Here is a 55,817-nt window from a genome sequence, read left to right as displayed (position 1 = left end):
ACCGGAGCCGGGCCGGCGTCCGGAGCAGCGACCGGCGCGACCGGTGCGACCGGTGCCGATTCGGCTGCCAGGGCGACCGGGGCGGGCTCGATCGGCGCGACCGGCGTCGCTTCGACACGAACCGGTGCCGGTTGCGGCTCGACCGCGGCCGGCGCGACTGCTTCGGCACGCTGTTCGACTACGGCCTCGGCAACCACGGCGCCCGCTGCGGCGACGGCTGCCACGGCGGCTGGTGCGGCCGTATGGGCCGGCTCGACCGCGCTCGGGGCTTCCGTCGTCACGGCCTGCACGGCGGCTTCGCCGTCCGCGCCTTGCTCGGCGTGGTCGATGACTGCGCCTTCGTCCTCGCGCTCGCGACGACCGCCACGGCGGCCGCGGCGGCGGCGGCGACGTTCCTCGCCGTCACGTGCGCCGGCTTCCGCGTCGGCTGCGATATCGGCGCCCGGCAGGGCGACGGCTGCGGCCTGGTCGGCTTCCGCTTCCGGATGGTTCTCGCCACGGGTGACGGTCTCGAGCGTAGCCGCGTGTTGCGTCGGCTTGCGGCGCTCGCCGCGCTCGCGACGTTCGCCGCGTTCCTGGCGCTCGCCGCGGCCGGCTGCCTCGACGGCTTCCGGCTGCTCGGTGCGCTCGCGCGGTTCGCGGTTCTCGCGCGGTTCACGGCTTTCGCGCGGTTCGCGGGGTTCGCGACCTTCGCGCGGGCCACGGCCCTCACGACCTTCGCGGCCTTCACGGCTTTCGCGCGGCTCGCGACCCTCACGCAGTTCGCGACCCTCGCGCGGTTCACGCGGCTCGCGAGCTTCCTTGCCTTCGCGTTCCTGGCGTTGCGACTGGCCGCGGACTGCCGCTGCCTGGTCGCCGCGACCGCCCTGAGCCTGCTGGGCGCCGCCACGGCGGTTGCGGTTGCGATCGCCGCCGCGTTCGCCGCGCTGCTCGGACTTCTCGGTGCGCTCGCCGCGCGCCGGACGGGCAGCCTGCTCCTTCGCCGGTGCCGGAGCAACCGGCGCGGGTGCCGGAGCCGGCGACATGCCGAACAGACCCTTCAGCCAGCCGATGAAGCCGCCGCTTGCCGCGGCGACCGGGGCGGGCGCCGCAACCGGCTCGGCCGGACGCTGCGGTGCGGGGCTCGGGGCCGGACGCTCGGGCGTAATGCCCTTGACGGCCGCTTCCTGCTTCGGCTTCACGTCGGCTGCGCGCTTGCTGTAGCCGGTTTCCGACTCCAGTTCGCGGGCGGCTTCCTCGGCCATCTTCCAGGACGCACGCGGATCGTCGAGGCGCGCGTCGTCGTGGCGCAGGCGCTCGAGCTTGTAGTGCGGCGTATCGAGGTGCTTGTTCGGGATCAGCACGATGCCGACCTTGAAGCGCGACTCGATCTTGTTGATTTCCTGACGCTTTTCGTTGAGCAGGAAGGCGGTCACCTCGACCGGCACCTGGCAGTGGATCGCCGCGGTGTTTTCCTTCATCGCTTCTTCCTGAATGATCCGCAGGACCTGCAGCGCGGACGATTCGGTATCGCGGATGTGGCCGGTGCCGTTACAGCGCGGGCACGTCACGTGGCTGCCTTCCGACAGGGCCGGGCGCAGGCGCTGGCGCGACAGTTCCATCAGGCCGAAGCGCGAGATCTTGCCCATCTGCACGCGCGCACGGTCGTGCTTGAGCGCGTCCTTCAGGCGCTGCTCGACTTCGCGCTGGCTCTTGGCCGACTCCATGTCGATGAAGTCGATCACGATCAGGCCGCCGAGGTCGCGCAGGCGCAGCTGGCGGGCCACTTCGTCCGCCGCTTCGAGGTTCGTGCGGGTCGCCGTTTCCTCGATGTCCGCGCCCTTGGTCGCACGCGCCGAGTTCACGTCGATCGCGACGAGCGCTTCGGTGTGGTCGATCACGATCGCGCCGCCCGACGGCAGCGGCACCGTGCGCGAGTATGCGGTCTCGATCTGGTGCTCGATCTGGAAGCGGGAGAAGAGCGGCACGTCGTCGTGGTAGCGCTTCACCTTCGACACGTTGTCCGGCATCACGATGTCCATGAACGCACGGGCCTGATCATAGATCTCGGTCGTGTCGATCAGGATTTCGCCGATATCGGGCTGGAAATAGTCCCGGATCGCGCGGATCACGAGGCTCGATTCCAGATAGATCAGCATCGGCTGGCCGGCATTGCCGCTTTGCGACGCCGCTTCGATCGCGCGCCACAGCTGCAGCAGGTAGTTCAGGTCCCACTGCAGTTCCTCGGCGCTGCGGCCGATGCCCGCGGTGCGGGCGATCATGCTCATGCCGTCCGGAATCTGCAGCTGCGCCATGGTTTCGCGCAGTTCCTGGCGCTCGTCGCCTTCGATCCGGCGCGACACACCGCCGCCGCGCGGGTTGTTCGGCATCAGCACGAGGTAGCGGCCGGCGAGCGAGATGAAGGTCGTGAGGGCGGCGCCCTTGTTGCCGCGCTCTTCCTTCTCGACCTGGACGATCAGCTCCTGGCCTTCGCGCAGGGCATCCTGGATGCGCGCGGAGCGCATGTCGATGCCTTCCTTGAAGTACTGGCGGGCGACTTCCTTGAACGGCAGGAAGCCGTGGCGGTCTTCGCCGTAGTTGACGAAGCACGCTTCGAGCGACGGCTCGATGCGGGTGATGACACCTTTGTAGATATTGCCTTTGCGCTGTTCGCGCCCGGCTGTCTCGATGTCGATGTCGATGAGCTTTTGTCCATCGACGATGGCGACGCGCAGCTCCTCCTGCTGCGTCGCATTGAACAGCATGCGTTTCATGAACGACTCCAGGCGGCTCCGCTGCCGGCGCCTCGCGGTTGTCAGTCGCGAGGGCGGGAACGACGGCAGGCCGCACCTTGTTGTGTTGTCACAAGCACGCTGGAGCGGGAAGGATGGCGGGGAGAATTGCCTGAAGAGGCGCTTGGGCCCGAAAGACGGGGCCGGCGGCCGTTGGGCACCTGCGAATACGGTTTCAAAGCACGGCGTTCACACACCGCACGCTGCACAAGCGCGCTAAGCCTGAGTCCGGGCATTGCCACGGGCGCGCGCAATGCGTCGCGCGCGCCGACGGGCGGCAGATGCTGCGGCTTGGGCCGCAGCGGGGAGTATCGAATCCAGCCCGACTTTCCCGCTTGGGGTGTACTTCCCTGGTTTGACGTCGCCAAGCCCCGCACCTTCGCGGGGCCAAATCGGGCGCAACGCCGTAATTTTCGCAACCGGCAGCCTGCGGACGCACTTCGCGCCGCCGGGCTGCCGATCAAATTCTTTTCAACCAACTTTCCGTTACCGCGGCGCCTTGCCGACCGAATCCGCCTGTGGGCGCGATCCTTGCCGACGGGCGGCGCCGTGCGTGCAACTTGCTGCATCTCTTTGATTAGGGGCGAGCAGCGGACCCCCGGCGCAAGTAAAATAGCAGTTTGCGCTTGCGCCTTGCCCGATTCAGCCGGGGCCGGCCTGTCAGGCCACCCTCAACGTCAGGCTGGGCAAAATTATATTCAGTATGAATGAGTTAGGCAAAATATCCCAGAATTCGGTCGCGAGCGGCCAGGTATCGATGATCCAGATCGACGAAAACTCGGCCGGTCAGCGGATCGACAATTTCCTGTTGCGCGTCTGTAAAGGCGTGCCCAAAAGCCATATTTACCGGATCCTGCGCAGCGGCGAAGTGCGCGTCAACAAGGGTCGGGTCGACGCCCAGTACCGCCTCGCGTTCGGCGACGTCGTCCGCGTGCCGCCCGTGCGGGTGGCGGCGGCCGACCTCGCGCGCGCCGACACGCCGATCGTGCCGCCCGCGCAGTTCGAGGTGCTGTACGAAGACGACGCGATGCTCGTCATCAACAAGCCGGCCGGCGTCGCGGTGCACGGCGGCAGCGGCGTCGCGTTCGGCGTGATCGAGCAGATGCGCCAGGCGCGTCCGCGCGCGAAATTCCTCGAACTCGTGCACCGGCTCGACCGCGAGACGTCCGGGATCCTGATGCTCGCGAAGAAGCGCACGGCGCTCGTCGGCCTGCACGAGCAGATCCGCGAAAACCGGATGGACAAGCGCTACTTCGCGTGCGGACACGGCGAATGGCAGCCCGACTGGGGCCGCCGCCGCGCGGTGAAGGCGCCGCTGTTCAAGTATTCGACCCCGGAAGGGGAGCGGCGGGTGCGCGTGCAGGACGACGGCCTGCCGTCGCACACGGTGTTCAACCTGATCGAGCGCTGGCCGGACTACGCGCTGGTCGAAGCGGAACTCAAAACGGGTCGAACCCATCAGATCCGTGTGCACCTCGCGCATCTCGGCCTGCCGATCGCCGGCGACGCCAAGTACGGCGATTTCGCACTGAACAAGGCGCTGGCGCGCGCGAATGCGCAGCCGTCGCTGAAACGGATGTTCCTGCATGCACACCGGCTGACGCTCGCGCACCCGCTGACCGGCGAGGCGCTGCAGTTCGACGCGCCGCTGCCGGACGAATGCCGGCGCTTCCTCGATCAACTCAGCGCTCTGCGCGATACCGCCTGACTCGCATGGCCCGACAGCAATTTGATCTGATCGTCTTCGACTGGGACGGCACGCTGATGGATTCGACTGCGCACATCGCGCACAGCATCCAGGCCGCTTGCCGCGATCTCGGCCTGCCCACGCCGTCGGACGAGGCGTCCCGCTACGTGATCGGCCTCGGCTTGCGCGATGCGCTGCAGATTACCGCTCCGACCCTCGATCCGTCCGACTATCCGCGGCTCGCCGAGCGTTACCGCTATCACTACCTGCTGGACGATCAGCGCATCGAGCTGTTCGCCGGCGTGCGCGAACTGCTCGCGGAATTGCGCGATACGGGATATTTGCTTGCGGTCGCGACCGGCAAGGGCCGGGTCGGGCTGAACCGCGTGCTCGACCAGTCGAAGCTGACGAGCGTGTTCGATGCGACGCGCTGCGCGGACGAGACGTTCTCGAAGCCGCATCCGGCGATGCTGCACGAACTGTCCCGCGAATTGGGGCAGGATCTTGCGCGCACCGTGATGATCGGCGACACCACGCACGACCTGCAGATGGCCGCGAGCGCAGGGGCGGCCGGCATCGGCGTCTCGTACGGCGCGCATACGGCCGACGCGCTGGCCGCGCTGACGCCGCGCTTCGTCGCGCCGGACGTCGTCGCGCTGGCGGCATGGCTGCGGGAGCACGCGTGAGCGCGGCGCAGGAAGCCGTGCGCGTGTGCGCATCGGACGCGCTGGCCGACGGCGGCGCCGGCGTGCGCGTCGACGCGACGCTGCGCGGCGAGCAGGCGGTCGTGTTCTTCGTGCGCTACGACGGCCGTGCGTACGGCTACCTGAACCGCTGCGCGCACGTGCCGATGGAGCTCGACTGGGCCGAAGGGCAGTTCTTCGAGTCGTCGGGCCTGTACCTGATGTGCGCGACGCACGGCGCGATCTACGCGCCGGATACCGGCAAGTGCGTCGGCGGCCCGTGCCGCGGCGGCCGCCTGCGGCCGGTGGAGGTCGACGAGCGCGACACGCCGGACGGGCGTGCGGTATTCTGGGTGCCCGATGCCGACCTGCGTCCCGCCGCTCCGACCCCTCCCGCCACGACCGACTGACGACACCACTGCATGGCCGACCAACCGAATAGCCCTGATTCCGCGTCCCGTCCCGACAGCCGCGAGCCGAACTGGGAGCGCGCGGCGCTCGAGCGGATCGCGCTCGCCGCCGTCAAGGAGCAGCGCGCCGCGCGTCGCTGGAAGATCTTCTTCCGCTTCGCGTTCCTCGGCGTGTTCGTGCTGCTCGCGTTCGCGCTGATCGATTTTTCGAGCGACTCGAAGTTCTCGTCGAGCGGGCGCCACACGGCGCTCGTGACGATCGACGGCGAGATCGCGGCGGGCACCAATGCGAACGCCGACGACATCAACACGGCGCTCGATGCCGCGTTCGATGACGACGGCACGGCCGGCGTCGTGCTGCGGATCAACAGCCCGGGCGGCAGTCCGGTGCAGGCCGGGATGGTCTATGACGAGATCCGTCGGCTGCGCACGAAGTATCCGGGCAAGCCGTTGTACGTCGTCGTGACCGACATGTGCGCATCGGGCGGTTATTACATTGCGTCCGCCGCCGACAAGATCTTCGTCGACAAGGCGAGCATCGTCGGCTCGATTGGCGTGCTGATGGACGGGTTCGGCTTCACGGGCCTGATGGGCAAGCTCGGCGTCGATCGCCGCCTGCACACGTCGGGTGAAAACAAGGGCTTCTACGATCCGTTCTCGCCCGAGACGTCGAAGATGGACGCCCACGCACAGGCGCTGCTCGACCAGGTCCATGCGCAGTTCATCAAGGCCGTGAAGGATGGCCGCGGCAAGCGCCTGCACGAAACGCCCGACATGTTCTCGGGCCTGTTCTGGACGGGCGAGAAGAGCGTCGAGCTCGGGCTTGCCGACGGCTACGGCACGACCGACACGGTCGCGCGCGACGTGCTGAAGGCGCCGGATCTCGTCGACTACACGGTGAAGGAAAGCCTGACCAACCGCGTCGCGCGCAAGTTCGGCGCGGCGGTAGGCGGAGCGGCGATGAAGGCGCTCACCGCGGGCGGCACGTCGTTCAGCCTGCGCTGAGCGGCGGCCGGCCGCCGCCGCGGCGAACCGGGCGGGCGCCCCGTGCCGAGAAGCGGCTGCGGTGCGCCCCTCAGTTCGCGAGCAGCAGGAAGATGGCCGGGCGCTTGTGCAGATTCGGCGCAGGCGCCTTTTTCCAGTCCGCCACCGAGCGGCTGGCGATCGTCTCGGTCTCGAGGGTCAGGTCGGCCGCGACGCAGATCTGCGTCGACGGCGCACAGGTCGCGACGAGCGTGTCGAGCATCGCGTGGTTCCGGTACGGCGTCTCGATGAAGATCTGCGTCTGGCGCGCCTTGCGCGACAGTTGCTCGAGTTCGCGCAGGCGCTTCGCGCGTGCGGCCGCATCGACCGGCAGGTAGCCGTTGAACGCGAAGCTCTGGCCATTCAGGCCCGACGCCATCAGCGCGAGCAGGATCGAACTCGGCCCGACGAGCGGCACGACCTTCACACCGCGCTCGTGCGCGCGGCGGACCAGCAGCGCGCCGGGATCGGCAACGGCGGGGCAGCCGGCCTCGGACACGAGCCCCGCATCCGCACCCGCCAGCACCGGCGCCAGCAGCCGGTCGATCTCGCCGGCTGGCGTGTTGACGTTCAGTTCGCGGATCTCGATTTCCTGGATCGGTCGCGTCGTGCCGATCTTCTTCAGGAACGCGCGGGTCGTTTTCGCGTTTTCGCCGATGTAATAGCCGAGCGTGCCGGCGCGAGCCTGCACGGCCGCAGGCAGTACGGCGGCGAGCATCGATTCGTCGCCCTCTCCGAGGGTGTTCGGGACGAGATAGAGCGTTCCGGCCGTCATGCGCGGTCTCCTTGGCTGGCGAAGAGTGGATAGCCCGCGGTGCGCAGCATCCGCGTGAGCGCGATCAGCGGCAGGCCGACGAGCGCCGTCGGGTCGTCGGAGTCGATCGCGTCGAGCAGCGCGATGCCGAGTCCTTCGGACTTCGCGCTGCCGGCGACGTCGTACGGCGTCTCCGCGCGCAGGTACGCATCGAGTTCGGCTTCGGGCAGTGAACGGAAGCGCACGTGGGTGACGACGTCCTCGCTCTGGGTTTCACCCGTGCGGCTGTCGTACAGGCTGAGCGCACTGTGGAACTCGACGTCGCGCCCCTGCATCGACAGGAGCTGCGCGAGCGCACGCTCGTGCGTACCGGGCTTGCCGATCTGGCGGCCGTCGAACGTCGCGACCTGGTCCGACCCGATCACGAGCACGCCGTCCGGCGCGTCGATCGTCGCGGCGACCGCGCGCGCCTTCGCGCCGGCGAGGCGCAGCGCGGTCGCGGCAGGTGTTTCGCCCGCGAGCGGGGTTTCGTCGAGCTCGGGTGACACGACGTCGAACGGCAGGCCGAGGCGCTCGAGGAGCGTGCGGCGGTAGCGGGAACTGGAGGCAAGAATCAGCCGCGGCGGGCGGCGAACGGTATCCGGCATGGTCGGTTGGGTCGGTGAGTCGTCGGGTGTAACGCGGTGTCGCGAGGGCGCAAGCATAAGTGATTGACCGCAAAAGGTAAAACAGGTATGCTTTCCCGCTTTTCGTCGGCAGGCTTTCACTGTGGTGGCGCCTGCCGGGTCTTCGGAAGTAAAGTACGTCATCGTACGCGGCGTAGATCGCGTACGTGAGCGGCGCCAAATGAGCGGCGCCAGCAAGCCGGATCCCGCAAGTCAGCCTGTAGGCAGGAGCGCAACATGAACACTTCTTCTGGCAAGCCTGCGGCATCGCTTGATCCGCACGCAGTCGACCTGTTCGAATTCGCCCGCAGCGGGCGGCAGGCAGCGGGTGCGGTGCGCCTGTCGCAACTGCCGCGCATGCTGAACGAAGTGCCGGCGGACGCGCCAGATCGCGACACGGTCTTCACGTGGCAGGCCGAAGGGTTCACCCAGAAGGAGTTGCAGGACGACGGCGCCGATGGGCAGCAGCCGTATCTGCGCCTCGCGGTGCACGGCCATGCGTGGCTCACGTGCCAGCGCTGCATGACCCCGTACGACCAGGCGTTCGGCGTCGACATGACGTACCGGGTCGTCGCGACCGAAGAAGAGGCTGAGGAATTTCCGCTCGACGACGATGAAGCCGATGTGATCGTGGGCTCGCGCCAGTTCGATCTCGTCGACTTGATCGAAGAGGAATTGCTGCTTTCGTTGCCGCTCGTGCCCAAGCACGAGGTTTGCCCGGCAGTTCACGAAAGCCTCGTGTCGGGTGCGAGCGGTCCTTCGGAAGACGCGGACGATGAGTCCGTCGAAGACGAGGACGAAGGCAAACGGCCGAATCCGTTCGCGGCGCTGGAAGCGCTGAAGAAGGACGGGGACGGCAACAAGAAACACTAAGCAGTTGTGGCGCGGGAAGGCGTAAGGGCTTTGGGCCAGGGTAGTTAAGCGCCGGATCGGGCTGTGTTAGAATCCGGAAAATTATTTAGGAGTTAGTCATGGCAGTCCAGCAAAACAAGAAGTCGCCGTCGAAGCGCGGCATGCATCGTTCGCACGATTTCCTGACGGCAGCGCCGCTGGCAGTCGAGCCGAGCACGGGTGAAGTGCACCTGCGTCACCACGTCAGCCCGAACGGCTATTATCGCGGCAAGAAAGTCGTCAAGACGAAGAACGACTAAGCGTCAAGTCACGCGTTGCGCGCTACGATCGCCGTTCGCGTGACAACTGGTTCGCTTGACACTTTCCTGGCTCAACAAAAAGGCGGCATTCAACTGCCGCTTTTTTGTGCCTGAAATTCGTCGCATTCCATGACCGTAAAGCTCACAATCGATTGCATGGGAGGCGACCACGGCCCGTCCGTGACCGTTCCCGCGGCAGTCAAGTTCGTCCGCGCGCATCCCGATGCGCACCTGATGCTCGTCGGCATCGAAAGCGCGATCCGCGCCCAGCTGAAAAAGCTGAAAGCACTCGACGATCCCGCGCTGACCATCGTGCCCGCCACCGAAGTCGTGGCGATGGACGACCCTGTCGAAGTGGCGCTGCGCAAGAAGAAGGATTCTTCGATGCGTGTCGCGCTCAATCACGTCAAGGAGGGCGCGGCCCAGGCCTGTATCTCCGCCGGCAACACCGGCGCGCTGATGGCCGTTTCCCGTTATGTGCTCAAGACGCTGCCCGGCATCGAGCGGCCTGCGATCGCGTTCGCGCTGCCGAATCCGACCGGCTACACGATGATGCTGGACCTCGGCGCGAACGTCGACTGCGAGCCGCAGCACCTGCTGCAGTTCGCGGAAATGGGGCACGCGCTCGTCGCCGCGCTCGAAGGCAAGGAGCGCCCGACGATCGGCCTGCTGAACATCGGCGAAGAGGTCATCAAGGGCAACGAGACGATCAAGCGCGCAGGTGAACTGCTGCGCGCCAGCACGCTGAATTTCCGCGGCAACGTCGAAGGCAACGACATCTACAAGGGTACGGTCGACGTGATCGTCTGCGACGGCTTCGTCGGCAACGTCGCGCTGAAGACGTCCGAAGGGCTCGCGCAGATGCTGTCCGACATCATCCGCGAGGAGTTTGGCCGTTCGCTGATGTCGAAGCTGATGGCGCTGCTCGCGCTGCCGGTGCTGATGCGCTTCAAGAAGCGCGTCGACCATCGCCAGTACAACGGCGCGGCGCTGCTGGGGCTGAAGAGCCTCGTGATCAAAAGCCACGGTTCGGCCGATGCCTACGCGTTTGAGTGGGCGATCAAACGCGGGTATGATGCCGTCAAAAACGGCGTGCTGGAGCGCCTCACGCGCGCGATGGCGGACAATTCGGTATCGCTCGGCGATGGCGAACACGACGCGGGCGGCGCGGGCCGGACGAGCCCGGCCGCAGGCCATCACGCCGAACCTTCCGCTGCGCAATCCTCTAAAGCATAAATGGCCCAATCGACTCTCTATTCCCGCGTGCTCGGCACGGGCAGCTACCTGCCGCCCGACCGCGTCACGAACCAGCAGCTCGCCGATCGTCTCGCGAAGGAAGGCATCGAGACGAGCGATGAGTGGATCGTTGCGCGCACGGGCATCCATGCGCGCCATTTCGCCGCACCGGACGTCACGACGAGCGATCTCGCGCTCGAAGCGGCGCGTCGTGCGATCGAGGCGGCCGACATCGATCCGCAGTCGATCGACCTGATCATCGTCGCGACTTCGACCCCTGATTTCGTGTTCCCCAGCACGGCATGCCTGCTGCAGAACAAGCTCGGCATCAAGAACGGCGGCGCGGCATTCGACGTGCAGGCCGTGTGCTCGGGCTTTGCCTATGCGATGGCGACGGCCGACAGCTTCATCCGCAGCGGCCAGCACCGTACGGCGCTCGTCATCGGCGCGGAGACGTTCTCGCGCATTCTCGACTTCAAGGACCGCACGACCTGCGTGCTGTTCGGCGACGGCGCGGGCGCGGTGATCCTGTCCGCGTCGGACGAGCCGGGCGTGCTCGGCAGCGCACTGCACGCGGACGGCAGCTATTCGAACATCCTCTGCACGCCGGGCAACGTCAATCGCGGCGTGATCGACGGCAGCGCGTTCCTGTACATGGACGGGCAGGCCGTGTTCAAGCTCGCGGTCAACGTGCTCGAAAAGGTCGCGATCGAGGCGCTCGCCAAGGCGAATCTCGCACCCGAGCAGGTCGACTGGCTGATTCCGCACCAGGCCAACATCCGCATCATGACCAGCACCTGCCGCAAGCTCGGCCTGCCGCAGGAGCGCATGGTCGTGACGGTCGACCAGCACGGCAATACGTCGGCGGCATCGATCCCGCTGGCGCTCGACGTCGCAGTGCGCGACGGCCGCATCCAGCGCGGCCAGCACGTGCTGATCGAAGGCGTCGGCGGCGGCTTCACCTGGGGCGCGTCGGTCTTCCGCTTCTGATCCGCGGCGCGCGAGCGCTGCACGCGGATCCCGAACCGGCGCGCCGTTCGCGCGCGCCGTCCGAATCGATTCAATTGGGGACGATATGAAATTTGCATTCGTTTTTCCGGGGCAGGGCTCGCAGTCGGTCGGCATGCTCAATGCATTCGCCGACCTGGCCGTCGTGCGCGAGACGCTCCAGGAAGCATCCGATGCACTCAATCAGGATCTCGGCAAGCTGATCGCCGAAGGTCCGGCCGACGAGCTGAATCTGACCACCAACACGCAGCCCGTGATGCTGACGGCCGCCTACGCGTGCTATCGCGCATGGCAGCAGGCCGGCGGCCCGGCGCCGTCGATCGTCGCGGGCCACAGCCTCGGCGAATACTCGGCGCTCGTCGCTGCGGGCGCGATCGCGTTCAAGGACGCAGTGCCGCTCGTGCGCTTCCGCGCGCAGGCGATGCAGACCGCCGTGCCGGTCGGCCAGGGCGGCATGGCCGCGATCCTGGGTCTCGACGACGACACGGTGCGCGCGGTGTGTGCCGAAGCCGCGGAAGCGGGCGTAGTCGAGGCGGTGAACTTCAACGCGCCGGCGCAGGTCGTGATCGCGGGCGCGAAGGCGGCCGTCGAGAAGGCATGCGAGATCGCGAAGGCGAAGGGCGCGAAGCGCGCGCTGCCGCTGCCGGTATCGGCGCCGTTCCATTCGTCGCTGCTCAAGCCGGCGTCGGACCAGTTGCGCGACTATCTCGCGAACGTCGACGTGAAGGCGCCGCAGATTCCGGTCGTCAACAACATCGATGTCGCGGTGGTCAGCGATCCGGCCGCGATCAGGGATGCGCTGGTGCGCCAGGCCGCAGGCCCGGTGCGCTGGGTCGAATGCGTGCAGCACATCGCGGGCACGGGCGTCACGCACGTGATCGAATGCGGTCCGGGCAAGGTGCTGGCAGGCCTGACGAAGCGCATCGACGGCAACCTGGTCGGCGCATCGGTGTTCGATCCGGCTTCGCTCGACGAAGCACTGAAGCTGGTGACCGCCTGACGCGGCGCCTTTCCTCAAGAGACGGATATTCGATTCATGGAAAAGACTCTCGATAAACAGGTCGCGATCGTGACCGGCGCTTCGCGCGGCATCGGCCGGGCGATCGCGCTCGAACTCGCGCGCCTGGGCGCGACGGTGATCGGCACGGCGACGAGCGAATCGGGCGCCGCCGCGATTACCGCCGGGTTCGCGGAAGCGGGCGTGACGGGCCGCGGCGCGGTGCTGAACGTCAACGACGCGGCGGCTGCCGAAGCGCTGATCGACGCGACCGTGAAGGAATTCGGCGCGCTCCACGTGCTCGTCAACAACGCCGGGATCACGCAGGACCAGCTCGCGATGCGGATGAAGGACGAGGACTGGGATGCGGTGATCGACACCAACCTGAAGTCGGTGTTCCGCCTGTCGCGTGCGGTGCTGCGCCCGATGATGAAGGCCCGCGGCGGCCGCATCATCAACATCACGTCGGTGGTCGGCTCGGCCGGCAACCCGGGCCAGGCCAACTACGCGGCCGCGAAGGCCGGCGTCGCGGGCATGACCCGTGCGCTCGCACGCGAGATCGGCAGCCGCGGCATCACGGTGAACTGCGTCGCGCCGGGCTTCATCGACACCGACATGACGAAGACGCTGCCGGAAGAACAGCAGACCGCGCTCAAGACCCAGATTCCGCTCGGCCGCCTCGGCAGCCCGGAAGACATCGCCCATGCCGTCGCGTTCCTCGCCTCGCCGCAGGCCGGCTACATCACCGGCACGACGCTGCATGTGAACGGCGGCATGTACATGTCGTAAGGATTTTCGTTTAACATCCGCGCCGTATCCCGTTTTTCAGGCGGATCGGCGCTTGATCGGCCATCAAGCCAACGCGCGTTTTTGCCGGCAGCAAACCTGATAAAATGCGCGCACTTGTAAATCTGAACTTTCCCTCGGAGGGGTAATGGATAACATCGAACAACGTGTCAAGAAGATCGTCGCTGAACAACTGGGCGTCGCTGAAGCCGAGATCAAGAACGAAGCATCGTTCGTGAACGACCTGGGCGCGGATTCGCTCGACACGGTCGAACTGGTGATGGCGCTCGAAGACGAGTTCGGCATGGAAATCCCGGACGAAGAAGCAGAGAAGATCACGACCGTTCAGCAAGCGATCGACTACGCTCGCGCAAACGTCAAGGCGTAAGCGCCTTTCGCGCTTGTCCGCCACGTCGCCGCGATCTTCGCGATTGACGCACCATCCTGCCGGCATTCGCGCCGGACGGACTAACAGCCACAGGGCTCGCAGGGCTGATTCCTGTGGCCACTGTGGCTTTTGTTTTTGTCATCCAATGGAAAAGAGGTTACCGTGAGCCGCCGTCGTGTTGTCGTTACAGGCCTGGGGCTGATTTCGCCCGTTGGCAATAATGTTGCCGACGGCTGGGCCAATCTCGTCGCCGGCAAGTCCGGCATCGCCACCGTCACGAAGTTCGATCCGTCGAACCTCGCCGTGCATTTCGCGGGCGAGGTGAAGGGTTTCAGCGCCGAGGAATACATTCCCGCGAAGGAAGCCCGCAACATGGATACGTTCATCCATTACGGCATCGCAGCCGGCGTCCAGGCAATCCGGGACAGCGGCCTCGAAGTGAACGAAGCCAATGCGGAACGCATCGGCGTGCTGGTCGGCTCCGGCATCGGCGGCCTGCCGATGATCGAAGACACGCACCAGACCTACGTCGATCGCGGCGCACGCCGGATTTCGCCGTTCTTCGTGCCGGGTTCGATCATCAACATGATCTCGGGTCACCTGAGCATCATGTTCGGCCTGAAGGGCCCGAACCTCGCGGCCGTGACGGCCTGCACGACCGGTCTGCACAGCATCGGCCTCGCGGCACGCCTGATCCAGGCCGGCGATGCCGACGTGATGGTCGCGGGCGGCGCCGAATCGACGGTGTCGCCGCTGGGCATCGGCGGCTTCGCGGCCGCGCGTGCGCTGTCGACCCGCAACGACGATCCGGCTACCGCATCCCGTCCGTGGGACAAGGACCGCGACGGCTTCGTGCTGGGCGAGGGTTCAGGCGTGATGGTGCTCGAGGAGTACGAGGCGGCCAAGGCGCGCGGCGCGAAGATCTATGCGGAAGTCTCGGGCTTCGGCATGACGGGCGATGCGTACCATATGACCGCGCCGAACATGGACGGTCCGCGCCGCTGCATGGTCGCGGCACTGCGCGACGCCGGCGTGAATGCGGACGAGGTCCAGTATCTGAACGCGCACGGCACGTCGACGCCGCTCGGCGACAAGAACGAGTCCGAAGCGGTGAAGGCGGCATTCGGCGAGCACGCGTACAAGCTCGTCGTGAACTCGACGAAGTCGATGACGGGTCACCTGCTGGGTGGCGCGGGCGGCCTCGAGTCGGTGTTCACGGTGCTGGCGCTGCACAACAACGTGTCGCCGCCGACCATCAACATCTTCAACCAGGATCCCGAGTGCGATCTCGATTACTGCGCGAACACCGCGCGTGACATGAAGATCGACGTGGCCGTGAAGAACAACTTCGGCTTCGGCGGTACCAACGGCACGCTGGTGTTCAAGCGCGTCTGACGCTGAAATCGCTTGACGAGTCCATTCGATGCTCCGGCCGGGCGTCCGCAGCGCTTTGCGTTGCGGGCCTCGGCCGTGTCGTATGTCGTGCTGGCCGTGTTCGTTGCGGCGGCTGCCGCGTCCGCGTACCTGTTCTGGGCGCCGCGGGCCGGTGCCGCCGCCGGCGCGTGCGGGTCCGCGGCGACGGCCGCACTGCTTGCGGTGTGTGCCGCACGCACCTGTGCCCGTCGGCTGCCGGCCGAGCTGCGGATCGATGCATTCGGGGAGATTGCGGCGTTTGGCCGCACCGGGCGCCTGCTGGCCCGGGGCCGCGTGACCGGCCATGCACACTGGAGCAGCCTGCTGCTCGTGCTGTCGGTCGGGCAGGGCGCCCGGCGTGCCCGGCCGCTGCTGATTCCGGCCGATGCGCTCGATGCCGCATCGTTCAGCGCGCTGTCCGTGCTGGCGCGTACCGCGGGCACGGCGGGGCGGGCATGACGGCGGCGCGGTTACCGACCGTAACCAGCGGCCGGCGCCGGAACGCTACAATAACGTTCCGCGTTGCATCCCTAGTTAACGGATTTGTCAGGTGAGTGAAAAAGAAATCGATCAGGCTCTGGTCGAGCGCGTACAGAAAGGCGACAAGGCAGCGTTCGAACTCCTGGTCTCCAAATACCACCGCAAGATCATTCGGCTGATCTCGCGCCTCGTGCGCGATCCCGCCGAGGTCGAGGATGTGGCCCAGGACGCGTTCATCAAGGCGTATCGTGCACTGCCGCAATTTCGCGGCGAGTCGGCGTTCTACACGTGGTTGTACCGGATTGCCGTCAATACGGCGAAGAACTACCTTGCGACGCAGGGCCGCCGGGCACCGACCTCCACCGAGGCCGATGCCGAGGAAGCGGAAACTTTCTCCGACGCAGACCAACTAAGGGATATCAACACGCCTGAGTCGATGTTGATGAGCAAGCAGATTGCCGAGACGGTCAACGCTGCAATGGCCGTCCTGCCCGAAGAACTGCGCCAGGCGATTACGCTGCGCGAGATCGAGGGACTGAGCTACGAAGAGATCGCGGAAATGATGGATTGTCCGATCGGGACGGTCCGGTCGCGGATCTTCCGGGCGCGCGAGGCAATCGCTGCGAAATTGCGTCCGCTGCTCGATACGCCCGAAGGCAAGCGCTGGTAAGCGCGACGGGTGCAACGACGCGGGTCGGGGTCTAGTTACGGATAGAGTCGTGAAATCACGACGGGGTGTGTGCAAGATGGGGAGCATCATGGGGTCGGTCAATACGCAGTCGCAAGCGTGCTCGCGCGGCGAGCGCCTTTCCGCTCTGGTCGACGGTGAACTGTTCGACGGCCCGGAACACGGGCAGTTTCTGGCTGAGCTCGACCGCGCGGATCGCGCTGCGTGGGCCCATTACCACCTGATCGGCGATGCGCTGCGCTCGGACGAGCTCGCGCTGTCGCCCGCGCTGAGCGTCGCGTTTACCGCGCGCATGTCGGCCGCGCTCGAAAGCGAGCCGCACCTGCTCGCGCCGGCTGCCGCGCCGGTCGCGCGCAAGCTGCTGTCGCTGCGCCGCCGTGTCGTGCCCGCGTTCGCGGTGGCCGCCGCGGCCGCCACGCTGACGTGGATCGTCGTCCCGCAAATGCAGACGGCCGGTGTGCCGGGCGCCGTCCAGGTCGCATCGACAGGCGCGCCGCAGAGCGGCAGCCTGCAGCGCGTGACGGTTGCGCAGGCATCGGCGCAGCCGGGCCTGCAGGACGTCAACATCATTCGCGACGCAAGTCTCGACCAATACCTTGAAGCGCACCAGCAATTCGCTCAGCAGCCCGTCGTCACGGGCTCGATGCCGCTGATCCGCGCTGCCGTGACCACCACGCCAGGCCAATAAACCCGATGCGGACATTGCAGTTGAATCACACCATCTCCGGATGGAAGCGGCTGCCGGCCCTCCTGCTTTGCGCAGCCGCCCTGTTGTCCGTTCAATCCGTCCCAGCCAGCGCCCAGCAACCGGACGACCCCGTCGCCACCCGCAAGGGTGCGGCGGACTGGCTCGACCGCATCCAGCAGGCGGCGCAGCAGCAGAGCTACGAGGGTACGTTCGTCTACCAGCGCGGCGGTTATGTCCAGTCGTCGCGCATCGCGCACGTCGCGTCCCGGGACGGCGAGTTCGAGCGGATCGAGTCGCTCGACGGCAAGCCGCGCAAGGTCCTGCGGCATAACGACGAGCTTTACACGTTCGTGCCCGAGCGCAAGCTGTGCGTGGTCGAGCGCCGCCAGACGCGCGATTCGTTCCCCGCGCTGCTCGGCGCGGGCGGCGAGCACGTGATGTCCGTTTATGACGCGAAGCTGCTCGGCAAGGACCGTGTGGCAGGGATCGACGCGCAGGTGGTCGAGCTCGTGCCGAAGGATGCATACCGCTTCACGTACAAGCTGTGGGCCGACGCCCGTACCGGGCTGCTGCTGCGTTCGCAGACGCTCGATGCAAGCGATCACGTGCTCGAGCAGGTCGCGTTCTCGCAACTGCAGACGGGTGGCGCGACCGGCGACAAGTCCGCGATCGCGGCCGGCATGCGGAACCTGAGCGGCTGGACGGTGGTCCGTCCGCCGGTCGCGACGGTCGACATGGAAGCGCAGGGCTGGCAGATCGCGCCGACCATCGCCGGCTTCCGGAAGATTCGCGAGGTGCGCCGGCCGATGGCCGCGCGCGACGCCGGCGATCCACCGATCGCGGTCGACCAGGCCGTCTTCACCGACGGGCTCGCGACGATCTCCGTCTTCATCGAGCCCGCCGAAAAGAACACGCGCAAGGAAGGCGCGGGCAGCACCGGCGCGACCCACGTTCTCGTGAAGCGCCGCGGCGACTACTGGATCACCGTGCTCGGCGAAGTGCCGCCGGCCACGTTGCAGCAGTTCGCGTCTGCCATAGAATACAAGGCTTCCAAGTAACGCTACGGCTTCCGACATGACGAAACTCACGCTGCGCAAAGTGCTCGCGGCGGCGGCGCTGTGGGCCTGCCTGCCGCTCGTCCCGCAAACCGCGGCCGCTGTCACGCCTCCCGCTGCCAGCCTTCCCGACTTCGCCGATCTGGTCGAGAAGGTCGGCCCGGCCGTCGTGAACATCCGGACCACCGCGAACGTGCCGATGCCTGGCCCGCGCGGCGGGCTCCCGCCGGGCTTCGACAACGGCGACATGTCGGAATTCTTCCGGCGCTTCTTCGGCATTCCGCTGCCGCAGGCGCCCGGCAACGGTGGCGGCAACGGCAACCCGAAGAACGCGCCGGCGCCGGACAATCCGCCCGACACCGAGCAGAACCGCGGTGTCGGTTCGGGCTTCATCGTGTCGGCAGACGGTTACGTGATGACCAACGCGCACGTCGTCGACGATGCGGACACCATCTACGTGACGCTGACCGACAAGCGCGAATTCAAGGCGAAGCTGATCGGCGTCGACGACCGCACGGACGTCGCGGTGGTCAAGATCCAGGCGTCCAGCCTCCCGGTCGTCGCGATCGGCGATTCGAACAAGGTGCGCGTCGGCGAGTGGGTCGTCGCGATCGGCTCGCCGTTCGGCCTCGACAACACCGTGACGGCCGGCATCGTCAGTTCGAAGAGCCGCAACACGGGCGACTATCTGCCGTTCATCCAGACCGACGTCGCGGTGAACCCCGGCAATTCGGGCGGCCCGCTGATCAACATGCAGGGCGAGGTGATCGGCATCAACTCGCAGATCTACAGCCGCACCGGCGGGTTCATGGGCATTTCGTTCGCGATTCCGATCGACGAGGCGATGCGCGTGGCCGACCAGCTGAAGGCAACCGGCAAGGTCACGCGCGGCCGCATCGCGGTGGCGATCGGCGAGGTGACGAAGGACGTGGCCGACTCGATCGGGCTGCCGAAGGCGGAGGGCGCGCTGGTCAGCAGCGTCGAGCCGGGCGGTCCGGCCGACAAGGCGGGCATCCAGCCGGGCGACATCATCCTGAAGTTCAACGGCCGGCCGGTCGATGCGGCGTCGGATCTGCCGCGCATGGTCGGCGACACGAAGCCGGGCACCAAGGCGACCGTGAGCGTGTGGCGCAAGGGTCAGGCGCGCGATCTGCCGATCACGATCGCCGAGACGCCGGCAGAGACGACGGTGAAGGCCGAGCAGCGCAAGAACGCGCCGCAGAAGCCGCGCCAGGCCAATTCGCTCGGCTTGACGGTCAGCGACATTCCGGCGGATCAGATGAAGTCGCTGAAGCTGAAGAACGGCGTGCAGATCGACGGTGTCGACGGCCCGGCGGCGCGGGCGGGCCTGCAGCGCGGCGACATCGTGCTGCGCGTCGGCGACACCGACATCACGAGCGCGAAGCAGTTCGCCGAAGTGACCGCGCAGCTTGATCCGCAGAAGGCGGTCGCAGTGCTCGTGCGGCGCGGCGACAACACGCAGTTCGTGCCGGTGCGCCCGCGCCCGGCCCAGAAGTAACGCGCCGATGTTCACGCTCTACGGCCGCGGCTGGTGCCACCTGTGCGACGACATGCGCGACGCGCTGGCCCCGGTGGCGGCCGAATTCGGCGTTGTGCTCGACTACGTCGACATCGATGCCGATCCGGCACTCGTCGCCCGCTACGACGAGGATGTGCCGGTGTTGCTGCTGGACGGCACGGAAGTCTGCCGCCACCGGTTCGACGAGGCGAAGGTACGCGGTGCACTCGCGGCCCGGCGCTGAGCCGGGCCGGGGTGCCTGACGCGCCCCGCTCGGGGCTGTCGGCGGCAGGATCGCCCGCCAGCGCGTCCGGCAGGGTGCCCCGGGCCAGGCGTCCCTGACCGGGCGTCCCTAACCGGGCGTCCCAAATTACCGCCCGGCAAAGGCCTTTTCGGCTAAAATAGGCCGTTTTTTCACCGACTTACAAGGCGTGCTCCGCAGTCGTCGAGCGCGCCTTTTTCGCTTGATCGGCACTGAATGGATCATATTCGCAATTTCTCGATCATCGCGCACATCGACCACGGCAAGTCGACGCTCGCGGATCGCATCATCCAGGTATGCGGCGGCCTCGCCGACCGTGAAATGGAAGCGCAGGTGCTCGACTCGATGGATATCGAGCGCGAGCGCGGCATCACGATCAAGGCGCAGACGGCTGCACTGTCCTATCGCGCCCGCGACGGCAAGGTCTACAACCTCAACCTGATCGATACGCCGGGGCACGTCGACTTCTCGTACGAAGTCAGCCGTTCGCTGTCCGCGTGCGAAGGTGCGCTGCTCGTGGTCGACGCGAGCCAGGGCGTCGAGGCGCAGACGGTCGCGAACTGCTACACGGCGATCGAGCTCGGCGTCGAGGTCGTGCCGGTGCTGAACAAGATCGACCTGCCGGCCGCGAACCCCGAGAACGCGATCGAGGAGATCGAGGACGTGATCGGCATCGACGCGACCGATGCGACGCGCTGCAGCGCGAAGACGGGTCTCGGCGTCGAGGACGTGCTCGAGGCGCTGATCGCGAAGGTGCCGCCGCCGAAGGGCGATACGGCCGCGCCGCTGCAGGCGCTGATCATCGACTCGTGGTTCGACAACTACGTTGGCGTCGTGATGCTGGTTCGCATCGTCAACGGCACGCTGCGTCCGAAGGACAAGATCAAGATGATGGCGACCGGCGCGCAGTATCCGGTCGAGCACGTCGGCGTGTTCACGCCGAAGTCGCGCAATCTCGAATCGCTGTCGGCAGGGCAGGTGGGCTTCATCATCGCCGGCATCAAGGAACTGACGGCCGCGAAGGTCGGCGATACCGTCACGCACGTGACCAAGGCTGCCGCCGAGCCGCTGCCGGGCTTCAAGGAAGTGAAGCCGCAGGTGTTCGCGGGCCTCTATCCGGTCGAGGCGAACCAGTACGACGCGCTGCGCGAATCGCTCGAGAAGCTGAAGCTCAACGACGCGTCGCTGCAGTACGAGCCGGAAGTGTCGCAGGCGCTCGGCTTCGGTTTCCGCTGCGGCTTCCTCGGGCTGCTGCACATGGAAATCGTGCAGGAGCGGCTCGAGCGCGAGTTCGACATGGACCTCATCACGACCGCCCCGACGGTCGTCTACGAGGTCGTGCAGAGCGACGGCTCGACGATCATGGTCGAGAACCCGGCGAAGATGCCGGAGCCCGGCCGCATCGCCGAAGTTCGCGAGCCGATCGTCACCGTGAACCTGTACATGCCGCAGGACTATGTCGGCTCCGTGATCACGCTGTGCGAGCAGAAGCGCGGCTCGCAGATCAACATGCAGTATCACGGCCGCCAGGTGCAGCTCACGTACGAGATCCCGATGGCCGAGATCGTGCTCGACTTCTTCGATCGCCTGAAGTCGGTGTCGCGCGGCTATGCGTCGATGGACTACGAGTTCAAGGAATACCGTTCGTCGGACGTCGTGAAGGTCGACATGCTGATCAACGGCGACAAGGTCGACGCGCTGTCGATCATCGTGCACCGGTCGCAGTCGCAGTATCGCGGCCGCGAAGTTGCCGCGAAGATGCGCGAGATCATCCCGCGCCAGATGTACGACGTGGCGATCCAGGCCGCGATCGGCGCGCACATCGTCGCACGCGAGAACATCAAGGCACTGCGCAAGAACGTGCTCGCGAAGTGCTACGGCGGCGACATCACGCGAAAGAAGAAACTGCTCGAGAAGCAGAAAGAAGGTAAGAAACGCATGAAGCAGGTGGGTTCGGTCGAGATCCCGCAGGAAGCGTTCCTCGCGATCTTGCGCGTCGAAGACAAATAACAGGACTGATCCTTTTATGAATTTTGCGCTGATTCTTTTTGTGCTCGTCGTCGTGACGGGCGTAGCGTGGGTGCTGGACAAACTGGTGTTCCTGCCGCGGCGACGCAACGCGGCCGATGCGGCGATCGAGGAGTTCGATCGCCAGCAGGCGCGCATCGACAAGCGTTTCGCGGACGAAAACGCGGTGCAGACGCGTTCGAAGCTGCGCGACGAAAAGCTGCGCCAGCCGTGGTGGCTCGAGTACACCGCGAGCTTCTTCCCGGTGATCCTGGCGGTGTTCGTCGTGCGTTCGTTCATCGTCGAGCCGTTCAAGATCCCGTCGGGCTCGATGGTGCCGACGCTGCTGGTCGGCGACTTCATCCTCGTCAACAAGTTCGAGTACGGTCTGCGCCTGCCGATCGCGAACACGAAGATCACACAGGGCAGCCCGCTGTCGCGCGGCGACGTCGTCGTGTTCCGCTATCCGAAGGACGAGTCGGTCGACTACATCAAGCGCGTGATCGGCCTGCCGGGCGACACCGTCGCCTATCAGGACAAGCAGCTGACGATCAACGGCCAGCCGGTGCCCGAAACGCCGCTGCCGGATTACTTCGACGACGAGCGCCAGAACTACGCGAAGCAGTTCGAGGAAACGATCGGCGCGAAGAAGAACGCGATCCTCAACAACCCTGCCGTGCCGCCGTTCGTGATGGGCGCCTACGACTATCCGTATCGCGACAACTGCACGTACAACAGCCGCGGCGTGATCTGCAAGGTGCCGCCGGGTCATTACTTCATGATGGGCGACAACCGTGACAACAGCGCGGACAGCCGCTACTGGGGTTTCGTGCCAGACAACAACATCGTCGGCCGCGCGTTCTTCATCTGGATGAACTTCGGCGACCTGAAGCGCATCGGTTCCTTCAACTGACCGCGTTCGACGTACACGCAATACGCGACGCACGGGCCGCGTCGCGTATTGCCGAACTACTTTAAGAACCGGCGGTAACACCGCCTCGTCACGCCTTTTCGCGTCCGGCCGTGCCGTTTCGGCCCGACCGGCGCCCGCGTTATACTCCTGCACATGCCCCTATCCCAGTTGGAAAGCCGGCTGCGCTACGAATTTCGCAATGCGGAATTGTTGCGCCAGGCTTTGACCCATCGTAGTCACAGTGCCACGCACAACGAACGGCTCGAGTTTCTCGGCGACTCCGTTCTGAATTGCGCGGTGGCCGCCCTTTTGTTCCAGCGTTTCGGCAAGCTGGACGAAGGCGACCTGTCGCGCGTGCGCGCCAATCTCGTCAAGCAGCAGTCGCTGTATGAAATCGCTCAGGCCCTGAATATCTCGGAAGGGCTGCGGCTGGGCGAGGGCGAACTGCGCAGCGGCGGCTTCCGCCGCCCGTCGATCCTCGCGGACGCGTTCGAAGCCATCATCGGGGCCGTGTTCCTCGATGGCGGCTTCGAAGCCGCCCAAGGGGTCATCAAGCGCCTCTATATCCCGATTCTCGACCATATCGATCCGCGCACGCTCGGCAAGGACGCGAAGACGCTGCTGCAGGAGTACCTGCAGGGGCACAAGATCGCGCTGCCGACCTACACGGTCGTCGCGACGCATGGTGCGGCGCACAATCAGCAGTTCGAGGTCGAATGCACGGTGCCGAAGCTCGACGTGAAGGTGTCGGGCTCCGGCGCGAGCCGGCGGGCGGCCGAGCAGGCTGCCGCGAAGAAGGCGCTCGACGAGGTGCTGGCGGCCGCGCCGATGCTGGCCGCAAAGCCGAAACGTTCGAAGAACGCACGCGGATCGAAGCACGTCGAGCCCGAAATCGTGCCGGGCGTGAAGGGCGTGCAGGAAGCGCTCGACCTGCGTTCTCCGGAACGGAAGGAGCGTGCGGTGGCGCGCGACGCGAAGATGGCTGCTGCGTCTGCTGCGTCCGACGCCGGCGCGCAGCCGACCGAGCGGCCGGCGCAGGCGCCGATGGCCGCGATTCGCGCGGCGCACGTGGAAACGGCTGCGGACAAGGCTGACCGTTCCGCGAAGCCGACAGCCGACAAGCCTGCCGAAAAGACGTCCGACAAGCCGTCGGATCGCGGCGAAACCGGCTCACGCGCGGCGGACAAGCCGGCCGAGCGCGCCGACAAGCCGGCGGAAGGCACACCCCGTGCAGCCGACAAGCCAGCAGGCCAGGCGACCGATCCGGTCGTGTCGTCCGCTGACAAGCCGGCGGCCGGTTCCGATGCCGCTTCGCGTGCGGCGCCGCGCGCCCGCGACGCTGCGGCGCCCGACACCGAGACGCCGCCAGGCGGCGCAAGCCTCGCCGCCGCGCAGGCGCGCGCGGCCGATGCCGACCACTGAATTGCCCATCGATCGTGCCGCGCGTCGCGCGGCCGGTTCCGAACCTGTCTCCCAAACGATATGAACACTCCCGCTCCTACCGGTTTCCGTTGCGGCATGATCGCGATCGTGGGCCGCCCGAACGTCGGCAAGTCGACGTTGATGAACGCACTCGTCGGCCAGAAGATCAGCATCACGTCGCGCAAGGCGCAAACGACCCGCCATCGCATCACCGGCATCAACACGTTCGACGACGCGCAATTCGTGTTCGTCGACACGCCGGGTTTCCAGACCCGTCACAGCACCGCGCTGAACCGCTCGCTGAACCGCGCGGTCACGTCGACGCTCACGTCGGTCGACGTGATCCTGTTCGTGATCGAGGCCGGCCGCTTCGGGCCCGACGACCAGAAGGTGCTCGACCTGATCCCGCCCGGCATGCCGACGCTGCTGATCGCGAACAAGATCGACCGCGTGGCCGACAAGGCGACGCTGTTCCCGTTCATGCAGCAGATGAGCGCGCTGCGCGAATTCACCGAGCTCGTGCCGCTGTCGGCGCAGCGGCCGGAAGACATCAAGCGCCTGCTGGACACGATCAAGCCGTACCTGCCGGAAGGCGAGCCGATCTATGGCGAGGACGAACTGACCGACCGCAGTTCGCGCTTCCTCGCGGCCGAAATCCTGCGCGAGAAGGTGTTCCGCTGGACCGGCGACGAACTGCCGTACACGAGCACCGTGCTGATCGACAAGTTCGAGGAGGAAGGGCGCCTGAAGCGCATCTTCGCGACGATCCTCGTCGAACGCGATTCGCACAAGGCGATGGTGATCGGCAAGAAGGGCGAGAAGCTCAAGCAGATCAGCACCGAGGCGCGGATGGACATGGAAAAGCTGTTCGACGGCCCCGTGTACCTCGAGACCTTCGTGAAGGTGAAGAGCGGCTGGGCCGACAACGAGGCGGGGCTGCGCGCCTATGGGTACGAATGACGCGCTGACGTCGACCGAAGACGCGGTGACCGCCGGCGCGAACGACGCGCCGCTGCCGGCACCGCCAGAACCGCCGCGTCGCAAGGCGCGGCGCGCGACGTCTCGCACGTCCGATTTCCGCGTCGCCGAGCAGCCGGCGTTCGTGCTGCACAGCTATCCGTACCGGGAAACGAGCCTGATCATCGACGTGCTCACGCGCGATCACGGCCGCCTCGCGCTCGTCGCGAAGGGCGCGAAGCGCCCGCACTCCGCGCTGCGCGGTGTGCTGCAGACGTTCCAGCCGCTGCTGCTGTCCTGGTCGGGCAAATCCGAAGTGCGCACGCTGACGGGCGCCGAGTGGGTGGGCGGGATGTTGCCGCTCGGCGGCGACGGGCTGCTGTGCGGCTTCTACGCGAACGAGCTGCTCGTGAAATTCTGCGCACGCGAGGATCCCCAGCCGCCGCTCTTCAATCATTACGTGCTGACCCTCACGCGCCTCGCGCACGGCGAGCCGGCGGTGCAGGTGCTGCGCTCGTTCGAGCGCGTGCTGCTGCGCGAGACGGGCTATGCGATGGCGCTGAACCGCACGGTCGCGCGCCGCGCGGTCGAACCCGATCGCCGCTACGTGTTCGATCCCGAACGCGGCGTGCGCAATGCGGACGACGACGTGCCGTCGCACTGGCCGGTGATTACCGGACAGACGTTGCTCGACATGGAGCAGGACGATTACCATCGAGCCCAGACGGTTGCGCAAAGCAAGACGCTGATGCGCTTCCTGCTGAACACCTATCTCGGCGGCACGCCGCTTGCCACGCGTCAGATCCTGATCGACCTGCAAAACCTATGAGCTTCTTCCTGACAACGCCGACCGTCATCGACCTCGGCGTGAACATCGACCACGTCGCGACGCTGCGCAACGCGCGCGGCACGACCTATCCCGATCCGATCCGCGCGGCGCTCGCCGCCGAAGAGGCCGGTGCGGACGCGATCACGCTGCACCTGCGCGAGGACCGCCGCCACATCGTCGACGCCGACGTGCGCAAGCTGCGCCCGCTGCTGAAGACGCGGATGAACCTCGAATGCGCGGTGACGGCCGAGATGCTCGACATCGCATGCGAAGTCCGTCCGCACGACGCGTGCCTCGTGCCCGAGAAGCGCGAGGAGCTCACGACCGAAGGCGGCCTCGACGTCGCCGGCCGCTTCGAGGCCGTGCGTGCGGCCTGCACGCAGCTCGCCGACGCCGGTGTGCGCGTGTCGCTGTTCATCGATCCGGACGAAACACAGATTCGCGCCGCGCACGAAGCCGGCGCGCCGGTGATCGAGCTGCATACCGGCCGCTACGCCGATGCGCACGACGAAGCCGAGCAGCAGCGCGAATACGAGCGCATCGTGGCGGGCGTGCACGCCGGCGCGCAACTGGGCCTGAAGGTCAATGCCGGTCACGGCCTGCATTACACGAACGTGCAGCAGATCGCCGCGATCGACGGCATCGTCGAACTGAACATCGGCCACGCGATCGTCGCGCACGCGCTCTTCGCGGGCTGGGACAACGCGGTGCGCGAGATGAAGGCGATCATGGTTGCCGCGCGTGTCGCCGCGTTGCACGGCGGCGCGCGCTGACGATGCATTCCGCGCGCGCGCGTTTTACTCGCCACCCGGCATCGTCCGCGCATCACGGCGGGCGCTGACATGGCGATCTATGGCATCGGCACCGACATCGTCCAGGTAAGCCGCATCGCGGCCGTGCTCGAGCGCACGGGCGGCCGGTTTGCCGAGAAGGTGCTGGGCCCCGACGAACTGCGCGTGTTCCACGCGCGCCGCGCGCGCTCCGAGGCGCGCGGCATCGCGTTTCTCGCGACGCGTTTTTCCGCGAAGGAAGCGTTCTCGAAGGCGATCGGGCTCGGCATGCACTGGCCGATGACGTGGCGCGCGCTGCAGACCCTCAACCAGCGCAGCGGCGAACCGTACGTCGTCGCGTCGGGCGAGCTGGCCGACTGGCTCGCCGCACGCGGCATCACGGCACGCGTGACGGTCAGCGACGAACGCGACTACGCGGTGTCGTTCGTAGTCGCCGAGACCGACGCCGCGTCGCCGCCTGCACCCGTATCTGTTTCCCGACCCACTCCCTGACGGACTTCCCGATCCGATGAAAACGACTCCTGGCCCGGTCATGCTCGACGTCGTCGGCACGGCCCTGTCGCGCGACGATGCGCGGCGCCTTGCGCATCCGAACACCGGCGGCGTGATCCTGTTCGCGCGGCATTTCCAGAACCGCGCGCAGCTGACCGCGCTGACCGATTCGATCCGCGCGGTGCGCGAGGACATCCTGATCGCCGTCGATCACGAAGGCGGCCGCGTGCAACGATTCCGCACCGACGGCTTCACGGTGCTGCCCGCGATGCGCCGCCTCGGCGAACTGTGGGACCGCGACGTGCTGCTCGCGACGAAGGTCGCGACCGCGGTCGGCTACATCCTGGCCGCCGAGCTGCGTGCATGCGGGATCGACATGAGCTTCACACCCGTGCTCGACCTCGACTACGGGCACTCGAAGGTGATCGGCGATCGCGCGTTCCATCGCGACCCGCGCGTCGTCACGCTGCTCGCGAAGAGCCTGAACCACGGGCTGTCGCTCGCCGGCATGGCGAACTGCGGCAAGCATTTCCCGGGGCACGGTTTCGCGGAAGCCGATTCGCACGTCGCGCTGCCGACCGACGACCGGCCGCTCGACACGATCCTCAAGCAGGACGTCGCGCCGTACGACTGGCTCGGCCTGTCGCTGTCCGCGGTGATCCCCGCGCACGTGATCTACACGCAGGTCGACAAGCGGCCGGCCGGCTTCTCGCGCGTGTGGCTGCAGGACATCCTGCGCGGGCAGTTGGGCTTTGCGGGCGCGATCTTCAGCGACGACCTGTCGATGGAGGCGGCGCGCGAAGGCGGCACGCTCACGCAGGCGGCCGACGCGGCGCTCGCCGCCGGCTGCGACATGGTGCTCGTCTGCAACCAGCCGGACGCGGCCGAGGTCGTGCTGAACGGGCTGAAGGCGCAGGCGTCGGCCGCGTCGGTGCGGCGCATCAAGCGGATGCGGGCGCGCGGCAAGCCGCTCAAGTGGGACAAGCTGATCGTGCAGCCCGAGTACGTGCAGGCGCAAGCGCTGTTGCGTAGCGCACTGGCGTAAGCGGGGAAGGGCGGCGCGATGCCGCCCTCCCGTTGCCGAAAAAAACCGCGCGTTCGCGCGGTTTCTTCATCGGGATGCGAAACGCGGGCAAACCGCCATTACGCAACTAACCGTCAAATCCAGCCGGCGCCCCGAACAACCTCGCGCCCGGTCAGTTGACCTTCATCCGCTGCAGCTTGTTGTACAGCGTCTTGGGGCTGATGCCGAGCAGCGTCGCGGCGCGATGGCGCGTGCCGCCGACCGCGTCGAGCGTCGCGCGGATCAGCAGGTCCTCGACGTCGGACAGCGGGGTGCCGACCTTGATCTGGACGCTGCTGCCGTTCAGCGCGGCGCCGGTCGCGAAGGTCGCTTCGCCCGCGCGGAGCGTCTCGATGAAATCGCCGGACGCGTCGTAGGCGAAGCGCACGCGCTCGTGCAGTTCGCGCACGTTGCCGGGCCATTCGTAGGACAGGCATTCGCGTACGAAGCCCGACGCCGCGCGCTTGTCGGTCGTGCTGCGTCCGGTGGCGCGTGCGTCGCGATTCAGTTCGTCGATCAGTGCGTCCGCGATGGCGAGCGCATCGCCGTCGCGCTCGCGCAGCGGCGGCATCGTGATCGATGCCGCGTCGAGACGCAGCCACAGATCCTCGCGCAGCGTGCCGTTCGCGACTGCCTCGCGCGCCGGGCGGCGCGTGGTCGCGATCAGCCGGAAGTCGCTCGTGATCGAACTCGTGCCGCCGATCCGCATGAAGTTCTGCGAGTCGAGCGCATGCAGCAGCGCCTCCTGCAGCACGAGCGGCAACGCGGTGATCTCGTCGAGGAACAACGTGCCGCCGCCGGCCTGTTCGAACAGGCCCGATTCGCGCCGTTCGGCGCCGTCGAACGCGCCGCGCTCATGGCCGAACAGCACGCTGTCGAGCGACGCGCCGTAACGCCCGGCCTGCGCGATCGTGCGGCAGTCGAACGTCACGAACGGCCCCTTGCGGCGCCGGCTCAGGTCGTGCAGCGTGCGCGCGGCCAGCTTCTTGCCGGCGCCGGCTTCGCCCGCGAACAGCACGGCCGTTTCGGTGCCCGCGTTGTGTTCGATCATGTCGTACACGTGCTGCATCGCCTCGCTGCGGCCGACCAGTGCCCCGAAGCGGCCGAGGTGGCGCAGCGACGCGCGCAGCGTCCGTACTTCGTCGATCAGTTCGTAGGGCCGCGGAATCCGGGCCAGCAGGCTGCGCAGGCGCGGAATGTTGATCGGCTTCAGCAGGTAGTCCCAGATGCCGTGACGCAGGCCTTCGATCGCGCTCTCGACCGTCGCGTTGCCCGTCAGCACGATCACCGGCAGCGAGCCGTTCGGCTGCTGCTGCGGCAGGTGCTGGAGCAGGTCGAACCCGCTGCCGTCCGGCAGGTTCAGGTCGACGAGGACGACATCGGGAATCGAGCGGCCGAGCGCCGTGCGTGCCTCGGCGAGCGACGTGGCCGTGTCGACCGAGAAGCCGTCTGCTGCGAGCAGCGCGGTCAGGCCGGACAGACTGTTGGGATCGTCTTCGACAATCAGGGCGTGTGGCATGGTGGACGCGAGTCGAGTCAAGAGAGGCGGGCTGTCGGCCATCGAGCCGGCCGCAGCCGCATGTCAGATTAAAAACTGATTTTATGCCCCGCTGAACGCCTGACGTGCATTATTTCTCCGTTGATATAAAACAGTTACCGATGATACAAATTGAATACCTTTAGTGCTGGATTTTGTGCTGCCTATGGTACCGCCGCACCGGTGCTGTCGACGGCAGGCAAACAAAAAGCGCCCCGCAGGGCGCTTTTTTCGATACGGAATTCGCGGGCGATTACGCGCGGCTGCGGTATTCGTTCGTACGCGTATCGATTTCGATCTTGTCGCCGGTGCTGCAGAACAGCGGCACTTGCAGTTCGAAGCCCGTCGCGAGCTTGGCGTTCTTCAGCACCTTGCCCGACGACGTGTCGCCCTTGACGGCCGGTTCCGTGTAGGTGATCTCGCGAACCAGGATCGTCGGCAGTTCGACCGAGATCGCCTTCTCGTTGTAGAACACGACTTCGCAAGCCATGCCGTCTTCGAGGTAGTTCAGCGCTTCGCCCATCATTTCCGCTTCGACTTCGTACTGGTTGTAGTCGGCGTCCATGAACACGTACATCGGGTCGGCGAAGTACGAGTACGTCACTTCCTTGCGGTCCAGCACGACGACGTCGAACTTGTCGTCGGCCTTGTAGACCGATTCCTGGCCTGCGTTCGTCAGCAGGTTCTTCATCTTCATCTTGACGACGGCGGAGTTACGGCCCGACTTGTTGTATTCCGCCTTTGCGATGACCCATGCTTCGCTGCCGATCTGCACGACGTTGCCTACGCGGAGTTCCTGTGCGGTCTTCATAAAAACTGTCCTGATCCAATCAAATAAATAGGTGCCTGAGCGTTGCGCAACGGCTGACGGCGCAAGCGGGGTGCGTTCCGGTGGGCGCCAAGCGCCTCAAGCGCGAGCGCTTGCGTGGTCAGCCGTCGGATAACCGTTTATTTTAACTGAGATTTTGCGTATTCCGCCAGCTTTCCGGCGAGATCGCCGACGCTCGCCAATGCGTCGGCCCAGCGGGCCGCGTTGGCGTCGAACGCGGCACGGTGTTGCAGCAAATCCGCCCAATCAGGCGTGCCGGCGCCATTCCACGCGTGCCAGAAGCGCTCGAGCGCCGCGCGCGGCGCGTCGGCAAGCCCGGCCGACAGGTGCGCGAGCGCCGCGTCGAGCTTCGGCAGGTGCGCATCGTCGGCCTGCGGGTAGATGTGCCACACGAACGGCTTGCGTGCCCATTGCGCGCGGACGAACGAGTCCTCGCCACGCACGAAATTGACGTCGGCCGCCCACAGCAGCAGGTCATAGTCGGCCTGCGGGACGAACGCGAGCCCGTAAGCGGTCAGGTTGCCGCGCTTCCCGCGTGCGCCGGCGCCGAACGATTCGACCCCGAAAAAACGGGCGAGAGCCGGCGATACACGGCCGGCGGGCACGAGCGCGACGACGGGCGACGGGCTGTCGCGCCACTGCGCGAGCAGTGCGTCGACGGCCGGATTTTCATACGCGAACAGGCTGACGACCGTCGTGCCGGGCGCCGGCGGCGCGTCGCCGGTCGCATGCTGCCACCACGCGGCACGCGCCGCCGCGTCGGTTTCGAAGGCCGTGCGGCGCGCGTCGAGGCCGTGTTCCTTCAGCACGCCGCCCGTGCCGGCCGACAGTCCCGGGAAGAAAAACGTCTTCAGCAGCGGGTAGCGCGGGTGCGGCGACGGCCGCAAATGGAAATCGGCGACCCAGTCCTCGGCGCTCAGGTATTCGAGATTGATCCATACGGGGCGGCGCGCGCGGCGCGCCATCGCCGCGAGATACGCGCCGGGCAGCTCGCACGCGAACGCCTCGATCACGACGTCGGCGATCTCCAGCGCGTCGCCGACTTCCGCATGCCAGTGTTCGACCGCGATGCCGTCGAGCATCTGCCGCCCGGCATCGGGATCGACCCCCGGCAGCAGCCGCGCGAACGTGTGCAGGTCGTCGATGAATAGGCGCACCTGCCAGCCGTGTTCGTGCGCGAGCTGGCGGGCGAGGCGCCAGCACACGCCGATGTCGCCGAAGTTGTCGATCACGGTGCAGAAGAGGTCGCACGCGATCGGTTCGTCGGGCGCGAGCGGTGAAGCGGGGGCGGGGGCGGTGCGGGGCATCGAAGCGGGCCGGTGAATGCTCTAAACTGGCGATTCTAATGGACCCGTTCCGCGCCACAAGGCACCCGGATCACGCATGACATCCCCAGAAGCCGCCGACACCCCGTTCGAACCCAAGAAGATCCTCGCGCAGTTGCCGCACATGCCGGGCGTTTACCGCTACTACGACGCGGCGGGCGCCGTGCTTTACGTCGGCAAGGCGCGCGACCTGAAGAAACGCGTATCGAGCTATTTCACGAAGACGCAGCTGTCGCCGCGCATCGCGATGATGGTCACGCGCATCGCGCGCATCGAGACGACCGTCACGCGCTCGGAGGCCGAGGCGCTGCTGCTCGAGAACAACCTGATCAAGGCGCTCGCGCCGCGCTACAACATCCTGTTTCGCGACGACAAGTCGTATCCGTACCTGAAGCTCACCGCGCACCGCTTTCCGCGCATGGCGTACTACCGCGGCTCGGTCGACAAGCAGAACCAGTACTTCGGGCCGTTCCCGAGCGCGTGGGCCGTGCGCGAGAGCATCCAGATCCTGCAGCGCGTGTTCCAGTTGCGCACCTGCGAGGATTCGGTCTTCAACAACCGCACGCGGCCGTGCCTGCTGCATCAGATCGGGCGCTGCACGGCGCCGTGCGTCGGCGCGATTTCCGAGGACGACTACGCGATCGACGTGTCGAACGCCGCGCGCTTCCTGCTCGGCCGGCAGTCGGAAGTGATGAAGGAGCTCGAGCAGAAGATGCACGCGTTCGCGGCCGAGCTGAAGTTCGAGCAGGCGGCCGCCGTGCGCAACCAGATGAGTTCGCTCGCGACGGTGCTGCACCAGCAGGCGATCGAGGTCGGCAGCGACAGCGACGTCGACATCCTGGCGGTCGTCGCGCAGGGCGGACGCGTGTGCGTGAACCTGGCGATGGTGCGCGGCGGCCGGCACCTCGGCGACAAGGCGTATTTCCCGACGCACGTCGAAAGTGCGCTGACGCTTGCCGAAGGCGGGCTCGGCGACGAGGCCGAGGCGGCGCACGGTGCCGGCGAAGCCGCCGCGGCGTTGCCCGACCAGCCCGCGGAAGAGGCTGCCGCCGCGCGTGGCGCGGGGGCGCCGGTGGAGGCCGAGGTGCTCGATGCGTTCATCGCGCAGCACTATCTCGGCAATCGCGTGCCGCCGGTGCTGGTCGTGAGCCATGCGCCCGCGAGCCGCGACCTGCTCGAGCTGCTGTCCGAGCAGGCCGGTCACAAGGTGTCGCTGGTGCGGCAGCCGCAGGGGCAGCGGCGCGCGTGGCTGTCGATGGCCGAACAGAATGCACGGCTCGCGCTCGCACGGCTGCTGTCCGAGCAGGGCTCGCAGCAGGCGCGCACGCGCGCGCTCGCGGAGACGCTCAACTTCGAATGCGACGATCTCGCGACGCTGCGCATCGAGTGTTTCGACATCAGCCACACGATGGGCGAGGCGACGCAGGCGTCGTGCGTCGTCTACCACCATCACAAGATGCAGTCGGGCGAGTACCGTCGCTACAACATCACCGGCATCACGCCGGGCGACGATTACGCGGCCATGCGGCAGGTGCTGACGCGCCGCTACGAGAAGATGGTCGAGCAGGCCGCGCAGGCGGCGGCCGCCGACGACGCGGCCGGCATCGACGGCGAATCGACGCGCCAGGCCGAGGCATCGAGCCTGCTGCCGAACATCGTGCTGATCGACGGCGGCAAGGGACAGGTCGAGATCGCGCGACAGGTGTTCACCGAGCTCGGGCTCGACACGTCGATGCTGGTCGGCGTCGCGAAAGGCGAGGGGCGCAAGGTCGGCCTCGAGACGCTCGTGTTCGCGGACGGTCGCACGCCGCTCGAACTCGGCAAGGAGAGCGCCGCGCTGATGCTCGTCGCGCAGATCCGCGACGAGGCGCACCGCTTTGCGATCACCGGGATGCGCGCGAAGCGGGCGAAGGCGCGCCAGACCTCGCGGCTCGAGGAACTCGAAGGGGTTGGCGCGAAACGCCGCCAGCGGCTGCTCGCGCGGTTCGGCGGGCTGCGCGGGGTGGTCGCCGCGAGCGTCGAGGAGCTGGCAAGCGTCGACGGCATCTCGCACGCGCTCGCCGAGCAGATCTACAAGCAGCTTCACTGATCCGGCCGTGCGACCGGCCGAGCCTGAGCGCGTTCTCGCGTTCTTGTGGCAGGCCGGTCGACACGGCACAATTGCGAATCCTTTACTGACCCGCATGCCATGCCGTTCAATTTCCCGATTTTCCTGACGTGGGTACGGATCGTGCTGATCCCGCTCGTCGTCGGCGTGTTCTATCTGCCGGACACGGTGATGGGCGGTGCGCACCGCAACCTCGCGGCGGCGGCGATCTTCATCCTCGCCGCGCTGACCGACTGGTTCGACGGGTTTCTCGCGCGCAAGTGGAACCAGACGTCGTCGTTCGGCGCATTCCTCGATCCGGTCGCGGACAAGCTGATGGTGACGGCCGCGCTGCTGATCCTCGTGCAGATTGCGCGGGTCGATGCGGCGATCGCGCTCGTGATCGTCGGTCGCGAAATCGCGATCTCGGCGCTGCGCGAATGGATGGCACAGATCGGCGCGTCGAAGAGCGTCGCGGTGAACCAGCTCGGCAAGTTCAAGACCGCATGCCAGATGGTCGCGATTCCGATGCTGCTGTACTACGGCCCGCTGCCGCTCGGCATCGCGACGATCGACACGCGCGTGTGGGGCGAGTGGCTGATGTATCTCGCGGCGGTGCTGACGATCTGGTCGATGCTGTACTACATGAAGCTCGCATGGCCGCAGATCCGCGAGCGCGGCGGCGCGTGACGGGGCCGGCACATTCGCTCGCGCAGGTTTTTGGAAAAAGGGCTGGAAAAGCCCTTGACATACGAATGTGCCTTCGACATAATCTCGCTTCTCCGCTGCACGACGAAGTAAGTGTGTGACGGGGAAACAGTAGCGCAGCAATACTGCGGGAGTAGCTCAGTTGGTAGAGCGCAACCTTGCCAAGGTTGAGGTCGCGAGTTCGAGACTCGTCTCCCGCTCCAGATTTTTCTGGCAGCGTGTTGTACGGCAAAGCGCTGCAGATGCAGGACACATGCGGGAGTAGCTCAGTTGGTAGAGCGCAACCTTGCCAAGGTTGAGGTCGCGAGTTCGAGACTCGTCTCCCGCTCCAGATTTTTCTGGCGGCGCGTTGTACGGTAAAGCGCTGCGGGTGCAGGACAATGCGGGAGTAGCTCAGTTGGTAGAGCGCAACCTTGCCAAGGTTGAGGTCGCGAGTTCGAGACTCGTCTCCCGCTCCAAGTCATGGGGAAGCCACGCTTCCCTTTTTATTTGATGGACTGACGGTCCTCGAATAAAAAATCTGTCGCTTGCCTCCGTGGCATCAGGACAGTCCGCTTTTGGCGCGATAGCAAAGCGGTTATGCAGCGGCCTGCAAAGCCGTTTAGGCCGGTTCGACTCCGGCTCGCGCCTCCAAGTAGCAGAGAAAAAGCCCTGAGAAATCAGGGCTTTTTCTTTTTCCGGCCCGTTTCCCAAGATGGCAATGCTGGCCTGCCCCCTTCGGTAGGGCCAGCCGGCGTCTGGCAAAGTCCTGTTAACCCAGCTCCCGGAATGCGGCAGGAGCCTCCGCTGTAGCGTCTTCAGCCGTGCGTTCTCCGCCTCAAGATCCTTCAGCCGGCGCGCTTCCGACACCGCCATGCCGCCGAACTTCGCGCGCCATGTGAGAACGACGCATCACTGAAGCCATGCTTCCCGCACAGCGTCTTCACCGGCATGCCGGCCTCGGCTTCCTTCAGAAGCGCGATGATTTGCGCTTCCGTAAAGCGCTTCTTCAAGTTCGCTTCTTCTCCGAAAACGAACTCTACTAGGTTCTGACTGGCCCGGTTTGCCGGGGGCAGGTCAACTCGCAGCAGACGGTGCGATCCGTCAAATTGTGTCCCTCGAAGACACCGGCAGTTTTGTCATCGGTCGGACACAAAGTTGCTTTTTGCTGTTCGCGTTCCGGTCGGCTTCGCGCCGAGTTTTCAAATGCACCTGTCCGATTTAGTATGCGGAAAACATGCCACGCCCCGGGCGCGGCTCATTTTGCGGTGAGGAGACCATGCATCGTCGGACTGCAGCCCCCTACGTCATCGTGGCGGTCGGCATTGTGATCGCCTGCGCGTTGATGGGTCTGTGCGTGCTGCAGCTATTCCAGAGCCGTAACGACGCCCTGGAGCGCGCCAGCGAAACCTCGCGTAATCTCGGCCTGATGGCTGAGCGCGACATCGAGCGCAACTTCGAACTCTACGACCTGTCCTTGCAGGCGCTGATCCACGGCCTGCAGCGGCCCGACGTGATGGCGGCGGCGCCCACGTTGCGACGCGGCGTGCTGTTCGACCATGCGATGAATGCCGCCTTTATCGGTTCGCAACTGGTGCTCGATGCCAAGGGCAACATCATCCTGGATTCGGCCAGCGACGTGCCTCGCAAGGGCAATTTCGCCGATCGCAGGTACTTCACCGTCCACCGCGATAACCCTGATGTTGGTCTTTACGTCAGCGATCCGTTCGTGTCGCGCCTGCGTGCCGGCATGCTCAGCATCGTGTTGTCGCGGCGCATCTCGAATCCGGACGGGTCGTTCGCCGGCATCGCGCTGATTGCAGTCAACCTCGAGTACTTCCACCGGCTGTTTGCGGGCCTGTCGCTGGGGCAGCACGGTTCGATGTCGCTGATCGGCAAGGACGGCATCATGGTGATGCGTCAGCCGTACAACGTCAGCAGCGTCGGCCGCGACATCAGCAAGGCTGCGACCTTTCGACGATTTCGGAGCGCGCCGGAAGGCGTGTTCTCGGAAACGGCGTCGATTGACGGCGTACGTCGGCTCTACTACTTCAAGAACCTGCCGACTCTGCCTCTGATCATCATGGTCGCGGAAGCCGAGCAGGAGATTTATGCCGCGTGGCGGCACCGCGCCGTGACGATCGGCGCGTTAGTGGCCACCTTCGGCGCCGCTTTCATCGCTCTGTCGATCATGCTCAGCGGGCAACTGCGCCGCCGGATGCGCGCTGAGTCCGAACTGGTGCTGCTCGCACGCACCGACGGGCTCACCGGCCTGAACAATCGTCGCAGTTTCGGGGAGGTGCTGGATCGGGAGTGGCGTCGCGCCAAGCGGGCGCATTCGGTCTTCTCGCTGCTGTTCGTCGACGTCGACCGCTTCAAGGCTTACAACGATACTTACGGCCACCAGGCAGGGGATGATGCGCTGGCTGCGGTCGCCCGTTGCATCGGCGAGAACATCCGACGCCCGGCCGATACCGCGGCTCGCTATGGCGGGGAGGAATTCGTCGTGCTGCTCCCGGACACGCCGCAGACCGGAGCCACGCAGATTGCAGAACAGATTCGTGCGGCAATCGACGACCTGGCACTTGAGCACGCCGGTAGCGAATATGGGCGAGTGACAGCCAGTATTGGTCTGGCGACCTGGACGCCGGATCAGGACGGCGACCCTAGCGCGGTGATCAGGGAGGCCGACGAGGCGCTGTACTATGCGAAGACAACCGGTCGGAACAGGGTCGCTGCTTCTCAGGCAGCAGCTGACGGAGCGATCTGGCGGCTCCAGGAACGCCAAAGCCCGCTGTGAGCGGGCTTTCCTGCGTGCTACCGATTTGCTGCAGCAAGGGGCAGGAGCCTTGCTGGATAAGCTTCGTGCTTATCATTCCATCCGCTGAACTACGGGGGGAACGGTCAGCGGACGCTTGAGCTTTAAAAATCCGAACTGTCGAGCTGTATGCGTTGACCGGACTCAGGTGGCGCATGCCGGCTGATTGCAAGAGCGACATGGTCTCGGTTGCCCTCGAACGCCGCGAGAAGTTGCTCTGGCGTCTCCAAGTCACTTCCAAACTTCTCACGAATAACATCGGCTGGAAGTCTGAATGCGACATAGCCCCATCCACGGCGGTACGCAGAGAAAATTAGACCTGCATCCTCGCAGTAAACAGGGGCGGTGACATTGGTAACATCATCAGACATGTTGGTTTGGAGTGGCTCGTTCATCGCTGAGCTTGGAGTATTGCATCCACGCGTGAAAACTCAAGCTTCAACCGTGCTGATGCGAGCATTTCGGCGGCCGGTGTCGAGCCTTGTCAGGCAATGCGCAGGGACTGCTGCATCATTGGAGTGACGTTGGCAGGTTATCGTCGGGGTCCTTTCATGCCTTCCGACTCCATGGCCGCATTCCACTCCTCATTTGCCTCGATGGGGTCCATCGCTTCGTCAATCGACGCCGTTGCACGCTCGGCGGCGGCTCTGGTTTCGTCTGGCGGGGATGTGACGTCGCCGTCACCATCACCGTCACCGTCACTCGGGGGATGCAGCATGTCATTGAGCATCGCGCCCAACTCCGGCGTGTCCCATGGTAGCCCACGCCGAGTTCGGTCCTTGATGTAGTGCCTCACTTCCGCGTCCTGCTCAACGGTAAGCGGCAGCCCTCGGAAAGTGCTTTGGGGGCCAGGGTCAATCATCACATTCTCCTGCTTCCATTGAACTTTCAGTGTACTCGCCATTGCGAACACGAGAACCATGATCGCAACACTGGAGCTGGCAGGAATCAACAAATGCTTCCGTATGACGGGAACAGCTTTGATCGCACCGGGCATTGGATCCACGGTGAAACTGCGACAGGGAGAAGGATGTGAGCGGGGAGAGAGCGCTTTTTGAGCAATGGTGGTTTCGCGACACGCCAAGCGAATATCGCGCTGCCGTCATCCATCGAGTTCGGGATCAAGACGGCTATGTAAAGGGAACACGGGCGGCGGCTGCATGGGATGCGTGGAAGGGCGCACGGTACTGACTCGCGTTGTTTCGCGAAGCCCCGATCGCATGTTGAAGCGTAGGCCGCAGCCTGGGTTCCAGGTGGGAGGGCAGTCAGTTGCGTCGATTCCAGGTGGCTTATTCGAGTGGTCAATCTATATAAACGATTGATTTTAAAAATACTATGACGGCCTGCAAAGCCATTTAGGCCGGTTCGATTCCGGCTCGCGCCTCCAGCAAGAAAAGAAAAGCCCCGCTTCGGCGGGGCATTTGTTTCCGCGCCTCATCCTATTCCGCCGGATACGTCAACGTCACCAGTTCGCACTTCGACGTGCTCTTGCCGTCGTAGTCGTAAATCGCGAGCAGATGCTGGCCCTTGCTGTTCACGATCGGCAGCGTGATCGCGCGGCGATTCGGGTTGTTGCCGCCGGCGGGATCGTCGGAGCTCTGCTTGCGGATTTCGGACTCGAGATCCGACGGCGTGTTGATGCCGTTCTCCGGACCGCGGCTGCGCACCCGGCTGTAAAAGTGAAAACCGTTGTCGGTCCAGCCGCGCGGCAGCATGTTGCGCCACTGGTTGTTGGTGACTTCCTTCCACGGCAGATCGATATTGCCGCTCAATGCAAACGGCGTCGGACAGGCGCCGGCCGCGAACGCTTGCCCGCAGAAAAGCGGGACGGCGGCAAGCGACCACGCAACGCATCGGACCGTGAGTCGAGCGAGGCCGGCGTCGTGTCGCGATCGGGAATGGTGCGGCAGGGCATGGGGCGTTTTCATACGGCATCCTCCGGGTGATGGATCGGTGTGCGACCGCACCGCGGCCGCTGGGGAATACCGTATCGCCGCCGTTCTCGCGCAAGAATGCGGCGAACGTCACACGCGTCGTCACGGGGCGAAGGTGAGGGGCCGAGGCCCGGGATGCCAGGGAAAGCCAGGCGGCGCGGCGACCACGCGGCGCGATGGTTGATCGCGCGTTGTCGCGGCGAGGGCGGTGATCGTAGTGGCGCAGGCCGCTTGCAGCGCCGGTGCCGGCGCGAGATCGCCGGGCGCCCGGCGATTCCGATCAGCCGTCGACCGGCTGCACGGGCGTGTCGAGCCTCAACTGATAGAACGCCGCGTCGAGCCAGCGGCCGAACTTGAAGCCCGCTTCGGTGATCGTGCCCGAATGCACGAAGCCGAGGCGCGTATGCAATGCGACGCTGCCGCCGTTGGTCGCGTCGATGCAGCCGACCAGCACATGCACGTCGGCTTCGCGCGCACGACGGATCAACTCCCGCAGCAGCAGTTCGCCGAGCCCGCGGCCGCGATGGTCGCGATGCACGTAGACGCTGTGTTCGACCGTGTACTTGAACGCCGGGAACGCGCGGAACGTGCCCCAGCTCGCGAAGCCGACCAGCGTGCCCGCCTCGTCGACCGCGCCGACGACCGGAAAACCGCTGGCGCGCTTCGTCGCGAACCACGTAACCATCGCTTCCGGCGGGCGCGGCCGGTAGTCGTACAGCGCGGTCGAATTCACGATCGCATCGTTCAGGATCTCGAGGATGGCGGCTGCGTGCTCGGCCTCGCTGCAATCGATCAGGCGCACGTCGTCGCGCTGTTTCGGGGAATTCATAGGGGCTCCTGCGCCTGTCGGCTTTGAACGGATGACACACTCCGCGCGCCGGCGGCGGCGGGGACGTCGCAGATCGCGACGACATAACGCGCGACCTGCGACGACGGGTTGCTGAAAACCAGCGGCTGATCGACGCGCATGGCCAGGCAGTCGCCTTCGTGAAGTTCGTGAAGCTGGCCGCCGAACGTGACGTCGACGCGTCCATGGACGACCCACACCTGTTGATGCAGTGCGCTGTCGCGCCCGCCGGAGTCGTATGCGACGCACGCGCCGGGCGGGAAATCGATCTCGACGAGCTGAATCGGCGACGGCCAGCCGGGCGGCGACAGATTGCGCCGCACGTAACCGGATGCCGGATCGCGCCATTCCGCCTGCTGCGCGCGCCGCACCAGAGGGTGCGCGGGCGCGTCGTCGCGTTCGCCGTCGAACAGCCCGGCCAGCGACACGCCGAGACCCGCCGCGAGCTTGTCGAGCACGACGGCCGTCGGGCTCGCCGACGCGCGCTCGATGAGCGAGATCATCGAACGGCTGACGCCGGAACGCGCGGCGAGCGCATCGAGCGTGTAGCCTCGTAGCGTGCGCAAGTCGCGCACGCGCCGGGCGATGCGTTCGTTGATGCCGGTGTCGTCGGCAGGGGACCGGGTTGATTCTTTCATGATGGATTTATTGTCCAGCAAATTGGAATTCGAGGTCAACGGGATTCCTGCTGCCTCGGATCGGCGGTTCGCTGGCGGTCGGGCGCTTGCCCGGCGACCGGGGTGAGCGTAATATACGGAACGACTACATTTCGTTTAATTAGAGACATATGGGAATCATCAAGATATCCGAGCACATGCACGAACGGCTGCGCTCGACCAGTACCGCGCTGAGCCGTTCGATCAATGCGCAGGCGGAGCACTGGCTGCGCGTCGGGATGCTGGCGGAACTCAATCCGTCGCTGTCCTACGGCGATATCTGTCGGATGCTGATCGAGACTGAAGCCCGCGGCGGCGATGCCGGTCCGACGGAGTCGGTGGCCCACGGCTTCGAGCAGGTGGCGTAATGGCGAGGCGCGAAATCCCGATCCGCGGTGCCGCGGAAATCGCCAGGTCGCGCGAGGCAGCGAAGCTCGCGTCCCGGGTGCTGACGATGATCACCGAGCACGTGAAGCCGGGCGTCACCACCGACGAACTGGACGCGCGCTGCCGCGAATACATCGTCGACGAGCTCGGCGCGATCCCGGCGAACATCGGCTACCACGGGTATCCGAAAACCCTGTGCACGTCGGTCAACCACGTGGTCTGTCACGGCATTCCGTCGTCGCGGCCGATGCGTGACGGCGACATCGTGAATCTCGATATCGCGGTGATCAAGGACGGCTGGTTCGGCGACACGAGCCGCATGTACTTCGTCGGCGAGCCGGGCGAACTGGCGCGGCGCCTCGTCGCGACGACCTACGAGGCGATGCATGCGGGCATCCGCGCGGTTCGTCCGGGCGCGACGCTCGGCGACGTCGGCTATGCGATCCAGCAGGTCGCGCATCGCGAAGGGTTCAGCGTGGTCCGCGAGTACTGCGGGCACGGGATCGGCGACGTGTATCACGACGAGCCACAGGTGCTGCACTACGGCCGCCCGGGCACCGGCGTGCCGCTGCGGCCGGGAATGATCTTCACGATCGAGCCGATGCTGAATGCGGGCAAGCGCGATACGCGCGTGCTGGCGGACGGCTGGACGGTCGTCACGAAGGACCATTCGCTGTCCGCGCAATGGGAGCACATGGTCGTGGTGACGGAGCAGGGCTTCGAGATCCTGTCGGACGACGTGGCGCCGCAGGCGTTCGCGGCGCTTTCCGGCACGCACGCGGCCTGACGCGCGGCAAGCCGCGCGCAGCGGCCAACGAATGCGGGCCCCGTCATGAGGCCCGTTTCATGTGCAGTCGCGCGGCGGCGCGATCAGCAGGCGGCCGTTTCTGACGCCGCGACCGGCAGCGTCACGCTGCCTGGCCGCGCGCCTTCTGCCACGCGTGTTCGACGAACACGCGGCACAGCGCTTCCATCCCGTTGCGGTCCTCGTCGTCGAAGCGCGCGGCGACGGGGCTGTCGACGTCCCACACGCCGATCAGCGTGCCGTCGGCGGCCACCAGCGGCACGACGATTTCCGATTCCGACGCGGCATCGCAGGCGATATGGCCCGGGAATTCATGCACGTCGCGCACGACCTGCGTCTCGCGGGTCTGCGCGGCCGTGCCGCACACCCCCTTGCCGAGCGCGATACGCACGCACGCGGGCTTGCCCTGGAACGGGCCGACCACGAGTTCCGATCCGTCGAAGAAATAGAAACCGGCCCAGTTCAGTCGGTCGAGCGAGTGATAGACGAGCGCGGAGAAGTTCGCGGCGTTCGCGGTCAGGTCGCGTTCCGATTCGACGAGTGCGCGCGCCTGCTCGACGAGCGTCGCATAGAGTTCGGCCTTGGAGGCGTGAGGGTCGTTGGACAGCGTGAACATGGCTGAAATGCGATAAGGGTGGTGAAACGGCGGGATGGTGAAAAGCGCGATGCGCGTCCCGCAGTCTACGGCACGTGCGGCCTGTCTGCAGCGCCTGGTTCGCGGGGCGCGATGCCGAACGCGCGCGCAGGTGCCCGCGACGCCGCTCAATCGGGTTCGAGTCCGGCGAACCGTTCGGCCAGGAAATCGAGCAGCGCACGCACCGCCGGCAGCAGCCCGCGCCGCGACGCGAACACCGCATGCACGATCTCGCGGCGCGGCGCCCAGTCGGGCAGCACGGTCACCAGTTCGCCGCGCGCGACTTCGTCGCGCACCATCATCGTCGGCAACTGCACGACGCCGACGCCCGCGACGGCCGCCGCGCGCAGTGCGAGCATGCCGCCCGTCACGAGGCGCGGCTGGTGGTGGATTTCCGCCTGCGCGCCGTCGGGGCCGCGCAGCCGCCATACGTGCGCGGCCTGTGGCACACCGTGATCGAGGCTCGGCAGGCGGGTCAGGTCGGCGGGAACGGCCGGCGTGCCGAGTTCGCGCAGCAACGCGGGGCTCGCGACGAGGCACTGGCCGCGCTCGGCCAGCACGCGCAGCGCCAGATCGCTGTCCTCGAGCGGCGGCGGACGCACGCGGATCGCGACGTCGATCCCTTCGCCGACCACGTCGACGCGCCGGTTGGTCGCTTCCAGATGAATCTCGACGCGCGGGCACGCGACCATGAACGCGGCGATCATCGTGCCGACCAGCGAATCGAGCAGCACGACCGGGCAACTGACGCGCACGATGCCGCGCGGCTCCTCGTGCAGCAGCGCGATCGCCTCGTCGGCGGCGTCCGCCTCGACGAGCATCGCGCGACAGTGCGCGTAGTAGGTCTGGCCGACGTCGGTGACGGTGAAACGGCGCGTCGAGCGCTGGATCAGCCGCATCCCGAGCCGCGCCTCGAGCAGCGCGAGGCGGCGGCTCAGCTTCGATTTCGGCAGGTTCAGCGCGCGCCCGGCCGGCGCGAAGCCGCCGTGCTCGACCACCTGCACGAAGTAATAGAGATCGTTCAGATCCCGTTCGTTATCGTTCATCAAATGGAACGCTGAGTGCGATTTTGGCAGTCTACCGGATCGATCGTTCCATCTCTATATTCGTGTTCAGGATGCGAAACACGTGTTTCGCCGCAATTCGGAGAAGGCAAATGAAGAAGATCCAGGGTGTTTACAGCGCGCCGCGCGGCCATTGGGTCGGCGACGGTTTTCCGGTGCGTTCGATGTTCAGCTATCAGTCTCACGGGGCGCACCTGAGCCCGTTCCTGCTGCTCGACTACGCGGGCCCCGCGAACTTCGAGCCGGCTTCGGCGCCGCGCGGGGTGGGCCAGCACCCGCACCGCGGGTTCGAAACGGTGACGATCGTCTACGACGGCGAAGTCGCACACCGCGACTCGACCGGCGCGGGCGGCGTGATCGGCGCGGGCGACGTGCAGTGGATGACGGCCGCGAGCGGGATCCTGCACGAGGAATTCCACTCGGAGGCATTCACGAAGCGCGGCGGTCCGCTCGAGATGGTGCAGCTGTGGGTGAACCTGCCCGCCGCCGACAAGATGGGCGCACCCGGCTACCAGACGCTGCTGAACGCGGACATCCCGGTGGTCGAACTGCCGGACGGTGCGGGTCGCGCGCGGATCATCGCGGGCGAACTCGACGGGCGGCGCGGCCCGGCCCGCACGCACACGCCGATCGACGTGTGGGACGTGCGGCTTGCAGCCGGCGGCCGTGCGCGGTTCCCGATCGCTGAAGGGCGGACGCTTGCGGTGGTCGTGCTGAGCGGTACGCTGCTGGTGAACGGCGAGACCGTTGCCCGCGAAGCGCAGTTCGTGCAACTGAGCCGCGACGGCCGCGATGTCGACATCGAAGCGAACGGCGATGCCAAGCTGCTGATTTTGAGCGGCGAACCGATCGATGAGCCGATCGTCGGTTACGGGCCGTTCGTGATGAACTCGCAAGAGGAAATCCGGACCGCGGTCGACGATTTCAACAACGGCCGCTTCGGCAGGATGCCGTCATGACGGACAGGCCCCGCGCAATTGCGGGGCCGTTTCCCATGCGCGGAAGGGCGGTCGCGTGCCGCGTGCGCTTCGAGGCATAATCGACGGTTGCCGCGCGCCGGCCGGCGCGCCCGAATCAGGACCGACCATGAACGCTTCCGCACCTGCCGCATCCCCGCGCGCCGACGATCTCGACTGGCGCTGGAACTCCTTCGACGCGCTGACGGCGCGCGAAGTCTATTCGATCCTCGATGCGCGCAGCGCCGTATTCGTCGTCGAGCAGAACTGCGTGTATCGCGACATCGACGGTGCGGACCAGGCCGCATGGCACCTGGCCGCGTACGATCCGGCGGGCCGCCTGGCCGGCTACCTGCGCGTGCTGCTGCCGGATGCGCAGAACGCCGACGTGCGCATCGGCCGCGTGCTGACGACTGCGCCGTTTCGCGGCGCCGGCCTCGGCAACGCGCTGCTGTCGCGCGCGCTCGAGCACATTCGCGCGCAGTGGCCGGATACGCCGGTGAGCCTGCATGCGCAGGCCCACCTGCAGCGTTTCTACGGGGCATTCGGCTTCACGCCGAGCTCGGACGTGCACGACGAGGACGGCATCCCGCACGTGTGGATGACCAGCGCGCGCGGCTGACGCGCGGCGCGCCGTCAGTGGGCGGCGCGCGTCACCGACGCTCGCTCCGCGCGCCGGGCCGCAACCCGCTCGTCGAGCAAGCGGCCGCGTGCGGACAGCCGCAGCCAGTGCCGCAGCGCGATCAGCGCGCCGATCACGCTCATCATCGAACCCGGAATCCACAGCAGCAAGCCGCCGATCTGCTGGTCGCGCAGCGGGCTGAGCCACGTGAAGGCGCGCCCGCAGATCGAGTAGATCGGATACAGCTCGTGCGGCGTGAAGAAGATCAGCGCGCCGAGCGCGATCTGCGGCGGGATCGCCGCGACGACGATCAGGATCCGGCGGCCCGGCGACAGCCGCGCGGGCGGCGCGGGACGCGGATCGACGACGAGCCACCAGAACAGCAGCCCGTCGATCACCATGCTCCAGTTCATCACGCGATACAGGCGCCAGTCGAGCATCGCGATGAAGTGGATCGGCGACAGCAGCCAGAAATAGATCAGCCCGACGAACAGCACGACCGCGACGACCGGATGGAACACCACGTCGAGCGTCGCGCGCACGGGTGCCCAGGCAAGCGCGGGGCGCACGAAGCGCTGCCGCCAGCGAAACGGAATGCCCGCGCGGATCGCCGCACCCGGGTACGCCAGCGCGATGAAGAACGGTCCGAGGTGATGCAGCACCAGGTGCTGCGCGCGGTGCATGAAGAACTCGTGCTCGAAGAAGTAGTCGAGCCGCGTATGCAGCGCGATATAGAGTGCCGTCAGCCCGAGCCAGAACGAGAACTGCCGCAGCGGCGACACCTTCGCCTTTCTCGCGCCGCGTGCGAACAGCACGGCGGCCGTCAGCACCGCGATGACCACGGTCGGCGACGGTTCCCACGGATCGAGCCAGTACAGGGCGTTCATCGCGCGCGCATCACTTCGCCTGGGCCGGCGATTTCACGGCGAACGGCGTGTCGACCGTTTCGCCGTCGGAGAACTTCAGGCGCAGGCGCACGGTGTCGCCGGGCTTGATCGCGTGCTTCGGTTCCTCGAGCATGAAGTGATAGCCGCCCGGCGCGATGTCGACCTTGCCGCGCGCGGGGATCGTCAGCTTGTCGACCATTTCCATCTTCTGCGTCGAGCCGTTCGACACGGTCTGGTGCAGCATCGCCATCCCGTAGTCGGGGCTGTCGACGTCGACGAGATCGACCGGCTTGTCGCCCGTGTTGACGAGCGTCACGTAGCCGCCCGCGGGCAGCTGGTTCGGCAGCCAGCGCACCCACGCATTCTGCGCGGTGATCGCGCCGGCGGCGTAGGCGTGCGCGCCGGTGCACAGCGCGGCGAGGAGGGCGAACGTCTTGAGGGGCGTCTTCATGTCGGAATTCATGTGGTGGAGGCAGTGTCGATGATCCGGCGCACATCGGCGGCGATGGCGTCGGGCGAATCGCGGTCGGTCGCGAGCAGGCGCGCGCGACCGTTCGCGTCGAAGATGTAGACGGCCGAGCTGTGCGTGACCTCGTAGCCGCCGGACGGATCGCGCTTTTCCATCTGGTACGCGACGCGATAGCGTTTCGCGAGCGATTCGATCTGGCCGTCGGTGCCGGTCAGGCCGCGCGCGTGCGCGGCGTCGAACGCAGCGACGTACGACTGCATCGCCTGCGGCGTGTCGCGCGCGGGATCGACCGAGACGAACAGGATGCGCACGTCGTTCGCCTGCGGACCGAGCTTCGCGAGCACTTCCATCAGCCGTGCCATCGTTTCGGGGCAGACGTCCGGGCAGTGCGTGTAGCCGAAGTAGACGAGCGCGATGCGGCCGTGAAATGCGTTTGCATCGACCGGGTGGCCGTCGCCGCCGGTCAGCGTGAACGACAGGTCGGGCAGGTGGCCCGTGACGTTGGTCAGGTGCCAGTCCGGCTCGTCGTGCGTGCAGGCGGCGAGCGCGACGGCGACGGTCAGCGCCGCGGCCGTGCGGACGAAGCGGGTCAAGCTGAGGGAGCGCCGGTGTGGCGCGGGACGGGCAGACGACATCTTAGGGACTGTTTCCATATGGAACGCGCATGCGTTGCCACGAGAACGGCCGCTCGCGAGGCGCGCGACGCCGCGAATACTGACGTATTCGCAAGGAGCGCAACGCGGCGAGCGGCCGTTCTCGTGGCAACCCCAAATTAAAAAATTCATGTCACGGGAATGCCCGAAATCGCCCGTATGGCGGCGTCGTTCATCGCTTGTTTGGCTCGGCCAAACGGCGCTCCTCACTCCTTGCCATACGGGCGATTTCGGGCATTCGCATGTGCGTTCCATATGGAAACAGTCCCTAATGCTCGATCGGACGGAACGGTCGTCGGCCGGCGCGGCGCCATGCGTCGCGCGGCCGACGGTTGCCGACTGTAGCGCAAATCCCGCGCCCGCGTCCTTTCGAAACCCGTACGGCACGGGCGAACGGGGCAATATGTCGCAGTTGACGCGGGCGGCGGCGCGAGGTCCGCGCTGCGCCGGTTTCGCCCATCTCGGTACGCAGGCGCGGTAAGATGCGCACAATTCCATTCTTGCAGCGGCGGCCCCGCGTTTGCAGGCCGCTCCTCAGACCATCGAATCGATGCAATCCGTTCCGGCTTCCCTGTCCCTGACCGACACCGCGTTCTTTTTCGACTTCGACGGCACGCTCGTCGAGCTGGCGCCGACGCCCGACAGCATTCACGTGCCGCCGTCGCTGCTGACGCTGCTCGACGAATTGCGGCGCCGCTCGCACGGCGCGGTCGCCGTCGTATCGGGTCGCGGCATCGACAATCTCGACACGTTCCTGAACATGCCGGACCTGCCGATCGCCGGCCTGCACGGCGCCGAGCGCCGCGACGCGAACGGCGACACGCAGCGCATCGGCTTCAACGACGAACGGCTGCTGCGCATCGAGCGCGAACTCGCGGCCGTCGTCGATCGTCATCCGGGCATGCTGCTCGAAATCAAGGGGGCGGCCGTCGCACTGCACTACCGCAACGCGCCGGAGCGCGAGCCGGCCGCGCGCGAGGCGGCCGAGCGTCTCGTCGCCGAATATGCGGATGCGTATGTCCTGCAGCCCGGCAAGATGGTGTTCGAGATCAAGCCGAAGGGCGTCGACAAGGGGCGCGCGCTGGCCGCATTCCTCGACGAGCCGCCGTTCGCGGGCCGCGTGCCGCTGTTCGCGGGCGACGACCTGACCGACGAGAAGGGTTTCGCGGTGGTCAACGCGCGCGGCGGCCTGTCGATCAAGGTCGGCGCGGGTGAGACGTCGGCCCGCACGCGGCTCGACTCGGTCGACGCGCTGCACGCGCAGATCGCCCGCTGGCTTGGCGCGGAGCAGCCGGGCGCATGAGCCGACTCATCATCGTTTCAAACCGCGTCGCGCCGATTTCGGAAGGCGAGCCGGCGGCGGGCGGCCTCGCGATCGGCGTCTACGATGCGCTGAAGGAGACGGGCGGCATGTGGTTCGGCTGGAGCGGCGAGGTGGTCGCGTCCGGTGCGCCGCAGATCCGCATCGAGGAGCGCGGCCCCGTGACGTTCGCGACCGTCGGGCTGTCGCGCCGCGATTACGACCAGTACTACCGCGGTTTCTCGAACGCGACGCTGTGGCCGGCATTCCATTACCGCGCGGACCTGATCCAGTACGACCGCCACGAGTTCGAAGGCTACCGCCGCGTGAACGACTGGCTCGCGCAGCAGCTCGTGCCGCTGCTGCAGGACGACGACGTGATCTGGGTGCACGACTATCACCTGATCCCGTTCGCGCGTGCGCTGCGCGAGGCCGGCGTGAAGAACCGCATCGGCTTCTTCCTGCACATCCCGTTTCCGGCCGCGCAGGTGCTCGTCAACGTGCCGCCGCATCGCGAGCTCGTCGAATCGCTGTGCGCGTTCGACCTGCTCGGCTTCCAGACCGAGCCCGACCTGCGCGCGTTCTGCGACTACATCGAGTTCGAGGCCGGCGGCGAAGCGGCGCGCGACGGGCGCACGGTGCGCGTGAGCGCGTTCGGCAACACGCTGCGCGCGGCCGCCTATCCGATCGGCGTGTACCCGGACGAGATCGCGTCGCTCGCGCAGGCGGGCGAAAACGGCAAGGCCGTGCGCACGCTGGCGACGTCGCTGCGCGCGCGCCAGTTGATCATGAGCGTCGACCGGCTCGATTACTCGAAGGGGCTCGTCGAGCGGTTCCGCGCGTTCGAGAAGCTGCTGGAGCACCAGACATCGATCCGCAACCGCGTGTCGTTCCTGCAGATCGCGCCGTCGACGCGCGCGGACCTGCGCGCGTACCAGGACATCCGCCTGCAGCTCGAAGCGGAGTCGGGGCGCATCAACGGCCGTTACGCGGAGCTCGACTGGGCGCCGATCCTCTACATCCATCGCCAGTACGACCGCCAGGTGCTGGCCGCGCTGTACCGGCTCGCACGTGTGGGCTTCGTGACGCCGCTGCGCGACGGGATGAACCTCGTCGCGAAGGAGTATGTGTCCGCGCAGAATCCGGATGATCCGGGCGTGCTCGTGCTGTCGCGTTTCGCGGGCGCGGCGCGCGAGCTCACGGGTGCGCTGATCGTCAATCCGATCGATATCGACGGGATGGCCGATGCGCTGTCGCAGGCGCTGACGATGCCGCTCGCCGAGCGGCGCACGCGTTACGCGGACATGATCGCGCAGCTGCGCGAGAACAACGTGTCGGTGTGGCGCGACAACTTCCTGCGCGATCTGCAGCACGGCTAGCCGGCTGTCTCCGGGGCAAAAAAGTTCTTTGCGGATTTCCGGGGAGAAGCCCCGGCACTCCGGCAATCGGCGTGCGTCGGTCACGAGTCCGCACGGCACGTGAGCAACCATTAATGCGACAGCGTCGCGGCATGATCGTGCTCGCGCAGCTCGCCAGGAATCGCGCACTGCGCGAGCCCGCCCGCATCGATCCACGCGCGTGTCCGTTCCGCGGCCTTGTCGATCAATTGCGCGCACTGCGAGTAATCGTATGACGACACTTCGAGCGGACAGAGCGGCGGCACGACATGGATTTGCGCGCGTGCCGCGTACAGCTCCAGGTCGCGCACCAGTTGCCGCGCGATCACGAGCGTCAGCGCGTGCGTCGCATGCGCGATCGCGCTGCGCGGCGGCATGCGCAACGCACAGGCGAACCCGGCCGGCAGCACGACGATCCGCTTGACGCCGAGCGCGATCGCAACGGAGATTGGCGTATTGTTCGCGACGCCGCCGTCGACGAGTTCCACGCCGCCGATGCTGACCGACGGAAACACGCCGGGAATCGCCGCGCTGGCCTGCACGGCATCCACGACCGGGCCGGCGGACAGCACGACTTCGTGGCCATTCAGCACGTCAGTCGCGACGATGTGGAGCGGCAACGCTGCCTGCTCGATCCGCCGGTACGGCAGGTTCTTTTCCAGCAGCAGGCGCAGCGCATCGGCCTCGACCAGATGCGGCCGGTTGCGCAGCAGCATCGCGATGACGCTGCGCACCGAGAACGGCATGACGTCCTGGCGGCGGATTCTGCACCACAGCGCGGCGAGCGTCGCGACGCCGTCCGCGTCCGGCCGGCCGGCGAAGTAGGCGGCATTGATCGCGCCCGCCGACGCGCCGACGACGCAATCGGGCCGTTCGCCGCTCGCGACCAGCTCGCGGAGCATGCCGACCTCGATCGCGCCAAGACTGCCGCCGCCGGCGAACACGAAGGCGGTCGAGGGAGTGGGATCGGAAGTCACGGTGCGCCCTCCTGCGGTTGGCTGCGACAGTGCTTTCTCCATGATGGATCGTGCGGCGCCCCGGATGCCCTGATGAAAACCCTGCCGGCACGCGGTCCCGGCCGCTCGGCCGACGATGCGCGCCGCGTTCCCCGGAATGCCGCGATGAGCCGAAAAAAAACCGCCGTGCATGAAGCACGGCGGTTTTTTTGTTGGCTGCGCGCCGCGGCGTCAGGCCGCGCGTTCGCCGGTCGGTGTGGTGCCGTCGGGCGCGTGATGGCGCCCGTGCTGCTTCGCGAGCAGGTCGCGGTACAGGCCCGGGCGGTTGCGCAGCACGTCGGGGCTGCCGTCGTCGATCACCTTGCCGTTGCTCATCACGATGATCCGGTCGAAGTTGCGCAGCGTCGACAGCCGGTGCGCGATCGCGATTACCGTGCGGCCGACCATCAGGCGGTCGAGCGCGCTCTGGATCGCTTCCTCGGATGCGCTGTCGAGTGCGGACGTCGCTTCGTCGAGCAGCAGGATCGGCGCGTCCTTCAGGATCGCGCGCGCGATCGCGATGCGCTGGCGCTGGCCGCCCGACAGCTTCACGCCGCGGTCGCCGACGATCGTGTCATAGCCTTCCGGCATCGCCTCGATGAACTCCGAGCAGCGGGCGTCGCGCGCGGCGGCGAGCACTGCCTCGCGGGTCGCGTCGGGGCGGCCGTACGCGATGTTGTCGTAGATGGTCCGGTGCAGCAGCGAGATGTCCTGCGGCACGAGCGCGATGGCATGGCGCAGGCTGTCCTGCGTGATCGCCTTCACGTCCTGGCCGTCGACCATCACGGCGCCGTCCTGCGTGTCGTAGAAGCGCTGCAGCAGCGCGAGCACGGTCGACTTGCCGGCGCCCGACTTGCCGATCAGGCCGACGCGCTGGCCCGGTTCGATATGGAGGTCGAAGTGGTCGAGGATCGCGCGGCGGTGCGGATACGCGAACGACACGCGTTCGAAATCGACGCGTCCGCCCTTGGCCGACAGAGGCTGCGCGTCGGAGCGGTCCGGCATTCCGTGCGGCTCGAGCAGCGTCTTCACGGCTTCGGACAGGCGTGCCACGTGCTGCGTGACGTCGACGAGCGCGACCGCCAGATCGCGCGTGCCGTGCAGGATCGTGAAGCCGAGCGAGCTGACGAGCACGATGTCGCCGGACGTCGCGCGGCCCTGGTCCCACAGCCACAGCGCCCAGCCGAGCAGGCCGGCGGACAGCATCGCGGTGATCACCGCGTGCAGCAACCGCAGTTTCTCGAGATAGAGCAGGCTTTGCTGGCGCGCATCCATCTCGGCCTTCACCGTCGCACCGAAGCGCTTCTGTTCGCGCAGCGTCATCCCGAACGCACGCACGAGGCCCATGTTGCCGATCACGTCGACGAGCTCGCCGTCGACCGCGGCGGCCTTCGACGCGAACGCGTGATGGCGCGCGGAGCCGCGCCCGGCGAGCTTGAACAGCACGACGGAGAGCACGGCCGAACAGCCGAGCAGGCCGGCGGCCATCAGCGGGTTCACGACGATGATCATCAGGATCGCGCCCATCACCGCGATGCACGGCGGCAGCACGTTCCACGCCATCGTGTTCTCGGACGTATAGACGGCGTTCGACGTGGCGGTGATGCGGCTTGCGAGCGTGCCCGGCTGCTTTTCCGAGTAGTACGTCGGCGAATGGCCGATCAGGTACTGGAACAGGTCGCGCCGCAGGTCGCCGGTGACCGCGACGAACGTGTGCGCGGCGACCCAGCCGCCGACGCGCCACAGCAGGTTGTCGGCCGCGATCAGCCCGACGAGCAGCGCGAAGGCGCTCCACAGCGGGCCCGGATGATGGCGCCCGGCCGCGAGCACGTCGATCAGGTGCTTGATCGCGTATTGCGAGCCGAGCGCGCACCCGACGGCGGCCAGCACGCTGCAGAGCACGACGAGGTGCGCGACGGGATGCAGGCGGATGTAGCGGAACAGGAACGCGATCGGCCGATGCGCGTAGCTCGACAGCTTCGCGTTGTGGGCGTTGCGCTGGGCAGGGGTGAGAGATTCCAAAATATGCGTGCGGTGATTCGGTGATTGAGCGGAGCGGCTGGGTCGCAGCCGGCGGTCGCCCGGACTGAATAATCCGGCATTGTAAACAAGGCCGTGCATTGCGCTGCGCGAATCTTGCCTTGGCCAGGGGCGCGCGTTCAATTCTGAGATAAAATCCTGCATCCCGTCCTGCCGTACGCACCGGAATCGCATCGGCAGTGGCGAGATGACACGGAACGCCAAAAGGGCCTTCCACTCTAGAACGGACGCCCAAGTCCGCGGGTTGCAAAGTGTTGCGCCTTTGTAACAAAGTAAAGTGTTTGAAATGTCGTGCGCCGTATCGGGATTAACCCTAGATAATCGGCTCCGGGTTCGATTCCAGGTTTTTTACGAACCCCTGTCAACGGGTCTTCGTTTCAAACGTTCTATGCCTGTCGCGTCGCCGACGCTCCTTGAGCAGCGCGGGTTCGACGCCCCCGGCAGGCTGATTCGTCCGATGGTCGGACGAAATGCATCCAGCCCGGACCGCCGGCAGGTTGCCGACCCATACCTGGTTTTTAGCCGAATTTTTAGGAGTTACGCATGCGAATCGCCCAAATCGCTCCGTTGCACGAAGCGGTGCCCCCGAAGCTTTACGGTGGTACCGAGCGAGTGGTGTCCTACCTCACCGAAGCACTTGTCGAGATGGGGCATGACGTCACGCTCTTCGCGAGCGGCGATTCGCAAACGTCGGCGAAGCTCGAAGCGTGCTGGCCGCAGGCGCTGCGCCTCGACCCGACGATCCGCGACGTGATGGCCCCGCACATGCTGCTCCTCGAGCAGGTGCGCCGCCGCGCGGAAGAGTTCGACGTCCTGCACTGTCACATCGACTACTACCCGTTCTCGCTATTCTCGCGCCAGCCGGTCCCGCATCTGACGACGATGCACGGCCGTCTCGACCTGCCGGAACTGCAGCCGATCTTCAACGCGTTCAGCGACGTGCCGGTCGTGTCGATCTCCGACAACCAGCGCATCCCGCTGCCGCAGGCGAACTGGCTGTCGACCGTGTACCACGGCCTGCCGGAAAACCTGCTGACGCCGATCCCGAACGTGAAGCCGAGCTACCTCGCGTTCCTCGGCCGCATCTCGCCGGAGAAGCGCGTCGACACCGCGATCCGCATCGCCGAGCAGGCCGGCCTGCCGATCAAGATCGCCGCGAAGCTCGACAAGGCTGACCGCGCGTACTACGAAGAGAAGATCAAGCCGCTGTTCGCGCTGCCGCACGTCGAGTACATCGGCGAAATCAGCGAGTCGGAAAAGACCGAATTCCTGGGCAACGCGCACGCGCTGCTGTTCCCGATCGACTGGCCGGAGCCGTTCGGCCTGGTGATGATCGAGGCGATGGCCTGCGGCACGCCGGTGATCGCGTTCAAGCGCGGCTCGGTGCCGGAAGTGATCGACAACGGCGTGTCGGGCTTCGTCGTCGAAGACGAACTGTCGGCCGTCGCGGCGCTCAAGCGCCTCGATACGCTGCCGCGCGAGAAGGTGCGTGCGGCGTTCGAAGCGCGCTTCTCGTCGAAGGTGATGGCGCAGAACTACGTGAAGGGCTACGAGGAACTGCTGCGCCAGAAGCGCCGCACGGTGCTGCGCGAAGTCAACGCAGGCTGATGGCGGGCCGCCGGCCGCGCCGCGGCTGATGGCCGTCATCGACGCCCCGTCCGGGTCCCCGGCGGGGCGTTGTCACATCTGCGGCGCGGATCTGTTGTATTCTCGCCGCGCCCGACGCCGCGAACGCCCCAGGAAGCGGTCCGGCACGCCATCCGGCCGTCTGTCCAGACGGTAATGTCCCTATAATGGCCGTGCCGTGAAATCCGGCCCCGCACGAACATCGAGAGGAGAGCAGTCTTGGCGAGAACGAAAACCACGCGCGCAGCGCCGGCCCCCGGCGCCGGCGTGATCTTCGCGTTGCGCGCGATCGGTCTCGTGCTGCTCGCGCGCTGGCTGTTCTCGATGTCCCAGATGGGCTATCGCGCGTCGCTGTCGGCGATGGTGTCGTCGCCCTGGGCGTTCGTCTATCTCGTGCTGATCTTCCTGCTGCTCGCGCTGCCGGGCGCCGTCGCGCGCGCCGAGCGGCCGTTCCATCCGCTGCCGCAGTGGCTGCGCCAGGCGCTGCGCGTCTTCGCGCTGATCGGTTGCCTGTTTGCCGTGTGGTCGATCGGCGCGTTCGCCTGGGCGGCCGGCTGGCGCCATGCGCTGCACGCGGTGGCGGCGACCAACGGCTGGCTCGTCGCCGCGCCGGCGCTGTATGCGGCGATCGTGTGGATGTGCCGTCCGCGGCCGCTGTGGCGTACCAACGTGGCCGCGCGCCGTTTCGCGGTCGGCCGCTACGCGATCTCGCTCGATACGCTCACGCGCACCGCGATCGTCTGGATGGAGAGCCGCAAGGTTGGCCAGTACGATGCACGCGAACTGTCGGTCCGCTGGCCCGGCCGGGTCGCGCCTGCGGCAGGCGAGCAGGGTGCGCGGCCGGCCGCCGTGCCGCCGCGTCGCGGCAGCCTGTTCCGGCGGTCGAAGGTGGAGCTGCTGTGGGATTCGCCGGCGGCCGTCGGCCATAACCGGCAGATCGTGATGCGCGCGCCGCTCGCGACCGAGGGCGACCGCGTCGCGGTGCTGGCGCTCGACGCGGCGCTCAAGCAGATCGTCTGACAAGGCCTGCGCGGCGCGCGGGCGACAAGGAGAATTGAAATGAACGCGTCCCACCCGTGAACGTGAGAGCAGAAGCAGGAGGTGGATCCTCGCGGGCCAACGGCA

Annotated in this window: 55 protein-coding genes, 4 tRNA genes and 1 pseudogene (1 of these 60 running past the window's edge); 41 read left to right on the top strand and 19 right to left on the bottom strand. The window is 66.6% G+C overall.

Features of this window, described 5'->3' with window-relative positions:
• Positions 1 to 2,753, bottom strand: partial view of a ribonuclease E/G gene (locus tag DIE22_RS22455; RefSeq protein ID WP_124606124.1) — the 5' portion only. 403 nt of this gene lie to the left of the window's left edge; only the first 2,753 of its 3,156 coding nucleotides appear in the window; it begins with the start codon at positions 2,751 to 2,753; the stop codon falls past the left edge of the window.
• Between the two features lie 721 nt (positions 2,754 to 3,474).
• Here DIE22_RS22455 and DIE22_RS22445 point away from each other — a divergent pair.
• The 4 genes from DIE22_RS22445 to DIE22_RS22430 are packed head-to-tail and all read left to right on the top strand — an operon-like array spanning position 3,475 to position 6,556.
• Positions 3,475 to 4,479: an RluA family pseudouridine synthase gene (locus tag DIE22_RS22445; RefSeq protein WP_124500163.1), complete on the top strand. Its 1,005-nt coding sequence runs from the start codon at positions 3,475 to 3,477 to the stop codon at positions 4,477 to 4,479.
• 5 nt (positions 4,480 to 4,484) lie between these two features.
• Positions 4,485 to 5,144: an HAD-IA family hydrolase gene (locus DIE22_RS22440; RefSeq protein ID WP_124606123.1), complete on the top strand. Its 660-nt coding sequence runs from the start codon at positions 4,485 to 4,487 to the stop codon at positions 5,142 to 5,144.
• Positions 5,141 to 5,551, top strand: coding sequence for a Rieske 2Fe-2S domain-containing protein (locus tag DIE22_RS22435; RefSeq protein WP_124500205.1), 411 nt, complete (start codon positions 5,141 to 5,143; stop codon positions 5,549 to 5,551). The genes DIE22_RS22440 and DIE22_RS22435 overlap by 4 nt, the downstream gene beginning before the upstream one ends.
• Before the next feature lie 12 nt (positions 5,552 to 5,563).
• A complete protein-coding gene (locus DIE22_RS22430; RefSeq protein WP_124500161.1) occupies positions 5,564 to 6,556 on the top strand; it encodes a S49 family peptidase in 993 nt (330 codons plus the stop codon).
• A 70-nt stretch (positions 6,557 to 6,626) separates the two neighbouring features.
• Here DIE22_RS22430 and DIE22_RS22425 read toward each other — a convergent pair whose 3' ends face one another.
• Together DIE22_RS22425 and DIE22_RS22420 are read right to left on the bottom strand one after the other, a co-directional pair.
• Positions 6,627 to 7,349 (bottom strand): SAM-dependent methyltransferase, encoded by a 723-nt coding sequence (locus tag DIE22_RS22425; RefSeq protein ID WP_124500160.1) that lies wholly within the window; start codon positions 7,347 to 7,349, stop codon positions 6,627 to 6,629.
• Positions 7,346 to 7,975 (bottom strand): Maf-like protein, encoded by a 630-nt coding sequence (locus tag DIE22_RS22420; RefSeq protein WP_124500159.1) that lies wholly within the window; start codon positions 7,973 to 7,975, stop codon positions 7,346 to 7,348. Before DIE22_RS22420 ends, DIE22_RS22425 begins: the two co-directional genes overlap by 4 nt.
• 255 nt (positions 7,976 to 8,230) lie before the next feature.
• Between DIE22_RS22420 and DIE22_RS22415 the strand changes: the two genes are divergently transcribed.
• The 22 genes from DIE22_RS22415 (at position 8,231) to nagZ (ending at position 28,120) form a co-directional block, all read left to right on the top strand.
• Positions 8,231 to 8,866: a DUF177 domain-containing protein gene (locus DIE22_RS22415; protein ID WP_124606122.1), complete on the top strand. Its 636-nt coding sequence runs from the start codon at positions 8,231 to 8,233 to the stop codon at positions 8,864 to 8,866.
• 98 nt (positions 8,867 to 8,964) lie between these two features.
• On the top strand, positions 8,965 to 9,144 hold the full coding sequence (gene rpmF / locus DIE22_RS22410) for a 50S ribosomal protein L32 (RefSeq protein WP_006051932.1): 180 nt from the start codon (positions 8,965 to 8,967) through the stop codon (positions 9,142 to 9,144).
• Positions 9,145 to 9,273: 129 nt separating this feature from the next.
• Entirely contained in the window at positions 9,274 to 10,380 is a 1,107-nt protein-coding gene (gene plsX / locus DIE22_RS22405) for a phosphate acyltransferase PlsX (RefSeq protein WP_124500157.1), read from the top strand.
• Positions 10,381 to 11,370 (top strand): beta-ketoacyl-ACP synthase III, encoded by a 990-nt coding sequence (locus DIE22_RS22400; RefSeq protein ID WP_124500156.1) that lies wholly within the window; start codon positions 10,381 to 10,383, stop codon positions 11,368 to 11,370.
• An 85-nt stretch (positions 11,371 to 11,455) separates the two neighbouring features.
• Complete coding sequence (fabD, locus tag DIE22_RS22395; RefSeq protein ID WP_124606121.1) at positions 11,456 to 12,388, top strand: ACP S-malonyltransferase; 933 nt, start codon at positions 11,456 to 11,458, stop codon at positions 12,386 to 12,388.
• A 36-nt stretch (positions 12,389 to 12,424) separates the two neighbouring features.
• Positions 12,425 to 13,174, top strand: a complete 750-nt coding sequence (gene fabG / locus DIE22_RS22390) for a 3-oxoacyl-ACP reductase FabG (RefSeq protein ID WP_059678690.1) — start codon at positions 12,425 to 12,427, stop codon at positions 13,172 to 13,174.
• Between the two features lie 145 nt (positions 13,175 to 13,319).
• Complete coding sequence (gene acpP / locus DIE22_RS22385; protein ID WP_004197638.1) at positions 13,320 to 13,559, top strand: acyl carrier protein; 240 nt, start codon at positions 13,320 to 13,322, stop codon at positions 13,557 to 13,559.
• Positions 13,560 to 13,721: 162 nt separating this feature from the next.
• Positions 13,722 to 14,954, top strand: a complete 1,233-nt coding sequence (fabF, locus tag DIE22_RS22380; RefSeq protein ID WP_124500154.1) for a beta-ketoacyl-ACP synthase II — start codon at positions 13,722 to 13,724, stop codon at positions 14,952 to 14,954.
• A 12-nt stretch (positions 14,955 to 14,966) separates the two neighbouring features.
• Positions 14,967 to 15,431 carry a protein YgfX gene (locus DIE22_RS22375; protein ID WP_124500153.1) on the top strand — a complete coding sequence of 155 codons (465 nt, stop codon included), beginning with the start codon at positions 14,967 to 14,969 and terminating at the stop codon, positions 15,429 to 15,431.
• A 91-nt stretch (positions 15,432 to 15,522) separates the two neighbouring features.
• Positions 15,523 to 16,122, top strand: a complete 600-nt coding sequence (gene rpoE / locus DIE22_RS22370; protein ID WP_006752490.1) for an RNA polymerase sigma factor RpoE — start codon at positions 15,523 to 15,525, stop codon at positions 16,120 to 16,122.
• 88 nt (positions 16,123 to 16,210) lie between these two features.
• Positions 16,211 to 16,828 (top strand): sigma-E factor negative regulatory protein, encoded by a 618-nt coding sequence (locus DIE22_RS22365; RefSeq protein WP_124606151.1) that lies wholly within the window; start codon positions 16,211 to 16,213, stop codon positions 16,826 to 16,828.
• A gap of 5 nt (positions 16,829 to 16,833) precedes the next feature.
• Positions 16,834 to 17,886, top strand: a complete 1,053-nt coding sequence (locus DIE22_RS22360) for a MucB/RseB C-terminal domain-containing protein (protein ID WP_124606120.1) — start codon at positions 16,834 to 16,836, stop codon at positions 17,884 to 17,886.
• Positions 17,887 to 17,902: 16 nt separating this feature from the next.
• Positions 17,903 to 19,402, top strand: a complete 1,500-nt coding sequence (locus DIE22_RS22355; protein WP_124500151.1) for a DegQ family serine endoprotease — start codon at positions 17,903 to 17,905, stop codon at positions 19,400 to 19,402.
• A gap of 7 nt (positions 19,403 to 19,409) precedes the next feature.
• On the top strand, positions 19,410 to 19,646 hold the full coding sequence (locus DIE22_RS22350) for a glutaredoxin family protein (RefSeq protein ID WP_124500150.1): 237 nt from the start codon (positions 19,410 to 19,412) through the stop codon (positions 19,644 to 19,646).
• Between the two features lie 234 nt (positions 19,647 to 19,880).
• Positions 19,881 to 21,674 (top strand): translation elongation factor 4, encoded by a 1,794-nt coding sequence (gene lepA, locus DIE22_RS22345; RefSeq protein WP_124500149.1) that lies wholly within the window; start codon positions 19,881 to 19,883, stop codon positions 21,672 to 21,674.
• A 16-nt stretch (positions 21,675 to 21,690) separates the two neighbouring features.
• Positions 21,691 to 22,584, top strand: a complete 894-nt coding sequence (lepB, locus tag DIE22_RS22340; protein WP_124606119.1) for a signal peptidase I — start codon at positions 21,691 to 21,693, stop codon at positions 22,582 to 22,584.
• Positions 22,585 to 22,737: 153 nt separating this feature from the next.
• Positions 22,738 to 24,006 (top strand): ribonuclease III, encoded by a 1,269-nt coding sequence (gene rnc / locus DIE22_RS22335; RefSeq protein WP_124606118.1) that lies wholly within the window; start codon positions 22,738 to 22,740, stop codon positions 24,004 to 24,006.
• A 60-nt stretch (positions 24,007 to 24,066) separates the two neighbouring features.
• Positions 24,067 to 24,966, top strand: a complete 900-nt coding sequence (era, locus tag DIE22_RS22330) for a GTPase Era (RefSeq protein WP_124500146.1) — start codon at positions 24,067 to 24,069, stop codon at positions 24,964 to 24,966.
• The gene (gene recO, locus DIE22_RS22325; RefSeq protein WP_014897645.1) at positions 24,953 to 25,792 is read left to right on the top strand and encodes a DNA repair protein RecO; all 840 of its coding nucleotides are present in this window, start codon (positions 24,953 to 24,955) and stop codon (positions 25,790 to 25,792) included. Before era ends, recO begins: the two co-directional genes overlap by 14 nt.
• Complete coding sequence (gene pdxJ / locus DIE22_RS22320) at positions 25,789 to 26,565, top strand: pyridoxine 5'-phosphate synthase (protein ID WP_124500145.1); 777 nt, start codon at positions 25,789 to 25,791, stop codon at positions 26,563 to 26,565. The genes recO and pdxJ overlap by 4 nt, the downstream gene beginning before the upstream one ends.
• Positions 26,566 to 26,634: 69 nt before the next feature.
• Positions 26,635 to 27,075 carry a holo-ACP synthase gene (acpS, locus tag DIE22_RS22315; protein WP_124500144.1) on the top strand — a complete coding sequence of 147 codons (441 nt, stop codon included), beginning with the start codon at positions 26,635 to 26,637 and terminating at the stop codon, positions 27,073 to 27,075.
• Positions 27,076 to 27,091: 16 nt separating this feature from the next.
• The gene (gene nagZ, locus DIE22_RS22310) at positions 27,092 to 28,120 is read left to right on the top strand and encodes a beta-N-acetylhexosaminidase (protein WP_124500143.1); all 1,029 of its coding nucleotides are present in this window, start codon (positions 27,092 to 27,094) and stop codon (positions 28,118 to 28,120) included.
• A gap of 151 nt (positions 28,121 to 28,271) precedes the next feature.
• On the opposite strand, the gene DIE22_RS22305 is transcribed toward nagZ, so the two are convergent.
• The 3 genes from DIE22_RS22305 to earP all read right to left on the bottom strand — a co-directional run bounded on the left by DIE22_RS22305 (position 28,272) and on the right by earP (position 31,811).
• Positions 28,272 to 29,657: a sigma-54 dependent transcriptional regulator gene (locus DIE22_RS22305; RefSeq protein ID WP_124606117.1), complete on the bottom strand. Its 1,386-nt coding sequence runs from the start codon at positions 29,655 to 29,657 to the stop codon at positions 28,272 to 28,274.
• A 271-nt stretch (positions 29,658 to 29,928) separates the two neighbouring features.
• The gene (efp, locus tag DIE22_RS22300) at positions 29,929 to 30,486 is read right to left on the bottom strand and encodes an elongation factor P (RefSeq protein ID WP_124500141.1); all 558 of its coding nucleotides are present in this window, start codon (positions 30,484 to 30,486) and stop codon (positions 29,929 to 29,931) included.
• A gap of 137 nt (positions 30,487 to 30,623) precedes the next feature.
• The gene (gene earP / locus DIE22_RS22295; protein ID WP_124606116.1) at positions 30,624 to 31,811 is read right to left on the bottom strand and encodes an elongation factor P maturation arginine rhamnosyltransferase EarP; all 1,188 of its coding nucleotides are present in this window, start codon (positions 31,809 to 31,811) and stop codon (positions 30,624 to 30,626) included.
• A 76-nt stretch (positions 31,812 to 31,887) separates the two neighbouring features.
• Between earP and uvrC the strand changes: the two genes are divergently transcribed.
• The 6 genes from uvrC to DIE22_RS22265 all read left to right on the top strand — a co-directional run bounded on the left by uvrC (position 31,888) and on the right by DIE22_RS22265 (position 35,256).
• Positions 31,888 to 33,918 carry an excinuclease ABC subunit UvrC gene (gene uvrC / locus DIE22_RS22290; protein WP_124606115.1) on the top strand — a complete coding sequence of 677 codons (2,031 nt, stop codon included), beginning with the start codon at positions 31,888 to 31,890 and terminating at the stop codon, positions 33,916 to 33,918.
• Between the two features lie 99 nt (positions 33,919 to 34,017).
• Positions 34,018 to 34,605, top strand: a complete 588-nt coding sequence (pgsA, locus tag DIE22_RS22285) for a CDP-diacylglycerol--glycerol-3-phosphate 3-phosphatidyltransferase (RefSeq protein ID WP_059447979.1) — start codon at positions 34,018 to 34,020, stop codon at positions 34,603 to 34,605.
• Between the two features lie 145 nt (positions 34,606 to 34,750).
• A tRNA-Gly gene (locus DIE22_RS22280) sits at positions 34,751 to 34,826 on the top strand.
• Positions 34,827 to 34,878: 52 nt separating this feature from the next.
• Positions 34,879 to 34,954: transfer RNA gene (locus DIE22_RS22275), tRNA-Gly, on the top strand.
• Between the two features lie 51 nt (positions 34,955 to 35,005).
• A tRNA-Gly gene (locus DIE22_RS22270) sits at positions 35,006 to 35,081 on the top strand.
• Positions 35,082 to 35,182: 101 nt separating this feature from the next.
• Positions 35,183 to 35,256 (top strand) — tRNA-Cys (locus tag DIE22_RS22265).
• A gap of 156 nt (positions 35,257 to 35,412) precedes the next feature.
• Here the strand turns inward: DIE22_RS22265 and DIE22_RS22260 are convergent.
• Positions 35,413 to 35,615 (bottom strand): annotated as a pseudogene (locus DIE22_RS22260) (transposase); the annotation flags it as partial.
• A 266-nt stretch (positions 35,616 to 35,881) separates the two neighbouring features.
• Here DIE22_RS22260 and DIE22_RS22255 point away from each other — a divergent pair.
• Entirely contained in the window at positions 35,882 to 37,402 is a 1,521-nt protein-coding gene (locus DIE22_RS22255; protein WP_124500138.1) for a sensor domain-containing diguanylate cyclase, read from the top strand.
• A 122-nt stretch (positions 37,403 to 37,524) separates the two neighbouring features.
• Here DIE22_RS22255 and DIE22_RS22250 read toward each other — a convergent pair whose 3' ends face one another.
• From DIE22_RS22250 to DIE22_RS22230, 5 genes are all read right to left on the bottom strand, one after another.
• Entirely contained in the window at positions 37,525 to 37,815 is a 291-nt protein-coding gene (locus DIE22_RS22250) for a hypothetical protein (RefSeq protein WP_124500137.1), read from the bottom strand.
• A 137-nt stretch (positions 37,816 to 37,952) separates the two neighbouring features.
• Positions 37,953 to 38,282 carry a hypothetical protein gene (locus DIE22_RS22245; RefSeq protein ID WP_124500203.1) on the bottom strand — a complete coding sequence of 110 codons (330 nt, stop codon included), beginning with the start codon at positions 38,280 to 38,282 and terminating at the stop codon, positions 37,953 to 37,955.
• A 577-nt stretch (positions 38,283 to 38,859) separates the two neighbouring features.
• Entirely contained in the window at positions 38,860 to 39,192 is a 333-nt protein-coding gene (locus DIE22_RS22240) for a hypothetical protein (RefSeq protein WP_260426740.1), read from the bottom strand.
• 442 nt (positions 39,193 to 39,634) lie between these two features.
• Positions 39,635 to 40,183 (bottom strand): GNAT family N-acetyltransferase, encoded by a 549-nt coding sequence (locus DIE22_RS22235; RefSeq protein ID WP_124500135.1) that lies wholly within the window; start codon positions 40,181 to 40,183, stop codon positions 39,635 to 39,637.
• Complete coding sequence (locus DIE22_RS22230; RefSeq protein ID WP_124606114.1) at positions 40,180 to 40,839, bottom strand: helix-turn-helix domain-containing protein; 660 nt, start codon at positions 40,837 to 40,839, stop codon at positions 40,180 to 40,182. Before DIE22_RS22230 ends, DIE22_RS22235 begins: the two co-directional genes overlap by 4 nt.
• Before the next feature lie 149 nt (positions 40,840 to 40,988).
• On the opposite strand from DIE22_RS22230, the gene DIE22_RS22225 reads away from it, so the two are divergent.
• Complete coding sequence (locus DIE22_RS22225) at positions 40,989 to 41,225, top strand: ParD-like family protein (RefSeq protein ID WP_124500133.1); 237 nt, start codon at positions 40,989 to 40,991, stop codon at positions 41,223 to 41,225.
• Complete coding sequence (gene map / locus DIE22_RS22220; protein WP_124500132.1) at positions 41,225 to 42,031, top strand: type I methionyl aminopeptidase; 807 nt, start codon at positions 41,225 to 41,227, stop codon at positions 42,029 to 42,031. Before DIE22_RS22225 ends, map begins: the two co-directional genes overlap by 1 nt.
• A 121-nt stretch (positions 42,032 to 42,152) precedes the next feature.
• Here map and DIE22_RS22215 read toward each other — a convergent pair whose 3' ends face one another.
• Positions 42,153 to 42,665, bottom strand: a complete 513-nt coding sequence (locus DIE22_RS22215; RefSeq protein WP_124500131.1) for a GAF domain-containing protein — start codon at positions 42,663 to 42,665, stop codon at positions 42,153 to 42,155.
• Between the two features lie 146 nt (positions 42,666 to 42,811).
• Positions 42,812 to 43,729, bottom strand: a complete 918-nt coding sequence (locus tag DIE22_RS22210) for a LysR family transcriptional regulator (RefSeq protein WP_124500130.1) — start codon at positions 43,727 to 43,729, stop codon at positions 42,812 to 42,814.
• Positions 43,730 to 43,839: 110 nt separating this feature from the next.
• On the opposite strand from DIE22_RS22210, the gene DIE22_RS22205 reads away from it, so the two are divergent.
• Together DIE22_RS22205 and DIE22_RS22200 are read left to right on the top strand one after the other, a co-directional pair.
• Complete coding sequence (locus DIE22_RS22205) at positions 43,840 to 44,706, top strand: pirin family protein (RefSeq protein ID WP_124606113.1); 867 nt, start codon at positions 43,840 to 43,842, stop codon at positions 44,704 to 44,706.
• A 127-nt stretch (positions 44,707 to 44,833) separates the two neighbouring features.
• Positions 44,834 to 45,325: a GNAT family N-acetyltransferase gene (locus DIE22_RS22200; RefSeq protein WP_124500128.1), complete on the top strand. Its 492-nt coding sequence runs from the start codon at positions 44,834 to 44,836 to the stop codon at positions 45,323 to 45,325.
• A gap of 14 nt (positions 45,326 to 45,339) precedes the next feature.
• Here the strand turns inward: DIE22_RS22200 and DIE22_RS22195 are convergent, their stop codons facing one another.
• From DIE22_RS22195 to DIE22_RS22185, 3 genes are read right to left on the bottom strand one after another with little or no spacing between them, the layout of a single operon-like run.
• Positions 45,340 to 46,212 carry a cytochrome c oxidase assembly protein gene (locus tag DIE22_RS22195; protein ID WP_124606112.1) on the bottom strand — a complete coding sequence of 291 codons (873 nt, stop codon included), beginning with the start codon at positions 46,210 to 46,212 and terminating at the stop codon, positions 45,340 to 45,342.
• A gap of 10 nt (positions 46,213 to 46,222) precedes the next feature.
• Complete coding sequence (locus DIE22_RS22190; protein ID WP_124500126.1) at positions 46,223 to 46,663, bottom strand: copper chaperone PCu(A)C; 441 nt, start codon at positions 46,661 to 46,663, stop codon at positions 46,223 to 46,225.
• A gap of 8 nt (positions 46,664 to 46,671) precedes the next feature.
• Complete coding sequence (locus DIE22_RS22185) at positions 46,672 to 47,316, bottom strand: SCO family protein (RefSeq protein ID WP_124500125.1); 645 nt, start codon at positions 47,314 to 47,316, stop codon at positions 46,672 to 46,674.
• A 568-nt stretch (positions 47,317 to 47,884) separates the two neighbouring features.
• Here DIE22_RS22185 and otsB point away from each other — a divergent pair.
• Positions 47,885 to 48,637 carry a trehalose-phosphatase gene (gene otsB, locus DIE22_RS22175; RefSeq protein WP_124500123.1) on the top strand — a complete coding sequence of 251 codons (753 nt, stop codon included), beginning with the start codon at positions 47,885 to 47,887 and terminating at the stop codon, positions 48,635 to 48,637.
• Entirely contained in the window at positions 48,634 to 50,013 is a 1,380-nt protein-coding gene (otsA, locus tag DIE22_RS22170; RefSeq protein WP_124500122.1) for an alpha,alpha-trehalose-phosphate synthase (UDP-forming), read from the top strand. Before otsB ends, otsA begins: the two co-directional genes overlap by 4 nt.
• 110 nt (positions 50,014 to 50,123) lie before the next feature.
• Here the strand turns inward: otsA and DIE22_RS22165 are convergent, their stop codons facing one another.
• Together DIE22_RS22165 and DIE22_RS22160 are read right to left on the bottom strand one after the other, a co-directional pair.
• Entirely contained in the window at positions 50,124 to 51,008 is an 885-nt protein-coding gene (locus DIE22_RS22165) for a patatin-like phospholipase family protein (RefSeq protein WP_124606111.1), read from the bottom strand.
• A gap of 210 nt (positions 51,009 to 51,218) precedes the next feature.
• Positions 51,219 to 53,048: an ABC transporter ATP-binding protein gene (locus tag DIE22_RS22160; protein WP_124606110.1), complete on the bottom strand. Its 1,830-nt coding sequence runs from the start codon at positions 53,046 to 53,048 to the stop codon at positions 51,219 to 51,221.
• A 561-nt stretch (positions 53,049 to 53,609) separates the two neighbouring features.
• On the opposite strand from DIE22_RS22160, the gene DIE22_RS22155 reads away from it, so the two are divergent.
• Positions 53,610 to 54,674: a glycosyltransferase family 4 protein gene (locus tag DIE22_RS22155; protein ID WP_026044940.1), complete on the top strand. Its 1,065-nt coding sequence runs from the start codon at positions 53,610 to 53,612 to the stop codon at positions 54,672 to 54,674.
• 237 nt (positions 54,675 to 54,911) lie between these two features.
• Positions 54,912 to 55,712 (top strand): hypothetical protein, encoded by an 801-nt coding sequence (locus tag DIE22_RS22145; RefSeq protein ID WP_124500118.1) that lies wholly within the window; start codon positions 54,912 to 54,914, stop codon positions 55,710 to 55,712.
• Positions 55,713 to 55,817 lie beyond the last annotated feature (105 nt).

The organism is Burkholderia sp. Bp9142, from assembly GCF_003853415.1.
Lineage (GTDB): Bacteria > Pseudomonadota > Gammaproteobacteria > Burkholderiales > Burkholderiaceae > Burkholderia.
The sequence above is the reverse complement of the archived record's forward strand: the minus strand, read 5'-3'. Positions and strand labels throughout refer to the sequence as shown.

Coding starts and splice junctions, on each gene's coding strand:
- DIE22_RS22445 (WP_124500163.1), top strand. CDS start 3,475: ATGAATGAGTTAGGCAAAATATCCCAGAATTCGGTCGCGAGCGGCCAG.
- DIE22_RS22440 (WP_124606123.1), top strand. CDS start 4,485: ATGGCCCGACAGCAATTTGATCTGATCGTCTTCGACTGGGACGGCACG.
- DIE22_RS22430 (WP_124500161.1), top strand. CDS start 5,564: ATGGCCGACCAACCGAATAGCCCTGATTCCGCGTCCCGTCCCGACAGC.
- DIE22_RS22425 (WP_124500160.1), bottom strand. CDS start 7,349: ATGACGGCCGGAACGCTCTATCTCGTCCCGAACACCCTCGGAGAGGGC.
- DIE22_RS22420 (WP_124500159.1), bottom strand. CDS start 7,975: ATGCCGGATACCGTTCGCCGCCCGCCGCGGCTGATTCTTGCCTCCAGT.
- DIE22_RS22415 (WP_124606122.1), top strand. CDS start 8,231: ATGAACACTTCTTCTGGCAAGCCTGCGGCATCGCTTGATCCGCACGCA.
- rpmF (WP_006051932.1), top strand. CDS start 8,965: ATGGCAGTCCAGCAAAACAAGAAGTCGCCGTCGAAGCGCGGCATGCAT.
- plsX (WP_124500157.1), top strand. CDS start 9,274: ATGACCGTAAAGCTCACAATCGATTGCATGGGAGGCGACCACGGCCCG.
- DIE22_RS22400 (WP_124500156.1), top strand. CDS start 10,381: ATGGCCCAATCGACTCTCTATTCCCGCGTGCTCGGCACGGGCAGCTAC.
- fabD (WP_124606121.1), top strand. CDS start 11,456: ATGAAATTTGCATTCGTTTTTCCGGGGCAGGGCTCGCAGTCGGTCGGC.
- fabG (WP_059678690.1), top strand. CDS start 12,425: ATGGAAAAGACTCTCGATAAACAGGTCGCGATCGTGACCGGCGCTTCG.
- acpP (WP_004197638.1), top strand. CDS start 13,320: ATGGATAACATCGAACAACGTGTCAAGAAGATCGTCGCTGAACAACTG.
- DIE22_RS22365 (WP_124606151.1), top strand. CDS start 16,211: ATGGGGTCGGTCAATACGCAGTCGCAAGCGTGCTCGCGCGGCGAGCGC.
- DIE22_RS22360 (WP_124606120.1), top strand. CDS start 16,834: ATGCGGACATTGCAGTTGAATCACACCATCTCCGGATGGAAGCGGCTG.
- DIE22_RS22355 (WP_124500151.1), top strand. CDS start 17,903: ATGACGAAACTCACGCTGCGCAAAGTGCTCGCGGCGGCGGCGCTGTGG.
- DIE22_RS22350 (WP_124500150.1), top strand. CDS start 19,410: ATGTTCACGCTCTACGGCCGCGGCTGGTGCCACCTGTGCGACGACATG.
- lepA (WP_124500149.1), top strand. CDS start 19,881: ATGGATCATATTCGCAATTTCTCGATCATCGCGCACATCGACCACGGC.
- lepB (WP_124606119.1), top strand. CDS start 21,691: ATGAATTTTGCGCTGATTCTTTTTGTGCTCGTCGTCGTGACGGGCGTA.
- rnc (WP_124606118.1), top strand. CDS start 22,738: ATGCCCCTATCCCAGTTGGAAAGCCGGCTGCGCTACGAATTTCGCAAT.
- era (WP_124500146.1), top strand. CDS start 24,067: ATGAACACTCCCGCTCCTACCGGTTTCCGTTGCGGCATGATCGCGATC.
- recO (WP_014897645.1), top strand. CDS start 24,953: ATGGGTACGAATGACGCGCTGACGTCGACCGAAGACGCGGTGACCGCC.
- pdxJ (WP_124500145.1), top strand. CDS start 25,789: ATGAGCTTCTTCCTGACAACGCCGACCGTCATCGACCTCGGCGTGAAC.
- acpS (WP_124500144.1), top strand. CDS start 26,635: ATGGCGATCTATGGCATCGGCACCGACATCGTCCAGGTAAGCCGCATC.
- nagZ (WP_124500143.1), top strand. CDS start 27,092: ATGAAAACGACTCCTGGCCCGGTCATGCTCGACGTCGTCGGCACGGCC.
- DIE22_RS22305 (WP_124606117.1), bottom strand. CDS start 29,657: ATGCCACACGCCCTGATTGTCGAAGACGATCCCAACAGTCTGTCCGGC.
- efp (WP_124500141.1), bottom strand. CDS start 30,486: ATGAAGACCGCACAGGAACTCCGCGTAGGCAACGTCGTGCAGATCGGC.
- earP (WP_124606116.1), bottom strand. CDS start 31,811: ATGCCCCGCACCGCCCCCGCCCCCGCTTCACCGCTCGCGCCCGACGAA.
- uvrC (WP_124606115.1), top strand. CDS start 31,888: ATGACATCCCCAGAAGCCGCCGACACCCCGTTCGAACCCAAGAAGATC.
- pgsA (WP_059447979.1), top strand. CDS start 34,018: ATGCCGTTCAATTTCCCGATTTTCCTGACGTGGGTACGGATCGTGCTG.
- DIE22_RS22255 (WP_124500138.1), top strand. CDS start 35,882: ATGCATCGTCGGACTGCAGCCCCCTACGTCATCGTGGCGGTCGGCATT.
- DIE22_RS22250 (WP_124500137.1), bottom strand. CDS start 37,815: ATGAACGAGCCACTCCAAACCAACATGTCTGATGATGTTACCAATGTC.
- DIE22_RS22245 (WP_124500203.1), bottom strand. CDS start 38,282: ATGATTGACCCTGGCCCCCAAAGCACTTTCCGAGGGCTGCCGCTTACC.
- DIE22_RS22235 (WP_124500135.1), bottom strand. CDS start 40,183: ATGAATTCCCCGAAACAGCGCGACGACGTGCGCCTGATCGATTGCAGC.
- DIE22_RS22230 (WP_124606114.1), bottom strand. CDS start 40,839: ATGAAAGAATCAACCCGGTCCCCTGCCGACGACACCGGCATCAACGAA.
- DIE22_RS22225 (WP_124500133.1), top strand. CDS start 40,989: ATGGGAATCATCAAGATATCCGAGCACATGCACGAACGGCTGCGCTCG.
- map (WP_124500132.1), top strand. CDS start 41,225: ATGGCGAGGCGCGAAATCCCGATCCGCGGTGCCGCGGAAATCGCCAGG.
- DIE22_RS22215 (WP_124500131.1), bottom strand. CDS start 42,665: ATGTTCACGCTGTCCAACGACCCTCACGCCTCCAAGGCCGAACTCTAT.
- DIE22_RS22210 (WP_124500130.1), bottom strand. CDS start 43,729: ATGAACGATAACGAACGGGATCTGAACGATCTCTATTACTTCGTGCAG.
- DIE22_RS22205 (WP_124606113.1), top strand. CDS start 43,840: ATGAAGAAGATCCAGGGTGTTTACAGCGCGCCGCGCGGCCATTGGGTC.
- DIE22_RS22200 (WP_124500128.1), top strand. CDS start 44,834: ATGAACGCTTCCGCACCTGCCGCATCCCCGCGCGCCGACGATCTCGAC.
- DIE22_RS22195 (WP_124606112.1), bottom strand. CDS start 46,212: ATGAACGCCCTGTACTGGCTCGATCCGTGGGAACCGTCGCCGACCGTG.
- DIE22_RS22190 (WP_124500126.1), bottom strand. CDS start 46,663: ATGAAGACGCCCCTCAAGACGTTCGCCCTCCTCGCCGCGCTGTGCACC.
- DIE22_RS22185 (WP_124500125.1), bottom strand. CDS start 47,316: ATGTCGTCTGCCCGTCCCGCGCCACACCGGCGCTCCCTCAGCTTGACC.
- otsB (WP_124500123.1), top strand. CDS start 47,885: ATGCAATCCGTTCCGGCTTCCCTGTCCCTGACCGACACCGCGTTCTTT.
- otsA (WP_124500122.1), top strand. CDS start 48,634: ATGAGCCGACTCATCATCGTTTCAAACCGCGTCGCGCCGATTTCGGAA.
- DIE22_RS22155 (WP_026044940.1), top strand. CDS start 53,610: ATGCGAATCGCCCAAATCGCTCCGTTGCACGAAGCGGTGCCCCCGAAG.